We start from the raw sequence: 57,671 nt of genomic DNA on the forward strand, positions 1-57,671 counted from the left end.
TGCCGAATGGTTCTGACTCGCCCAAGCCAAGGTGCTGCGGTGAACTTTACTGGTGCACAGCCGGCGGTGATGCATGCCATGGCTATTGAAACCCAGCTCGAGTGTGCGCAAACTGGAAGCACCACTCAGTTGCGCATACATCATTGCAAGCAAGTGATCCCACTGACGGAAACGCTTGCAACCTTTATCGGCATGATGCCGCTCGACGCACCGATTGAACACGGCACGCGGCAACCCCTTTAAAACGGCGTGAAAAGTGGTTATCGTAGACATGGTTGCGGGTTTAGGTTTGTGAGCGTGAGAACTCGGGGTTTTTACAACCCTAAACCTTTACCTGCAACCCCCTCCCGATACCCTTCAGCAACTCATCTTCGGTAGCCCCTGGCAACTCATCTGCCACTTATCTTGGACAGCAGTGCGCCTGCGCGGGGAACCCAAGTTTATTGAAGCTGCCAACAGCGCCAGCCGCATTACACAACCGGCTCCGGCATCAGTTACCGGTCAACCCCCGACGCTCCAACAACGGCTGCACCTGCGCATCACGCCCGCTGAAATTGCGGTACATCTGCATCGCATCGATCGTGCCGCCGCGCGACAGCAGGGTCTTGCGGAAGTGGTCGCCGTTCTTGCGGGTCAGGCCGCCGTGCTCCTTGAACCAGTTGACCGTGTCCGCGTCCAGCTTCTCGGCCCACAGATAGCCATAGTAGCCGGCCGAATAGCCTCCCGAGAAGGTGTGCGAGAAGTAGGTGGTGCGGTAGCGCGGCGGCACCATCGCGAAGTCCGCGCCGGCCTTCTTCAGCGCGTCAGCCTCGAAGGCCAGCACGTCGGTCGGGATCTGGCTCGGCGACAGCTGGTGCCAGGCCTGGTCCAGCAGCGACGCGGCCAGGTATTCGGTGGTGCGGAAGCCTTCGTTGAACTGCTGCGAAGCCTGCACCTTGTCGAGCAGTTCCTTTGGCATTGGCGCGCCGGTCTGGTAGTGCTTGGCGTAGTTGCCGAGCACTTCCGGGTAGGCCATCCACATCTCGTTGACCTGCGACGGGAACTCGACGTAGTCGCGCGGCACGCGCGAGCCCGAGAAGCGTGGGTATTTCACGTCCGAGAACATGCCGTGCAGCGCGTGGCCGAACTCGTGGAAGGTGGTGCGCACTTCGTCGTAGGTCAGCAGCGTCGGCTCGCCGGCGGCCGGCTTGGCGATGTTCAGGTTGTTGGCGATGACCGGCTTGGTGCCCATCAATTTGCTCTGTGCGACCAGGGCATTGGCCCAGGCGCCGCCGCGCTTGATCGGGCGCGCGTACGGATCGAAGGTGAAGATGGCGAGCTGCTTGCCGTCGTGGTCGAACACGTCGAAGGTGCGCACGTCTTCGCTGTAGGTCGGCAGGTCCTTGCGCTCCTTGAAGGTCAGGCCGAATTCCTTGTTGGCGGCGAAGAACACGCCGTCCACCAGCACGCGGTTCAGTTCGAAATAAGGGCGCAGCTGGCCGGCATCAAAGGCGTATTTCGCCGCGCGCACCTTGTCGCTGTAGAAGGCCCAGTCGTGGGCGGCGGCCCGGAAACCGCCTTTTTCCGCGTCGATCACTTTCTGGATCTCGGCCGCTTCCTTGCGTGCGTTGTTCACGGCCGGCTTGGCGAATTCGGCCAGCAGGCTGTTGACGGCGCCGGTGGTCTTCGCGGTCTGGTCTTCCAGGTTGTAGGCGGCGTGGTTCGGGTAGCCCAGCAGCGTGGCGCGCTCGGCGCGCAGCTTGGCCAGCTTCAGCACGACCTCGCGGTTGTCGAATTCACCGCCGCGCGAGCCGCGCGCCAGCGAAGCAGCCAGCAGTTTTTCGCGGGTGGCGCGGTTGGTCAGCACCGACAGGCCGGCCTGCTGGGTGGTGTTCACGACCGGAATCGCGAACTTGCCTTCCATGCCGCGCTTTTTGGCTTCAAGAGCGGCGGCGTCGATCTGCTTGTCCGACATGCCGGCCAGCTCGGCGCGGGTGTCGACGATCAGCGCCGAGGCGTTGGCTTCCTTCAGCACGTTCTGCGCGAACTGGGTCGACAGCGCGGCCAGCGCGCCGTTCATCGCCTTGAGCTTTTGCTTGTCGGCGTCGGACAGCTTGGCGCCGGCGCGCACGAAGTCGGTGTGGTAGCGCTCGACCAGATACTGAGATTCTGCATCCAGGCCCAGCTTGGTGCGCTTGTCATACAGTGCCTTCACGCGTGCGTACAGTTTTGGGTTCAGGCGGATTGCGTCACTGTGGGCCGACAGCTTCGGCGCCAGGTCCTTGTCGAGGGCGATCAGGGTGTCGTTGGTGTATGAGCCGGTCAGGGTGTTGAAGACGATGCCGACGCGATTCAGCAGCTGGCCCGAACGCTCCATCGCGACGATGGTGTTGTCAAAGGTCGGCGCGGCCTTGTTGTTGGCGATCTTTTCGATCTCGAACGCCTGCTGGCGCATGCCTTCGGCGTAGGCCGGGGCGAAGTGCTCGTTCTTGATCTTGTCGAAGGCCGGGTACTGGAACGGCAGGGTGCTCTGTTTCGCGAACGGGTTCGACGCTTCGAGCATCGAGGCCGGGGCGGCATAGGCCAGGTTGGCGGCAACGCTGGCGGCGGCGACCAGCAGGATATGTGAACGGTTCATGGTGTCTCGTTATGTGGGTAGTAAGGACAACACGCCGTCCCGTTCTGCCGCTCGTGGCGGCAGGAAGGGGCGGCGCAGGGGATCAGTTACCGGTCAGGCCACGGCGTTCCAGCAGCGGCTCGATGACCGGGTCGCGGCCGCGGAAGTTGCGGAACAGGTCCATCGCATCGGCCGTGCCGCCGCGCGACAGCAGGGTCTTGCGGAAGTGGTCGCCGTTCTTGCGCGACAAGCCACCGTTCTGCATGAACCACTGGACGGTGTCGGCGTCGAGCTTCTCGCTCCACAGGTAGGCATAGTAGCCGGCCGAATAGCCGCCGTTCATCGAATGCGAGAAATAGGTCGTGCGGTAGCGCGGCGGCACCGGCGCAAAGTCCACGCCCGCATCCTTCAGGGCCTTGGCTTCGAAGGACAGCACATCCTTCGGGATCTGCATAGGGGTGAGCTGGTGCCAGCGCTGGTCGAGCAGCGACGCGGCCAGGTATTCGGTGGTCATGTAGCCCTGGTTGAACTTTTTAGAGGCGACCACCTTGTCGAGCAGTTCTTTCGGCATCGGCGCACCGCTCTGGTGGTGCCTGGCGTAGTTGGATAAAACCTCAGGCCAGATCGCCCACATCTCGTTGACCTGCGACGGATACTCGACGAAGTCGCGTGGCACGCTGGTGCCCGAGAAGTGCGGGTATTTCACGTTCGAGAACATGCCGTGCAGCGCGTGGCCGAACTCGTGGAAGGCGGTGCGCACTTCGTCGTAGGTCAGCAGGGTCGGCTCGCCTTTTGGCGGCTTCGGGATGTTCAGGTGGTTGCCCACCACCGGCTTCTTGCCCAGCAGGTGCGACTGCGAGACGTATTCGTTCATCCAGGCGCCGCCCTGCTTGTTGCCACGGGCGTAAGGGTCGAAGATGAAGATCGCCAGCTGCTTGCCGTCCGCATCGATGACGTCGAAGGTGCGCACGTCCGGGTCGTACACCGGCAGGTCCTTGCGTTCCTTGAAGGTGATACCGTATTCCTTGGTCGCGGCGAAGAACACACCGTCGACCAGCACGCGGTTCAGTTCGAAGTACGGGCGCAGCTGGTTCTCGTCGAAGTTGTATTTGGCGGCGCGCACCTTGTCCTGGTAGAGCGGCCAGTCGTAGCTCGCCACCTGGAAGCCGCCCTTGTTGGCGTCGATGACCTTCTGGATTTCTGCTGCTTCCTTGCGCGCGTTGTTCACGGCCGGCTTGGCCAGTTCGGCCAGCAGCTTGTTGACGGCGGCCGGGTTCTTGGCGGTTTCCAGTTCCTGCGAATACGCCGCATAGTTCGGGTAGCCCAGCAGCACGGCGCGTTCGGCGCGCAGCTTGGCCAGGCGCAGCACCAGTTCGCGGGTGTCGAACTCGCCGCCGCGGCTGCCGCGGCCCAGCGACGCCGCCATCAGGCGCTCGCGCGTGCTGCGGTTGGTCAGCGTGGCCAGCGGCGGCTGGCTGCTGGTGTTGACGATGGCGATCGCGTACTTGCCCTTCAGGCCGCGCTTGTCGGCTTCCGCCGCGGCGGCGTTGATCTCGGCGTCCGAAAAGCCGGCCAGCTCCGCACGGGAATCGACGATCAGCGCCGACGCATTGGCTTCCTTCAGCACGCGCTGCGAGAATTCCGACTGCAGCGAGGCGATCTCGCCGTTGTACTTTTTCAGCTTCTCTTTGTTGGCGGCGGACAGGTTGGCGCCCGCGCGCACGAACTCCTTGTACACGCGCTCGAGCAGGTGCTTGGATTCGGCGTCCAGGCCCAGCGTGGCGCGCTTGTCGTGCAGGGTCTTCACGCGCCGGAACAGGGCCGGGTTCAGGTAGATGGTGTCGTTGTGCGCAGCCAGCTTCGGCGACATCTCGCGGTCCACCGCGTCGAGCGTGTCGTTGGTGTTCGCGGTCTGCAGGTTCGAGAAGGTGGCGGCCACGCGCGAGAGCATCTCGCCGGAGCGTTCCATCGCCACGATGGTGTTCTCAAAACCAGGCGCCGATTTGCTGGTGGCGATCGCGTTGATCTCCGCCAGGTGTTCGGCCATGCCGGCCGCGTACGCAGGCAGGAAGTGCTCGTTCTTGATCTTGTCGAAGGCCGGGTAGTTCAGCGGCAGGCTGCTGGGCTGGGCAAACGGGTTGGAAGCGTCAAGCCTGGGTGCGGCAGGCGCCGCGATCGCTGCATGCGCGAGCGCGAGGCTGGCGGCAACGATGAGCAGATTTGGTCGGTTCATGAGATCTTTCACGGACTCTTGGGAGGGAGCTGCCGGACGTGCTCGACAGCCGTTGCGCGAAGATCATAGCAGGCTTGGTCGCATGACGTCACAAGAAAGCGTATGTATGCAGGAGCGTATTGACGCCCGTATTGACGCCCGCGGCAAGCTCCGGATGGCGCTTACTGGGTCCGTGTTAGCATCGCCCCTACCCTCTTCTTCGGCCAATGGATTCCCTCATCGAACGACCCTTTGATGCGATCGTCGTCGGCACCGGTCCCGGCGGCGCCAGCACTGCGCGCGAACTGGCGCGTGCCGGCGCGCGCGTGCTCATCCTCGAGCAGGGCAGCGCAGCGCCGCTGGCCGGCACCTTGACGCAGATGGCCACCATGGCGCTGCCCGGTAAAGGCGCCTGGCTGCACCGCGACGCGTCGCTGCTGGTATCCGGCACGGCCCTGGGCGGCAGCTCGGCGCTGAACTTCGCCACCGCTGCCGCGCCCCCGCTGGCGACCTTCGCGGCCCACGGCATCGACCTGGCGCCGGCCTTGGCCGCGCTGCGCGCCGAACTGCCGCTGGCGCCGCTGCCGGACAGCCTGGTCGGCCCGATGGCGGCGCGCATCATGGGGGCCGCGCGCGGCGCCGGCTTCGACTGGCAAAAACTCGACAAGATGATCCGCCCCGAGGCCTGCCGCAGCGGCTGCTGGCGCTGCGTGTACGGCTGCCCCTACGGTGCCAAATGGAGTGCGCGCGACTTCGTCGAGCAGGCCTGCGGCGACGGCGCCGTGCTGTTCGACCGCAGCCGGGTACTGCGCGTGCTGATGGAAGACGGACGGGCCGCCGGGGTCGAGCTGCTGCGCGCCGGCGCCGTGCAGGTCGCCCGTGCGCCGCTGGTGGTGCTGTCCGGCGGCGGCATCGGCAGCCCGCGCCTGCTGCACGCGTCCGGCCTGGGGCCGCACCATGCGCCCTTCTTCAGCGACCCGGTGGTGGCGGTGATGGGCAGCGTCGATGATCTGGGCGATGGCATCGGCGGCGCCGAAGTGCCGATGGCGGCCGGCGCCAGCTTCCATGAAGACGGCGTCACGCTGGCCGACCTGACGCTGCCGCGCCCGATGTTCCAGGCCTTCGCGCTGCAGGCCGGCCGCATCGACCGCCTGGGAGCGCACCGGCACACGCTGAGCATCATGGTGAAGATCCGCGACGAAGTCGGCGGCGCGGTGGGGCCGCGCTGGGTGGACAAGCGGCTTACGCCGGGCGACCGGGCGCGCCTGGTCAAGGGTGTCGATATGGCGCGCGCGATTTTGCGGGAGGCTGGTGCGCGCCGCGTGTTCGCCACTCACCATTTCGCCGCGCATCCGGGGGGCAGCGTGCCGATCGGTGCCAGCGTCGACAGCGACCTGCGTGCGGCGCCGGGTGTGTACGTGTGCGATGCGTCGGTGATACCGGGGGCGTGGGGATTGCCGCCGACACTGACCTTGCTATGCTTGGGGAAGCGGCTGGGGGAAGCCTTGGGGCGGGATGCTGTGATTGCGCGATGAAGCGAGCGCCGGTTGGACGCGCGGGATAATCCGGGCCAGTGGCCCGGATTACGAGCCGCCCAAGTACGCCGGCCGATCAGTAATGCGGGGGACGTTCGTTGACCGGCCCCTGGCGGCTGGTCTGCAGGTTGCGGACGTGCTCCGCCAGCGCGGCCACCATCGCTTCGAGCTTGTCGATGCGGCGGCCTTGCTGGTAGATGGTCTGGTTCAAGGTCTCGACCAGGTCTTCCTGGTGCGCGACCTTGATCTCGATGTCGACGAAACGGTCTTCCTGGCTCACGGCATACTCCGGCGTAAAGCCGGCATTATGCCAGCCTGGCTTACGGCGCGCCCCACGGCGTATAATCGATACCGGTACTGATGGTACCGATCACCTGTGCCTGGTTCTCGAAGCCTTCGCTGAATTCCATCAGGATCTGCTCGCGGCTGCTGTCGACGATGCGTCCGACCCAGTATTCGTAACCGGCTGCATCCGGTGCGCGGTCGAGGATGTTCATGTACAGCTTGTTGAGGAACTCGCCGTTGCTCGGGTTCGCGCCGTATTGCTGGACGAATTCCGGCTGGTTGGTGATGAACTCCTTCGCCACCTGCAGCAGGCTGGTGCCGTGTTCCATGCGGTCCATCCAGTAGCCCATGCCGGTTTTGTCCGATGGACGGCCATAGACGGCTTCGTACAGGCGGTAGACCTTGCCGGCGATGCCGTCGATATCGATGGCCTTGTAACCGTCGGAGAACTGGATGCGCTCGACGTCGATCAGCGCGTCCTTGCCATCGGTGCCGGATTTGGCGGTGACGGTATAGCCCCAGATGCCACGTGCGACCGTGTAATTGGCGGCGCTGCCCGCGTAGACCGCGGTGTCCACGCCGGCGCCGCCGTCGATGGCGTTGTCGCCCCCGCCGACGTTGAACTTGTCGTTGCCGCCGGTGCCGGTCTGGTTGGCGTTGCTCGCCACCGTGAAGTTCATGCGGGTGGTGGCGCTCGTGGCGTTGTCGGCGATGTCCACCGAGGCGGCGCTGACGACATAGCTGCCGTTGGGCAGCGGGGTGGAATCAATGCTCCACTTGCCGTCGCCGCCCACGGTCGCGCGACCGATTTCAATGGCTTTGTTGACATGTACCAGCACGATGCTGGTGCCGACTTCGCCGGTGCCCGAGAACACGGGCTTGTTGCCGCCCTGGTCCAGCGAGAAGGTATTGGTCGGGGCGGTCGGCGCCTTGCTGTCGACATTGAAGGTATCGAGCGGGCTGAAGGCCGAGGTATTGCCCGAGGTATCGGTGGCGGTCGCGTAGACCTGGTAATTCGTGCCGTCCGCCAGGGCATTGCCGACCACCCGGAACACGCCGTTGGCGCCGGCCGTGGTGGTGGCGATGACATTCCCGCCGAGATAGATCTTCACGGTGGAGCCGGCTTCTGCGACGCCGGTAATCAGCGGGGTGTTGCCGGTGGTGTAGCCGTTGGCGTTCTTGGTCACGGCGAAGGTCGGCGCTGCCGGTGCGGTCGCATCGACCACTGCCGCGCGCTGGACGGTCATGTCCGCAAAGCGCAGCTGCTCGATGGACAGCAGGGTGTCGACGCCTTCCGACGCGCTGGCGACCGTGAGGCTGCCGTCTGCATTGCCGCTGATGTTGTAGTTGCTACGCGCGCCCATAAAGACCGCCGTATCGTTGCCATTGCCGCCATTGATCACGTCATTTCCTCCATTGCCCTGCAGGGTGTCATTGAAAGCGGTACCTGTCAGCGTTTCGGAGCTGCTGGTACCGGTGAGATAGACCGCGTTGGTCGGAGCGTTGAAGCCAAGCGCGCCGCCCAATCCGTCGCCGCCGTAGATCCAGTTCAGCGCAGCCACGTCGTACTGGCTGAAATCGGCGTGGTTGATCGCGTGGTTGGTGTACGTCATGATGGTATTGCCTGCATTGTCCAGCGCAGCAGGCAGGACGATGTCGCCTTCGAAGGGATGCTTCAGGCCCAGTGCGTGGCCCAGTTCGTGCAGCAGGGTCTCGTAGCCTTCCGAGCCCGGCGTCAGGTCGCGGTTGCGCGCGCGCCACTCGGCATTGTCGAGATAGACCCAGGCGTCGGCGTCGTATTTGGTGACTTCGTTGGTCGACGGGTTGTAGTTATAGCCGCCCCTCCAGCTGCACAGGCCGACGGTGTTGCTGGACTCGATGTTCGCATTGCACAGGTGAATTTGCGCGGCATCGCCATCGGCTGTTTCAATGAAGTTAATACCGGTGATCGTGCGCAGGTCGTTCAGCGCGATGCGCACGCTGTTCTGCTGCGCCAGCGTGAAGGCTTCCTGCCCGGTGCGTCCAGCTTCGTTACCCGAAGCAATCGAGAAGGTGTAATACAGGGTATTCGCCGGCAGGCCGGTAATGTAATTCCAATGCGGTCCCGTATCGAGCAATGCGTCGATGTATTGCTGTCCAGAGAGGGGTACATTCGTCAGATCCGCTACCGTTGCCATACCAAAGCCTTTGTAAACTATCAAGTAAGTTGCTGCTGAGTTTCCTCGTCCCAGAAGTATTTCTTCTGGGACAAGAGAAGTCAAATGAGAATTCAATCGTGCGCAGGTCTTGCCAAGCGTTTAAGGCTTCTGCGCAACGGAATGGGAAGCTGCGGTAACAGATGCTTACAATTTAGGCGTCGCCAGCAGTGCTTTCAGGCTAGCCAGCCGTTCTTTCGGCGTGATGACTTCGGTTTCCTTCGGGGGGGCATCGCCGACGTCGAGCGCCATCTCCTTGATGAAGCGCGAGGGCTCGCAGTGCACCAGTTCGCCGGCGCGCTTGCGTTTCTTGCACCAGGTCAGACGCAGGGTGCGCTGGGCGCGCGTGATGCCCACATACATCAGGCGCCGCTCTTCCTGGATGCGCGCGGCGATGATTTCCACCGGCGCATCCGGGTCGCCCTTGTGCGGCAAGATGCCCTCTTCCACACCCACCAGGAACACGTGCGGGTATTCCAGGCCTTTCGAGGCGTGCAGGGTCGACATGCGCACCGCGTCCTGCTCCTCGTCCTGGCCCTCAAGCATCGACATCAGGGCCACCATCTGGGTCAGCTCGAGCAGGTTCTTCTCTTCGCCGTCGCGGTCGCGCCCGCCGCGGCCGCGTTCCTTCAGCCAGTTGGTGAACTCGAGCACGTTCTGCCACTTGGCCTGGGCCGCGCGGTCGTCGAAGTTCTCATATAAATAGTGTTCGTAATTGATCTCTTTCATCATGTCGTCGAGCACCTCGGCGGCATTGTCGCCGCTGCCCGACGGGCCCGGCCGCGTGGCGCGGTCTTCCAGGCCGTTCATGAAATAGCAAAACCCCCGCAGCGGTTGCAACTGGCGCTCGGCCAGCTTGGCCTCCAGGCCGCCTTTTTGCGCCGCCTCGAACAGCGAGCAGTTCCACTGCTTGGAAAATTCGCCCAGCACCTCGAGCGTGGCCATGCCGACCCCGCGCTTCGGAGTTGTCACCGCGCGGATAAAGGCCGGGTCGTCATCCTGGTTGGCGATCAGGCGCAGGTAGGCGATGACGTCCTTGATCTCGGCCTTGTCGAAAAAGCTCTGGCCGCCCGACATCGTGTACGGGATGCGCTCCTTGCGCAGCGACTGCTCGATCACGCGGGCCTGGTGGTTGCCACGGTACAAAATTGCGTAGTCGGCCCACTTGTTCTTGCGCTGGAAGTGGTCGGCCGAGATCATGATCGTCACCTGCTCGGCTTCCTGCTCGTCGCTCTGCATGCCCAGCACCTCGATCGGCTCGCCCAGGCCGTGCTCGGACCAGAGCGACTTCTCGAACAGCTTCGGGTTGTTGCCGATGACGGCATTGGCCGCCTGCAGGATGCGGGTGGTGGAGCGGTAGTTCTGCTCGAGTTTGATGACGCGCAGGTCAGGGAAATCGGTCTGCAGGGTTTTCAGGTTTTCGACGGACGCGCCGCGCCAGGCGTAGATCGCCTGGTCGTCGTCGCCCACGGCCGTGAACATCGGTTTCTTGCCGATGCCCGTCACCAGCAGTTTCACGAGCTCGTATTGGCAGGTGTTGGTGTCCTGGTATTCGTCCATCAACAGGTAGCGCAGGCGGCGCTGCCAGCGGTCGCGGATCGATTCGTTGTTGCGGAACAGCTCCACCGGCAGGCGGATCAGGTCGTCGAAGTCCACCGCCTGGTAGGCCTGCAGGGTCGCCAGGTAGCTGCGGTAGACGCGCGCCGACATGGCTTCGTCCTCGTCTTTTGCTTCGCGAATCGCGTCTTCCGGGTCGACCAGGCCGTTCTTCCACAGCGAGATCGCATTCTGGATGCGGCGGATTTCCTGCTTGTCGGTGGTAAGCGCCAGGTCGGAGACGATGGTGTAGCAGTCGTCGCTGTCCATGATCGAGAACTTGTCCTTCAGGCCGACGCCGGCCGCCTCCTGGCGCAAGATCTTGACGCCCAGCGAGTGGAAGGTGGACACCGTGAGCTGCTTGGCCTGTTTCGGCTGCTTGAGCAGCTTGGCGATGCGCTCCTGCATCTCGAGCGCTGCCTTGTTGGTAAAGGTCAGGGCGGCAATCGTGCGCGGATCGTAGCCGCGGTCTTCGATCATGTACGCGATTTTCTGCGTAATGACGCGGGTTTTTCCCGAACCGGCGCCCGCCAGCACCAGGCACGGGCCGTCCAGATAAAGCACGGCTTCGCTTTGCGGCCCGTTGAGGCCGAATTTTGGTGCGTTGGACATGGGAAAGTTTCTGCAGGATGGCCGGGTATTGTAACGATGAGTTGTCCGCCGCGCTAAAATGGCTTCATGAAAAAACTGCTGCTCATCCTGTTTGCAACACTGCTCGCGCTGCCGGCCACGGCCGCGCCGCTGCTGGTGGCGGCGGCCAGCGACCTGGCGTATTGCATCGACGAGCTGGCGGCTGCTTTCCGCAAGGAAGCCCCGGAGGCCGAGATCAAGATCTCTACTGGCGCTTCCGGCAACTTTTTTGCCCAGATCCGCAACGGCGCGCCCTTCCATGTCTTCCTGTCGGCCGACATGATGTATCCGACCCAGCTGGCCAAGCTCGGGGCGGCCGACGGCGCTACCTTGCGCCCCTATGCGATCGGCCGCATCGTGCTGTGGAGCACGGATGCGCGTTTCGATGTCAGCCAGGGCTTGCCCCTGCTGCGCGATGCGCGGGTGAAGCGCATCGCCATCGGCAACCCGGACACCGCCCCCTATGGCCGCGCCGCGAAAGCCGTCCTGGTGCGCGACAAATTATGGGAGGCCGTGCAGCCGCGCCTCGTGATCGGCGAGAACATCGCGCAGGCGGCGCAGTTCGTCCAGACCGGCAACGCCCAACTGGGCATCGTATCGCTGGCCACCGTGCGCTCGCCCAGGATGGCGGGCGTAGGCCGCTACCACCTGATCAGCGATGCGGGCGTCGCGCCAATCGAGCAGGGCGCCATCGTCACCGCGGTGGGCGCCAAATCACCGCAGGCGGCGCGCTTCGTACGCTTCCTCGGTACACCAACAGCGCGCGCCATCCTCGAGCGCCACGGCTTCGGCCTGCCACCTGCCTTGGAAGACTGAGTTGGGGAGCGTTGCCTTCGCCCCCGAGCTGTGGACCGCGCTCGCGCTGACGCTGCGCCTGTCGCTGGTGACCTCGCTGGTGCTGCTGGCGATTGCCATCCCGCTCGCCAACTGGCTCAACACCAGCCGGATGCGCGGCGTCCTGTTCATCGAAACCCTGGTCAGCCTGCCGATCGTGCTGCCGCCGACCGTGATCGGCTTTTATCTCCTGATGCTGATGGCGCCGCAGCGCCCAGTCGGCGCGGCCTGGCTGTCGGTGTTCGGCCACCCGCTGCCCTTTTCGTTCGCGGGCCTGGTGGCCGGCTCGGTCATCTACAGCCTCCCCTTCGCGGTGCAGCCGATCCAGTCGGCCTTCCGCCACGTCAGCCGCGACCTCGTGCAGTCGGCGCTGGCGCTGGGCCTCACACGCCGCCAGGCCTTCTTCTCGGTGGTGCTGCCGCTGTCGCGCAACGGCATCTATACCGGCCTGTCGCTCAGCTTCGCCCACACGATGGGCGAGTTCGGCGTCGTGCTGATGTTAGGCGGAAACATCCCGGGCCAGACCCGGGTCGCCTCGATCGCGCTCTACGACGAGGCGCAAAAGCTCAACTACGAGGCGGCGCATGCGTATGCGCTGGTGCTGCTGGTGATCTCGTTCGTGATCCTGGCCGCGATCGCCTTCTTCCAGCGCAAGCAGCATGCTTCGCTGCTGGGTAACTGACCCCGGCAATAACCAGCACCGGCGCGACGCCCGGGCCTGCAATCGGGTACCATCTCGCCCTTGCGGCGCGCGAGCGCCGGCGCTTTTTTGGACACCCGCACCATGAAATTTGAACATCTCATCCAGATCAACGATCCGCTCAACCCGCTGGTCGACACCCTCACCATCGAGCAGCTATGGCGCGGCCTGGTGCTGCGCGCGGAGTCGCCCAAGCTGTTCGTGCCGCACCTGGACGAATGCCAGATCGGCGAGCGCACCAGCGGCAGCTTCGCGCGCCGCCTGCGCTACGGCGACCTGGTGATCGACGACGTCGTGCACATGATGCCCCTGCAGGAAGTGCGCTTCGAGGTGCCGGCACAGGGCGAGATTGCGGCATCGAGCCTGAAGATGACCATCGAGACCCCGACCAATGCCATGCTGCTGGTGCGCTTCACCTACGACGACGGCCAGGGCGAGCACACCGACGAAGTCAACAAGATGTACGACGATTTCAAGCGCTCGGCCTACCAGGAAGCGGATATCGATACGGTGCGGATCCTGCGCCAGCTGGCCAGCGAAGGTAAGCTGGATGCGAGCTATCTGAACTGACGTCCATGCGCGGCTTATCGGCGGATTGGCCCGCTCGCGCATGAATCGACTGTTGGCTCCAAGACCGTCGCCACGGCGAAGGCCGGGGCCCAAGTTCGTTGACATCCCGCGGCCGGAACTATGTCCCCGGTTCGCTATCGGCCGCATCGATCTCGCTCTCGCCCTTGGTCAGGCAGTGCGCCAGGTCGCGCAGCGCCGTGCGCACGCCCTCCTCGATCACCGGGTGATAGAACGGCATCTCCAGCATCTGGTCCACCGTCATGCGCATCTGGCAGGCCCATGACAGCGTGTGCGCCAGGTGCTCGGCGCGCGGCGCGATCATCTCGGCGCCCAGGAAACGGCGCGAGCCGTATTCCGCATACACCCGCAGCATCCCCTTGTTCTGCAACATCACCCGGCTGCGGCCCTGGTTCGCAAACGACACCGAGCCGACCGCGAACTTGCGCTTGCCGCCCTCGCACAGGCTGCGGTAATTCGCGCCGAGCGTGGCGATATTCGGTTCGGTGAAGGCCACGGCGATCGGCGTGCGGCGCAGGCCTGGACGCACGTCCGGGTAGCGGCCCGCATTGTCGCCGGCGATCTTGCCGTGGTCGGCCGCATCGTGCAGCAGCGGGCGCTCGTTGTTGGCATCGCCCGCGATGAAGATATGGCTGCTCCCGCACTGCATCGTGCGTGCATCGAACAGGGGAATGCCATCCTTGCCGCGCTCGATGCCGGTTTCTTCCAGGCCGATCCCGTGCACGTTCGGCGTGCGCCCGGCCGCCATCAGCACGAACTGGAAGCGTTCGGTGTTTTCCTTGCCGAGGGCGTCGCTGACGGTCAGCGCCACCTCGTCGCCATCCTGCACGGCGCGCACCACCTTCGACTGGAACTGGATGTCGAGTTCCTCGTTCAGCACGCGGCCGGCTTCACGCAGTACCTCGGGGTCGGTGATGTGGGCAATGCTGCCGCCGCGCGCATAGAACTTGACGCGCACGCCGAGCCGGCCCAGGGCCTGGCCCAGCTCCAGCCCGATCACGCCGGTCCCGATCACGGCCACTGATTGCGGCAGGTCGTCCCAGTAAAACACGTCGTCGCTGGTGACGATGCCGGGGCCGACGTTCTCCAGTTCGGGCAGGCGCAGCGGCGTGGAACCGGTGGCGATCACGATGCGCGCCGCGGTGATCTCGGTATGGTCGTCCACGACCAGCGTATGCGGGCCGGTGAAGCGCGCATGGCCGCGCAGCTTGTCTTCGTCGGGGAAGGAGTCCACGCCTTCGAGCACGAAACCGACGAAGCGGTCGCGCTCGCGCTTCACCCGCTCCATGACCGCCGGCCCATCGATGCGGACTGCGCCCGCATGCACGCCGAAGGGAGCGGAATGCTGCATCGCATGCGCCGCCTCGGCGGCTGCGATGAGCAGCTTGCTCGGCATGCAGCCGACCCGCGCGCAGGTGGTGCCGTACTGGCCGCCCTCGATCACCACGGCGCGCGCGCCCTGCGCCCTGGCGGCGCGATAAGCCGTCATGCCGGCCGTGCCGGTGCCGATGACGGCGACGTCCACGATCAGTTTGTTCATCGTTTTCTCCGCATATCCATGATGGAACGATACGCGATTTTCAGCAGGGCCGTTGGAACCGGGCACCGGCCACGACTCCTGCATGCGCACCTTCTTACAGACCAGTTAGTTTGAAATGCTTGTTGACCGGAGCGGAAAACAAGCGCACCGTGGATTGTGATATCCACGATGCGTATGACACTTCCAGCCGCGCTGCCGATACCGGGGGCGCTCAACGTGATCTTCGAGTTCGAGCCGCCTGCCCGCGCCTGACGTGCTCCCCACCTGTCCCGGAAGCCCGCCCATGATGCACGATTTTTTGGCAAACAATGCCCAGGACCTGATCGCACGCTGCGTGGCCAAAGTAGCGAAACGTCCCAGACGGCATGCCACGTCTGCACAACTACGCAACGGCATCCCGATGTTCCTCAGCCAGCTGACCAGGACGCTTGAAGCCGAGCAGGATGAAGGGGAAGGCGCGGGCATGGCCATCTCCGGCGCGTCCGGCGGCGACAACGCAGCCCTGTCCGAAATGGGCGTCAGCGCCGCCGCCCACGGCACCGCCCTGCTTGCCCTGGGATATACCGTCGACCAGGTGGTGCACGACTACGGCGACCTGTGCCAGGCCATCACGGACCTGGCAGTCGAGCGCGATGCGCCATTTACCATCGACGAATTCCGTACCCTGAACCGCTGCCTGGACAATGCGATCGCGGACGCCGTCACCGAGTTCAGCTTCCAGCGCGATGCCTCCATTGCCCGGCAACAGTCAGCGGACCTGAACGAGCGCCTCGGTTTCCTGATGCATGAATTGCGCAATTCCTTGAGCGTCGCGACGATGGCGGTCAGCGCCATGGAGGCCGGCGCGCTGCCGGTAGCAGGAGCGACCGGCGCCGTGCTCAAGCGCAGCCACGAAGCAATGAAGCGCCTGATCACCAGTTCGCTCGACGAAGTGCGCGTCAAGCAAGTGGCCGAGCGAACGGATAATGCGTTTTCTCTGGCGGCCTTCATAGCCGAAGCGCGCGAGTCGGCACAGCTGGACGCGAGCGAGCGCGAGTGCGAATTGCTGGTGACGCCGGTCGAGCCCGGATTGGGTATCGCGGGCAATCGCGACCTGCTGCTGGCGGCACTGGCCAACGTATTGAACAATGCCTTCAAGTTCACCTGTGCCCATACGCCTGTCGCCCTCTCCGCCTATGCTTCCGGCGACCAGGTGCTGATCAAGGTGATGGACCATTGCGGTGGCCTGCCAGGCGGCGACTCGGCGGCGCTGTTTTCTCCGTTCACACAGCGCGGCGACGATAAATCGGGCCTGGGCCTGGGCCTGTCGATTGCCCGCCAGAGCATTGCCGCCGACGGCGGCGACATCACAGTCGAGAATTTTCCGGGCGTCGGTTGCGCCTTTATCATCAGCCTGCCGCGCCGCCTGGCGCCTTGAGTGCCCGCGCCGGTGCTGGCCGACTCGCCGGCAGCGGCGGGATAGGCCGTACAATCGGGGCATGACAGAAGCCCATGCATCTTTCCGGCAGATGGACCCGCGCGCGCTGGAGCTCGCCTTGCACGAGGCACGGCAGCATACGCTGGCCCTGTTCGACGCGCTGGCTGCCGCCGGCCACGACCGGGCGGCGCAGGTGCCGCGCCTGCCCACCCTGAACCCGCCGCTGTGGGAGCTGGGGCATATCGCCTGGTTCGCGGAATGGTTCGTCCTGCGCGAAGCGCGCAGCAGCGCGCCGGGCGACGCCACCGGGCCTTCGCTGCTGGCCCACGGCGACGACTGGTTCGACTCGAACAACGTGGCCCATGGCACGCGCTGGTCGCTCGACCTGCCCGGCCCGGAGGCGATCAAGGGCTATTGCCGCGCCGTGCTGGACCAGATCCGCGACCGGCTGGCGCGCATGCCCGGGGACGACGCGGCGCTCTATCCGTATCGCCTGGTGCTGGCGCATGAGGACATGCATGGGGAAGCCCTGCTGTACACCTTGCAGACCCTGGGGGCGGCGGCGCCCTCCCTTGCAGCAGCCACGGCCGCGAGCGCGCAGGAAAGCCCGGCCCCCCGCGAGATTGCCTGCGCCGGCGGCAGTATCGTGCTCGGTGGCGAGCAGTCGCGGGGCTTCGTGTTCGACAACGAGAAGCAGGCGGCGCCTCGCCAGGTCGCCCCGTTCGCGATCGACGCCGGCCTGGTATCGAATGCTGCATACCGAGACTTCGTGCGCGATGGCGGCTACCAGCGCCTCGACTACTGGAGCGAAGCTGGACGCGCATGGCTGGCCGAGACCGGACGCGCCGCGCCGCGCTACTGGCAGCGGGAAGCGTCAGGCGACGCATGGCACACCGTGCGCTTCGGCAGCCCGGCAGCGCTGGACCTGGCCGAGCCGGTGCGCCACGTGAGCCTGTACGAGGCGCAAGCATATTGCTGCTGGGCCGGACGGCGCCTGCCGACTGAAGAGGAATGGGAATACATCGCCGGTTCGGACCAGCCTGGTTTCCGATGGGGCCAGCTGTGGGAATGGACGGACTCACGCTTTCTTCCCTACGCGGGTTTCAGCGCCGATCGCTACCTTGAGTACTCGGCGCCGTCTTTCGGCAGTCGCCAGACCTTGCGCGGGGCCTCGTTCGCGACACCGATGCGGCTGCGCTCCCCGCATTTCCGCAACTTCTTTACGCCCGAACGGGATGACATCTTCGCCGGGTTTCGTACCTGCGCTTTGTAGGCTGCTGCCAGGGGGCGTCACCCCCATCCAGCCGGTCAAGACTGCGCCAATCACCGCAACATCCCGCTCGCACCAATCAATGCAAACACCAGCGTTGCGACGGGAAACCGATTTTGATGCGGCGATCCTTTGCAGCCGTCGATACGGCGGCCAGCAACAAGAGAAACACCAGAAATAGAGGCGGTTGTGAATACATTGGACGCTTTCGTTTTTTGGAACCAGTCGGCGGGCAGCACTCAACGCACCACATGGCTGATCGCGAAACTGAACTTAACCTGAATCAGCGCATCGGCCGGAATCCCGCCCGGATGCGGATAACGCGCCAGCGCGCGGTTGGCCACGCTGCTCAGTGCGTCGACGAAGCCGTCGCCCATCTTGCGCGTCTTGCGGTCGCGCAGCGTATCGGCGCTGACCCAGCCCAGCAGCTCGTATTCGCGCGATTCGCCGCGCTGCAGCTCGATGCGCGGCACGCCGGCCAGGAAGCGCAGCGTCACATCGCCGCCGATGCCGTGGTCTGCGGCCAGTTCCGGGTATTTCACCTCTGCCTCAATGGTCGACAGCACGCCGATCACGTAATTGCAGAAGGCCAGGCGATCCTTCGGCCAGGCCGCCAGTTCGGCGACGAAGCGGTCCGGGTCGGCCAGGCCTTCCCTGGAAACGCTGCACGAACCGGCGGGGAAGCCGGGCGTCTTCCGCGCCCACCAGAGTGCGGCCGCCACGTCCGGGCCATTGGCCGGATCGGCATAGCCGGCCGCGATGCGCGCGGCGCCATCGGTTTCGCCCGCGTCATGGGCCTGCACGTAGAAGCTCACCGCGCGTGACCAGTCGCGCTTGACGCACAGGCCGTTTTCGTACATCGATCCGGCCAGCAGGGACATCTCGGGGTACTCGTTTTCCAGGCCGCTTTTGAGCCGCTTGACGGCAGTCTGGCAGTCGCGCGCGGCAATGCTGCCGCGCACGGCGTCGACGGCAAGGGCGCCGGAATAGGTGCCGGCGGCTGCGTCGATGGAAGTGGCCAGCAGGGCAAGCAGCAAGGTAGCGGTAATGGATGCGCGCACGGCGGCTTTCCTGTCACATGGGGGCCAGGACAGGACTCTAGCAGAGGCAAGGGGCGTGAATTCTCTCCGATCGCCACACTTGCGTGGAAATCAGATATCGAGCGGATCGACTTCCAGCGACCAGCGCACGCGCGACTTCATGGCGCGCAGGATCTCGATCCACTCGCGCAGGAAGGCCTGCAGCGCCGGGCGCGAGTTCGATTCCACCAGCAGCTGGGCGCGGTCGACATTGTGCACGCGGGTCATCGTCATCGGGATCGGGTCGTTGATCATGATGCCCTCCAGCGGATAACTGTCGCGCGCCGCTTCCAGGAAGGCGATCGCCGTAGCCAGCTCGGGCGCCTCGGCGCGCAGCAGCGCCTGGTACATGTAGGGCGGTAGCCCGGCCTGGCGGCGTTCGTCGAGCAGGCTGCCGGCGAAGCGGTCGTAGTCGTGGCGCACCACCGCGCCATACAGCGGGTGGCTGGCGTAGCGCGTCTGCACCAGCACCTCGGACGCCGCCCCGGCGCGCCCGGCGCGGCCCGCCACCTGCATCAGCTGGGCGAACAGGCGCTCGCTGGCGCGGTAATCCTGGGAGAACAGCGCGGTGTCCGGGTTCAGGATGCCCACCAGGGTGAGCTTCTTGAAATCGTGGCCCTTGGCGACCATTTGCGTGCCGATCAAAATATCCACTTCGCCGCGGTGCACGGTATCGAAAGCCGCCTGGGCACTGCCCTTCAGGCGGGTGGAATCGGCGTCGATGCGCAGAATGCGCGCTTCCGGGAACATCGCCTGCAGTCCTTCCTCCACGCGCTGGGTGCCGCGCCCGAGCGGCTGCAGGTCGACGTTGCCGCAGGTCGGGCAGTGGCGCGGGATGCGCAGCTCCAGGCTGCAATGGTGACAGCGCAGCCGGTGTTCGGGCTTGTGCAGCACCATGAACGAAGTGCAGCGGGTGCAGTTGCTGATCCAGCCGCAGGCCTCGCAGGTGATCACCGGGGCATAACCGCGCCGGTTCAGGAACAGCAGCGACTGTTCGCCGCGGTCCAGGCGCTGGCGCAGGGCCGCCAGCAGCGCGCCGCTCAAGCCGTCCTTGGGACGGTCGCGCTCGAGGTCGACCAGCTTCACGGTCGGCAGCACGGCGTCGCGCACGGCGCGCTCGCGCAGTTCGAGCTTGCGGTAGCGGCCCGAACTGGCGTGGTGCCAGCTCTCCAGCGAGGGCGTGGCCGATCCCAGCACGATCGGGATGGCCAGCTGGTGCGCGCGCCATACCGCCAGATCGCGCGCCGAATAGCGCAGCCCTTCCTGCTGCTTGTACGAGGGGTCGTGCTCCTCGTCGATGATGATCAGCTTGAGGTGGGGCAGCGAGGACAGGATCGCCAGGCGGGTGCCGAGCACGATGCGCGCCTTGCCGGCGTGCGCGGCCATCCAGTGCAGCGTGCGCTCGCCCTCGGACAGGCTGCTGTGCAGGGTCGCCAGCATCACGCCGGGGAAGCGCGCCCGGATATTCCCTTCCAGCTGGGGGGTCAGGTTGATCTCGGGGACCAGGATCAGGATTTGCGCTGCATCGTCGCGCGCCAGCACCTGGGCGCAGGCCTGCAGGTAGACCTCGGTCTTGCCGCTGCCCGTCACGCCATACAGCAGGATCGGCGTGAAGCCTTGCGCTCCGCCGATGGCGTCAGCCGCCGTCTGCTGCTCCGGGTTCAAGACGGGCATGCCGGACGGCGTGGGGTCGTGCGGCGTCTCGTCCTTGGCCAATTTTCTCAGTGCGCGGTCGAGCGCCACGGTCTTGGGCACGCGCAGGTTCTTCGGCAGCCCGGGCAGCGCCACCTCGCCCAGCGGGCGCTGGTAATAGTCGGCCGCGAAACGGGCCAGCGCCAGCCAGCGTGCCGACAGCGGCGGCAACTGGCTGCGCACAGCCAGGGCATCCTTGAGCTTGCTTGGGGGGACGTCGCTGTGCTCCTTGACTGCCACGACCAGGCCGACCACTTCGCGGCGTGCGAACGGCACCAGCACCAGCTGGCCAACCAGTGGCTCTTCGCCCGGCTGGCAAGCCCAGCGGTAGTCAAAGCAGCTGTTGAGCGGTGTATCGAGCGCGACTTCAAGGAAACAGTGTGCCAAAACCAACCTTCTCTTATCCCAGCAAGCTGTGGAAAACTTTGTGAATAGTGCGCTGCTTGACCCCGCTGGAGGTTTACGTTAGATCAACCCAAACCCCGGAATTCACCTGGGGAGTACGAAAAAACCTAATAAATTCAACGGCTTGTAAAACACGAGTTATCCCTGTTTACAACTTCATCTGGATTCCCCTTGCTGTGCATAACTGCACATGTGGTGCGGGAAAAATCGCTGCGCTGCACCACACTCTTCACACCTTACTTAAAGAGTTGGGCTAAGTCCCCGTAAACGTAAGGGTTTTCACCGAACTCATGCGCGCCTGTTGATAACTTTGTGAACAAGGCAGATAAAGCTGGGATATTTCACAACTAGTACAAATGACCTACTGTGTAAATCCACAGTTCTTTAAGTAAAAAATCCTTATGAATCATGATGTTGCGAAATTATTTCTAACGCAAAGATGTCCACAGGAATAAATTCGATGTTTTACCAACTTGTGTACAAGTGTGATTTTGCTGCGGCGGGCTGTGCCGCAACTGGCAGCTAGCGTTATGCGGCGCGCTGCTTGCGGCTGAAGCTGTGGACGGCTTCCACCATCGCCGTCACCGACTCCGGCGGCGTGAACTGCGAAATGCCGTGGCCGAGGTTGAAGACGTGGCCATGCCCTGCCGACGGGGTGCCGTAGGCGCCCAGGCTGCGCTCGACTTCGGCGCGGATCTGCTCCGGCGCCGCGAACAGAATGGCGGGATCGAGGTTGCCCTGCAGGGCGACGCGATCGCCCACCAGCGCACGGGCGCGGCCCAGGTTCACGGTCCAGTCCAGGCCCAGCGCGTCGGCGCCGATGTCGGCCATCTCGTCCAGCCACAGGCCGCCGCCCTTGGTGAACACGATCGCCGGGATGCGTACGCCGTCTTTCTCGCGTTGGAGCTGGCCCAGGATCTGGCGCATGTAGTTCAGCGAGAACTCCTGGTAAGCGCCATCGGCCAGCGCGCCGCCCCAGGAGTCGAAGATCATCACCGCCTGGGCGCCGGCATCGATCTGGGCGTTCAGGTACTGGGCCACGGCGCGCGCATTGGTGTCCAGGATGTGGTGCATCAGGTCGGGCCGCGTGTACATCATCTTTTTGACCGTGTGGAATTCACGCGAGCCGGCGCCTTCGACCATGTAGCAGGCCAGGGTCCACGGGCTGCCCGAGAAGCCGATCAGCGGCACCCGGCCGTTGATCGCGGTACGGATCTGGGTCACCGCCTTGAATACATAGTCGAGCGACGCCATATCGGGGACTGCCAGGGCGCGCACCGCCTCTTCGCTGCGCAGCGGACGCTCGAACTTCGGGCCTTCGCCGTCGGCAAAGTACAGGCCCAGGCCCATTGCGTCCGGCACGGTCAGGATGTCCGAGAACAGGATCGAGGCGTCCAGCGGGAAGCGGTCGAGCGGCTGAAGGGTGACTTCGGTGGCATAGTCCGGATTCTTCGCCAGGCCCAGGAACGAGCCGGCGCGTTCGCGCGTGGCGCGGTATTCCGGCAGGTAGCGGCCCGCTTGGCGCATTAGCCATACCGGGGTGTAGTCGGTCGGCTGGCGCAGCAGCGCACGCAGGAAGGTGTCGTTCTGGAGCGGGGCAAATTGTGGCATGGCTGACAATAGAAGACAGAAGGAAAACGCCTATTATCGCATTCCCGGGCTGACACTTATAATGCCATTCCACCTCATTGAGAGAACCCGCCATGACCAAACAGCAAGCACCTTGCGGCACGTGGACCTCCCCGATCAGCGCCGCCGTCGTTGCGGCCGGCGCCACCCCGCTGGCCTCGCTGATGCTTGACGGCGCCAGCTTGAGCTGGCTGGAAGGCCGGGCCAGCGAGGCGGGACGCTCGACGCTGGTGGGCAGCACTGGTGAGTTGACGCCCGCGCCCTTCAACGTGCGCAGCAAGGTGCATGAATACGGCGGCGGCGCATACACGGTCGCCGATGGCGTGGCCTGGTTCTCCAATCATGCGGATGGCCGCCTGTACCGCGTGCAGCCGGGAAGCGAGCCTGCCGCGCTCACGCTTGATAATGCCCACCGTTATGCCGACTTCATGGTCGATGCGGGACGCGGGCGGCTGGTCACGGTGCGCGAAGACCATTCCGCGGGCGGCCACTACCCCGAGAACACGATCGCCGCCATCGGCTTCGATGGCGTTGAAACCGTGCTCGTGGACGGCAACGATTTCTATGCCGCGCCGCGCATCTCTCCCGACGGCCGACGTCTGGCCTGGCTGTGCTGGGACCACCCGCGCATGCCATGGGAAGGCACCGAGCTGTGGCTGGCCGATATCCTCGAGGACGGCAGCCTGGCCAATGGCCGGCTGATCGCGGGCGGGCCGCAGGAATCGATCTGCCAGCCCGAATGGTCGCCCGGCGGCCTGCTCCACTTCGTGTCCGACCGTAGCGGATGGTGGAATCTGTACCGCTACGACCATGGCGTCGTCCATGCGCTGTGCCCGCGCGAAGCGGAGTTCGGCGGCCCGCAGTGGACCTTCGGCGGTTCGCTGTACGGTTTCCGTGCGGAGGACGACATCGTCTGCACCTATGTCGAGGGCGGCGTCAGCAAGCTGGCGCGCCTGCGCGGCGGCGAACTTGCCGACATCGCCACGCCCTACGAGGAAATCCGCGAGCTGCGCGTCAACAGCCAGACCGTCGCCCTGCTGGGCGGCGCGCCGACGATCGCCCTGGAACTGGCACGCATTGACCTCGACGCCGGCAGGCACGAGGTGCTGGCGCGATCGATCGAATCGCTGCCGCACGAAGGCTACCTCTCGAGCCCGCGCAGCATCAGCTACCCGAGCGCGAACGGACGCACCGCCTACGCTTTCCACTACCCGCCCGCGAATGCCGACTTCGCGCCCCTGGTGGGGGAGCTGCCCCCGCTGATCGTCATCGGCCACGGCGGCCCGACCGGCATGGCGTCCAGCACGCTGAAACTGGCGCTTCAATTCTGGACCAGCCGCGGCTTCGCGGTGCTCGACGTGAACTACGGCGGCAGCACGGGCTTCGGCCGCGCCTACCGCGACCTGCTCAAGGGCCAGTGGGGCGTGGTCGACGTCGAAGACTGCGTGGCCGGCGCGCGCCATCTTGCCGGGCAGGGCCTGGTCGATCCCGAGCGCCTGCTGGTGCGCGGCAGCAGCGCCGGCGGCCTGACGACTTTGTGCGCCCTCGCCTTCCACGACGTGTTCAAGGCCGGCGCCTGCTATTACGGCGTGTCCGACCTGGCGGGGCTCGACGCCGACTCGCACAAGTTCGAATCGCACTACAACCAGTACCTGATCGCCCCGCCCGAGCGCGCCGACAGCGTCTACCGCGAGCGCTCGCCGATCCACCACACCGATAAACTCGACCGGCCAATGATCTTCTTCCAGGGCCTGGACGACATGGTGGTGCCGCCGCAGCAGTCCGAGACGATGGTCGAGGCGCTGCGCGCGCGCAAGCTGCCGGTGGCCTACATCACCCTCGAGGGCGAAGGCCACGGCTTCCGCAAGGCGGAGAGTGTCGTGCGCACCCTCGAAGCGGAGCTGGTGTTCTACCTGCGCGTCTTTAAGCTCCCCGTCCCTGGAGGGCTGCCCGCAGTGGACATCGAGAACCTGCCGCCCGCATGATCCTGGACGAACTTGACTTCGGCGAGCAGGCGATCCTGGCCTTGCTGGCGCTGGCCGGCGAGCCGATGGGCCGCCAGCGCATCCTCGAACACCTGATGGCCGTTGGCCTGGCCCTGCCGACCGCGCAATGGGCGGCCGAGCTGGAACGCCTGCGCGCGGCCGGGCTGGTGACCGACGTGGTGGGACGCGGCTTCACGATCGCACCCGACGCCGCCTGGCCCGCGCTGGCGAAGGCATTGGACAGTGGCCTGTTCCCCACCGTGCAAGCTGCCTATCAACACGTGACGCCGCTGCGGCGCGACTGGCAAGGAACGCCGATCCTGCGCAGCTACCGCCAGGGCCTGGCGCTGCTGCGCATTGCCCTGCTCACGCGCGAGAGCCCGGCCGTCGTCACGCCGCTGCTGGCCGCCTGCCTGCGCTGCCATGAAGCCTCCTACCTGCACCCGCTGGTCGAGGTCTGCGCGCGGCCCTTCGATCCGGCCATCCTGGACTACATCCATCCGTCGCTGGTGGACGGCGTGCTGGCCACCCTGGTGCAGCACACCCAGAGCGAACCTGCGATGGCGCCTGGCATCCGCGCCGCCGCCGAAGCGCAACACGATCCATCGGTCCCACTGCGCCTGGCGCTGGGCGAGCATCTGATCCTGTGCGGCCGCCTCGATGATGCCTCTCTATTACTGGCTGAAGTCGACGACGCGGCCGGTCTGTTCTTCCGCAACGTGATTGCGCTGCTGCGCGACGACTTTGATGTCGCCCTGCCCGGCATCGAGGCGGCGCTCAAGGCGCTGCGCCGCGAGACCGGCAAGCGCAAGGCCATCTTCGAGGGCATCGGCGCCCACCTGTACCTGGCCGCCCTCCTGCGCAGCAACCAGCCGGCCCACCTGAAACTGGCCGACGCCTGGCTCGACATCGCCACCCGCACGGTGCAGCGGCCAGAAACGGCCGTGGTTTTCCAGCTCAGCATGCTGCAAGAAATCCGGCGCGGCACCGTCGATGCCGAAGTGCTGGCTTCGCGCAGCTGGGAGATGGCGCTGGAACCCTTTACTTTCCGCGCGCTGATGCACCACTGGCTCGGCCTGCCGCAGCTGGCAGCCAAGCGTAAGGACATCGAGGACATGCTGGAACAGTCCGAGCGCGCCGGCTTCGATCTGCTGTCGGTGCAGCTGGCGGCGCTGCTCGGCCAGCTCGGCTTCGTCGGCCAGGAGGCGTATGCAAGCGAATTGCGTAAAAAGCACCGCGTCACCGACCTGCTCCACTGGTTCGAACGCGAGGAGCCCTGGGAGCGCCAGCTCAATGCCCTGATCAACCTGCAGCCGGCGCTCAACCTTGAGGTCGTGCGCGAGTCGCGCCTGGTCTGGATGATCCGCTACGACGAACACATGGGCGTGCAGGAGCTGGAACCGCGCGAGCAAAAGCGCGACGCCCAGGGCGGCTGGAGCCGCGGGCGCGCCGTGGGCCTGAAGCGCCTGGCCGAAGAAGCCTCGGCGCTCGACTTCCTCACCGCGCAGGACGTGGCGGCCGTGGCCTCGATCGGCGGCCGGCGCTATTACGGCAGCACCGGCATCCGCTTCGAGTTCGAACTGGACAAGGCCTTGGCGGCGCTGGTCGGCCATCCGCTGCTGTTCTGGATGGATTCCCCGGGCACGCGGGTGGAACTGCTGCCGGGCGAGCCGGAGCTGCTGGTGAAGGCGCGCGGCGGCAAGGTGTCGATCACCCTGCATCCCACCCCAGGCGACCAGGATGGCGACGTGATCGTTACCCGCGAGACGCCGACCCGCCTGCGCCTGGTGCGCATCCTCGAGGAGCACCGCCGCATCGCCGCCATTGTCGGCGAAGGCCTGGTGGTGCCCATGGAAGCCGAGCGCCGCGTGCTGCGCGCGATCAGCGCGATCTCGGCGATCGTCACCGTGCAGTCGGACATCGGCGCCAGCGCGGGCGACATCGAACAGGTAGCGGCCGACCCGCGCCTGCACGTGCACCTGCGCCCTTATCAGCAAGGCATGCGCATGCAGATCCTGGTGCGCCCGCTGCCTGGGAACGGCGCTTATTACGCGCCAGGCACCGGAGGGGAAAACGTGATCGGCGACGTCGATGGCGTGCGCACCGAAGCGAAACGCGACCTGAACGCGGAGCGCGAAGCCGAGCGCCAGCTGGTGGGCGCCTGCCACGCACTCGAACAGGGGGAGCTGGACCACGGCGAATGGCTGCTTGGCCAGCCCTTGCAATGCCTGGAATTCGTGGAAGAGCTGCGCAATGTAGATGCCGACAAGGTGGTGGTGGCCTGGCCGGAAGGCGAGAAATTCCGCGTGGCGAAACGCGCCAACGCAAAATCGGTGCGGGTCCAGATCCGGCGCGACAAGGACTGGTTCGCGGCCAGCGGCGAGGTGGTCATCGACGAGAACCGCGTGATGGACCTGGGCGCGCTGCTGGCCCGCATCCGAGACGAGAAAAGCCGTTTCGTGGCGCTGGGCGACAACGAATACCTGGCCCTGAGCGACGAGCTGCACCGCCGCCTGATGGAATTGGCAGATTACGGCACCCTGCATGGGGACGAGCTGCGGGTGCATCCGCTGGCCAGCTTCTCGCTGGCCGAGCTGGCCCGCGATGCCGGCGGCGTGGCGGGCGACGAAGCATGGCGCAAGCATCTCGAGCGCATGGCCGCCAGCGAAGCCTTCACGCCTGCGCTGCCCTCGACCCTGCAGGCCGAGCTGCGCGACTACCAGCGCGAAGGCTTCGAATGGCTCGCGCGCCTGGCCCACTGGGGCGTGGGCGCCTGCCTGGCCGACGACATGGGACTGGGCAAGACGCTGCAGGCGCTGGCCCTGCTCCTGATGCGCGCGCCCGCCGGCCCGGCCCTGGTGGTGGCGCCGACCTCGGTCTGCCTGAACTGGATCGCCGAGGCCGAGCGCTTCGCGCCGACGCTGAACCTGAAACTGTTCGGGCCGGGCGACCGCGCCGCGACAATAGAACAAGCAGGACCCTTCGACGTGGTGGTGGTGAGCTATGGCCTGCTGCAGCTGGAAGCGGGCTCCTTCGCCAAGCGCACCTGGCACAGCATCGTGCTGGACGAAGCGCAGGCCATCAAGAACATGCACACCAAGCGCTCGCAGGCCGTGATGGCGCTGCAGGGCGACTTCCGCATGGCGGCCACCGGCACGCCGCTGGAAAACCACCTGGGCGAACTGTGGAACCTGTTCAGGTTCATCAACCCGGGCCTGCTGGGCAGCGCCGACCAGTTCCAGCTGCGCTTTGCCGGTCCGATCGAAAAAGCACAGGACAAGCGCGCCGAAGCCGGCGCCCGCATGCGGCTGCGCCGGCTGACGCAACCCTTCATCCTGCGCCGCACCAAGGCGCAAGTCCTGAGCGAGCTGCCGCCGCGCACCGAGATCGTGCTGCCGGTCGAACTGACCCAGGACGAGAGCGCGCTCTACGAATCGCTGCGTCGCCAGGCGCTCGACAAACTGGCCTCGCTGGAGGCGCCCGAGAACCAGAAATCGATCGAGATCCTGGCCGAGATGATGCGGCTGCGCCGCGCCTGCTGCAATCCGGAGCTGGTCGCGCCTGGGGCAGGCATCGTGAGCAGCAAGCTGGTGGCGTTTGCGCGCCTGGTCGACGGCCTGCTCGAGAACAAGCATAAGGCGCTGGTGTTCAGCCAGTTCGTCGATCACCTGAGCCTGATCCGAAAATACCTGGACGGGAAGGATATCCCCTACCAGTACCTCGACGGCGCCACCTCGATGCAGGAACGCAAGCGCCGCGTGGATGCCTTCCAGGCCGGCGAAGGAGAGCTCTTCCTCATCAGCCTGAAGGCGGGCGGCGTCGGCATCAACCTGACCGCGGCCGACTACGTGATCCACATGGACCCGTGGTGGAACCCGGCGGTGGAAGACCAGGCTTCGGACCGCGCCCACCGCATGGGCCAGCAGCGGCCGGTCACGATCTACCGGCTGGTGGCGCGCGGCACCATCGAGGAAGGCATCGTCGACCTGCACCACCGCAAGCGCGGCCTGGCCGACAGCCTGCTGGAAGGCACCGACATGGCGGCGCGCCTGTCGCCGGGCGAGATGCTGGCGATGCTCAAACAGGGGTTAAGCCTACGAGCTGATGGTCTTGCCCCTTAAGCTGGCGCAGCCACGCATTCCATGTGATCATGCCGCTTTTTAATGAAGAGTTAGCGCACATGGAACTGGACAAAGCGGCAACGACGGCGCAAGCCCGTGTCATCGGCGTCAAATCCTGGCCGGCGTATGCGGGCGTGATCGCGCTGGCCGTGGTGCTGTTTGCCGGTGCGCTGCCGCTGGCCTTCCTGTGGAACGAGATCGCGGCGGCCGGCGTGCTGGTTGCATCGGGCGCGCTGGTGGCCTACCGCTTCCTGCTGGTGCGCAGCGTGCAGCTGTACTACGACGACGTCGGCGTCTGGGTGCATGCGGGCGTCCTGCCGTGGAAGCAGGGCGTCAGCGGCGTGAAATGGCGCGACATGGACGACGCCACCTATGTCAACGGCTTCGTGAGCTGGGCGACCCGTTCGTACACCGTGCGCATCGGCCACCGTTTCACCAAGGACAGCGAGATCGTCCTGCATAACATCGCACGCGGACGCCAGGCCGTGGAGACGGTCAACGCCGTCCACCAGGACATGATCCGCAGCGGTTTTATTGAATAAGCGTTGAATAAATTCCCGCTACGTGTCGGAATGTTTCAGCCGTCCGCAAGCGGCCTGAATGGTGCTAATCTTCTTGCGCCTTTATAGCGTTCCTGTTGCGCTTGCCGCGCACGGGGCGCCTGACCTTCTATTTTGCAGGGTTCGAACAGAATGATGAAAACGAAGATCGCGCTGGCAGTCCTTCTGGCGAGTTTCGCGCTGGCGCCTGCCAGCGCCAAGACCAGCAAGCCCGCCAAGGGCAAGGCGAAAGCCACCAAGGTAGTCAAGTCGAAGGCGGCCGACAAGCGCAAGCCAAAGGCGCCGGTCAAGAAAGCTGCCGTCGCAGCAGCTGCCGTTGCCGCTCCTGTCGCCGCTGCCGTCGCCGCGCCACCGACCGCGCCGGCCGCGAACGAAAAGCGCCTCGACCGCCGCTTCGACAGCATGAGCATGCAGTACCTGACCGCGCTGTGGCGCATCGATCCGGAAGGCGGCATCTATGTCGGCAAGTTCGAGCAGGCCGCCAACCTGACCATTCCGGACGCCGCCACCCGCGCCAAAAAACTCGCCTTTGCCAACGAATGGCTGGACAAGTTCGGCAAGTTGGACGTGCGCCAGCTGTCGCCGCGCCAGCGCACCGACTTGGCCCTCTTGGTCAACAAGCTGGAGAAAGACCGCTGGCAGCTGACCACCTGGCGCGAGCACGAGTGGAATCCGTCGATGCACAACATCGCCCAGCCGCTCGACCTGATCCTCAATACCGACTACGCGGCCAAGCCGCAGCGCCTGCGCACCATCCTGAAACGCCTGACCAACGTGCCGGCCTACTACCAGGCCGCGCAAGCCTCGATCGTCAACCCGACCCGCGAACATACCCAGCTTGCCATCGCGCAGGCGCCGGGCACCCTCGCGGTGCTGGCCGACCTGGGCAAGGGCGCCCAGGATTCGATCCTGAATGCGCAGGAAAAGGCCATCTTCGCGCAACGCGTGGCGAGCGCCGGCACCGCGGTGCTGGGCTATGTGGACTTCCTGATCGCCCAGGACAAGGCCATGACGACCGGGAGCATCAAGCCGCGCGCCTTCCGCGCCGGCAAAGACCTGTACGAGCAGAAGTTCGCGCTCGAGATCCAGTCCTCCAGCAGCGCCGAACAGACCTTCCGCAAGGCCCTGGCCACGCGCGAAGAGCTGCTCACCCGCATGGACACGATCTCGGACGAGCTGTGGCCGCGCTACATGGCCGGCGTCGCCAAGCCGCGCGAACGCTTCCAGAAGATCGGCATGATGATCGACAAGCTCTCGAGCCGCCACGTCGCGCGCGAGAACTTCCTGCCCGAGATCCGCCGCCAGATCCCGCTGCTGCACAAGTTCGTCACCGACCGCAACCTGCTCACGCTCGATGCCGACAAGCCGCTGGAAGTGCGCGAGACGCCGATGTACCAGCGCGGCGTGGCCGGCGCCAGCATCGATGCGCCGGGCCCGTACCGCCCGAAGGACAAGACGTATTACAACGTCACCCCGCTCGACAGCCTCACGCCGCAGCAGGCCGAGAGCAGCCTGCGCGAGTACAACGAATGGATCCTGCAGATCCTGAACATCCACGAGGCGATTCCCGGCCACTACGCGCAGCTGGTCTACGCCAACCGTTCGCCTTCGCTGGTGAAGTCGCTGTTCGGCAACGGCGCCATGGTCGAAGGCTGGGCCGTGTACGGCGAGCGCATGATGCTGGAGAACGGCTACGGCGACAACGCTCCCGAGATGTGGCTGATGTACTCGAAGTGGAACCTGCGCAGCGTGACCAACACCATCCTCGACTACAGCGTGCACGTGCTCGGCATGCAGCAGCAGGAGGCGATCGACCTGCTGGTGCGCCAGGCCTTCCAGACCCGCCAGGAAGCCGACGAGAAGTGGCGCCGCGTGTCGCTCACTTCGGTGCAGCTGACCAGCTACTACAGCGGCTACGAGCAGATCATGGCCCTGCGCGAGCGCCGCAAGCAGCAGCTCGGCGAGCGCTTCAACCTGAAGGAATTCCACGACCAGTTCCTCGGCTATGGCAACGCGCCGGTGAAGATGATTTCGGAACTGATGCAGTGACAATGTGTTGATATTGCACAGCAAGCCTGCTGTGCAAAAGCGCACAAGCGGCGTGCTAACTCGCTCGCTTGTGCGCAAGTTCTCCGGGGATAGAATGGGTGTGGACCTCGCGTACAAGCGGGGCAACAACCATAAGCCGGAGACCCATCCCATGACTTCCCTTCCCCTGCCGCCATCCTAGCCGCGCGGCCCGCCAGTCTTTCCCGCTTGTTTCACCGAATTGCCGGTCACGAAGGGGCGAGGTCGCGTTGCGCCTGTTGTTTCCGGTCCTGTAGTGTTGATAGCAACAGCACGGAGACTTCCATGGCATTCTTCTTTAAACGCGCGGCACTCGCCGCCGCCTGCATGGCCCTCAGCCTGCCGGCATCCGCGCAACTCCAGGCCGGACCGGGCACGTGGAGCGCGAACCAGACCTGGGCCACCGACACCACCAATGGCGGCGCCCTCACCGGCTATTACTACTGGCCTGCCACCACGCCAACGCTGGCCGGCAAGCGCGCCCTGGTGCTGGTGCTGCACGGCTGTGCCCAGACCGCGGCGAACGACGTCATCGCCGGCACGGGCGACGCCGGCTACAACTGGAAGGCGGCGGCCGACCAGTACGGCGCCGTGATCCTGGCGCCCAACGCCACCGGCAACCTGTATGGCGCGCACTGCTGGGATTGGGCCGCCACCAACCGCAGCCGCAGCTACGGGCACAACGCGGTGCTGCTCGACCTGATCAATCGTTTCGTCAGCAACCCGCAGTATGCGATCGACCCCAAACAGGTGTATGTCACCGGCCTGTCCTCGGGCGGATCCAAGACCATGGTGATGGGCTGCGTGGCGCCCGACATCTTCGCCGGCATCGGCATCAATGCCGGCCCGTCGCCGACCGTGTCGAGCTCGCAGATCGCCTCGGTCCCCGCGGGCACGACTTCCAGCAGCGTGGCCAGCGCCTGTACCTCGTGGGCGGGCGCCAGCGCCAGCCAGTTTACCAGCCAGGTGGCGAGCGTCATCTGGGGCACCAACGACTACGTGGTGGGCCAGGCCTACGGCCCGCTGAATGCGGCCGCGATGCGCCAGGTGTACGGCGGGACCTATACCAGGGGCGCGACCGCCACGGTGCCGACCGGCGGCAGCAACGTGCCCTATACGGACGCGAACGGCAAGCTGCGTACCTCGGAAATCGTGGTGACCGGCATGGCCCACGCCTGGCCGGCGGGCACCGGTGGCCAGAACAGTAATTACGTCGACGCCACCAAAGTCAACTACCCGGCCTTCGTGATGGACTTCTGGTTCAAGAACAACCTGCGGGTGGCGCAGTCGGCGCCTCCGAGCATGAGCTCGTGCAGCGCCAGCGTCTCCGGATCGACCGTCACGGTGAACGGCGCGGCCACCGATGCCGCCGGCCCTATCGGCAGCTACCGCGTGGTGCTGAACGGCCCGACCCCGGTGAACGATGGCGCCGCCGGCAGCGGCGCCAGCTTCAGCAAGGCCTATGCGGCGCGCGCCGACGGCTATTATTCGGGCACGGTCACGGCCACCAATACCACGACCGGCTTGACGTCGGGCGCCTGCATGATCGCCCAGTTCCTGGTCGGCAGCGCACCTGCCCTGCTGCCGCCAGGCGGGCTGGCGATGGGCGCGCGCACCGCCAGCAGCATCGCGCTGTCCTGGAATGCTGCCAATGGCGCGACCGGCTACAACGTCTACCGCAACGGGGCCAAGGTCAATGGCACAGCCTTGACGGCGACCGGCTACACCGACGGCGGCCTGGCGGCCAGCACCAGCTACACCTACGAGGTGACCGCGCTCGGTAACGGCGGCGTGGAAAGCGCGAAGTCTTCCAGCGTGACCGGGTCGACCACGTCCGGCTTTACGTGTACGGCCACCACCGCCAGCAACTACGCGCACGTGACGGCCGGACGCGCGCATAACAGCGGCGGCTATGCGCTGGCCAACGGGTCGAACCAGAACATGGGGCTGAACAATACGTTCTATACCTCGACTCTGGCGCAGACCTCAAGCGGGTATTACATCATCGGGAACTGCCCGTAACGCCTGTCTCGGCCGCGTACCTCGACCCATCGTCCCGGCGAAGGCGCGAGCAATGCCGCTGGCATTGCTCGCGCAAGTTTGCCCGCACGCCGGCGCTTCGCGGCGAAGCCTTCGCTATGCATCGGAATTGGATCCCTGCCTTCGCCGGGAGTCCCAGGCGCCGGTGGCGTGTAGGACGGTTATAAGGCCGGTGAAAAAGGGGAGGATCAGAGCCGGGCAGGTCTACCAGACCCAGTCATTCGCCGGTGGACTCGGAGACGGCGGCGTGCTGAAAACGAGTCAAGGCCGGCCGTCAGACCGGTTCTTCAGGCGAGCGCGTGACACGGGCGAAGATCGGCGCCACCAGCAGGCCCAGTTCGTAGAGCAGGCACATCGGGATGGCCAGCGCCAGCTGGCTGACCACGTCCGGCGGCGTCACGATGGCCGCGATCACGAAGGCGCCGACGATCACGTAGGAGCGGATCTCCTTGAGCTTCTCGATGCTGACGATCCCCATGCGCACCAGGATCACCACCACCACCGGCACTTCGAAGGTGGCGCCGAAGGCGAGGCACATCGACATGACGAAGTCGAGATAATTCTCGATGTCGGGCGTCACCGCGATCGAGGTCGGCGCGAATTCGCCGATGAAATGGAAGACGCGCTTGAAGACGAAGAAGTAGCAGAAGGCCACGCCGCCGATGAACAGCAGCGACGAGGAAATCACCAGCGGCAGCACCAGGCGCTTCTCGTGCGCATACAGGCCGGGTGCCACGAAGGCCCACAGCTGGTAGAACACCCAGGGCAGCGCAATGATGAAGGCAAGCAGCAGCGTCACCTTCATCGGCACCAGGAAGGGCGAGATCACGCCGGTGGCGATCATCGTCGAGCCAGGCGGCAGCGAGGCGATCATCGGTTCGGCAAGCCAGTCGTAGACCTGCGAAGGCCCCGGCCAGATGAACAGCGCCGCGCAGGCGATCGCGATCCCGATCGACGCCTTGACCAGGCGGTCACGCAGTTCGACGAGGTGGGAGATGAAGGTTTCTTCGCCTGCGGCTTCTTCGGTCATTTAGAAAAACGAACTCTTGGATTTGCTGGAGCCAGGGCGGAACTTGCGCACGCGCGCAGCGCCCGACAGCACATGGGTCTTGCCGCCGTTGCGGTGCTTGTACCAGGTCGGCACGGCCGAGGTGCGCACCAGCTTCTTGCGGCGGAAGTCGCGCGCCTTGCGCTCGATGTCCGTCGTACTGAGGAAGGACGACGAGCCGGCATGCGCGGACATCGCCTCGCGCCCGTCCCACAGCGCCTCGACCTCGTCGACCTGGCTGGAAACGGATTGCTCGAGATCGTCCTTGAACGACTGCGCGCTCTCGTGCACTTCCTTGTGCAGGTTGCGCAGCTCGTCGAGCTCGATCTCACGGCTGACTTCGGATTTCACGTCGTGCAGGTAGCGCTGGGCGCGCCCATACAGCGTGCCGGCCATGCGCGCTACTTTCGGCAGCTTTTCAGGGCCGATCACGATCAGGGCGACAACGCCGATGATCGCGATTTTCGACAGTCCGAGATCGATCATGCCCGGCGATTAATGACGGGTCTTTTCGCGGGCTTCGACATCGATGGTCGACTTGTCGGCAACCTGTTGCGTCGTGGTCGTGGTCGTGGTAGTCGCGCCCGGCTCGGCATTCGCCTTGTCTTCCTCGCCCTTCACGCCATCCTTGAAGCCCTTGACGGCCTTGCCCAGATCGCCACCGATATTGCCGATTTTCTTGGTGCCGAAAATCAGCATCACGACGACCAGCACAATGACCCAGTGCCAAATACTCATTGAACCCATGTTTATCTCCTAGCGAGGCGCATGCGCCTGTAAATCGGGAAAGCGTATGTTTCAGTATACGCCATGCGGGAGCTGCTTGCCCCCATTAAAAACTTGGTAGCAGCTTAGCCAACTTTTCAGGTACCCAGCCCGCGCCATGGGCGCTTGCCGCCATACACGTGCAGGTGCAGGTGATACACCTCCTGCCCGCCGTCCGGTCCGGTATTGATCAGGGTCTTGAAGCCACCGCTGCGTCCGCCATTACCATCCGTCTTGACCGCGACACCATGCTCTTCTGCAAGCTTCGGGGCCAGCGCCAGCATCTTGCCCAGCACCGTCGCATGCTCGCCGGTGCAATCCGACAGCGTGGCCACGTGTTGTTTCGGAATCACCAGGAGGTGCACCGGAGCCGCCGGGTTGATGTCCTTGAACGCCAGCACGTCCTCGTCCTCGTAGACGATATTCGCCGGAATCTGCTTGGCGATGATCTTGCAGAAAATGCAGTTGTCCATCTTGTCTCCAGATCTGTGACGGCGTTCCCTCGGGAACCCTTGCATGCTAGCGGCGCGCCGTGACACCGGCATGACCGCGAAAACCCGATTATGACACCGGATGCGATGATGACAAGTGAGTAGGTGCTTACTATCGTTACTGGTCGCCGCGGGCGGCTTTCTCGATGATGCCGGACACGCCTTCCCGCCGTCCCAGTTCGTCGATCACCTGCTGCGGCGTTAAACCGAACTGGGCCAGCAGCACCATGCTGTGGAACCACAGGTCGGCGGTTTCGTAGAGTAGCTTCGAGGCGTCGCCCGAGACGCGCGCGTCCTTGGCGGCCATCACGGTCTCGGTGGCTTCCTCGCCGATCTTTTTCAGGATCGCGTCGTCGCCCTTGGCGAACAGCTTGGCCACGTAGGAAGTTGCAGGGTCGCCGCCGTTGTCCGGCTTGCGCGATTCGATCACGGCCGCCACGCGGGCCAGAATGTCGCTCATGGATGTTTTTTCGGATAGATGGTGTCGGGGTCTTGCAGCACGGGATCGACCGCCTGCCAGTCGTCGCCGTCGAATTTCTGGAAGAAGCAGGAGTGGCGCCCGGTGTGGCAGGCAATACCCCCCACCTGCTCGATCTTGAGCAGCACCACGTCTTCGTCGCAGTCCAGGCGCATTTCCACTACCCGCTGGGTGTGGCCGGACTCTTCGCCCTTGTGCCACAGCTTCTTGCGCGAGCGGCTCCAGTAGACGGCTTCGCCCAGCTCCACCGTTTTGGCCAGCGCGTCGCGGTTCATCCAGGCGAACATCAGGATGTCGCCGGTCGCCGCTTCCTGCGCGATCACCGGCACCAGGCCGTTCTCGTCCCAGCGGACCTTGTTGAGCCATTTGTGTGCCATGTTCACTCCAGCCGCATCGGGATGCCGCGTTCAGCCATATAGCGCTTGGCTTCGCCGACCGTGTGCTGCCCGTAATGGAAGATGCTGGCGGCCAACACCGCATCAGCATGGCCCTCCAAAATACCGTCGGCCAGGTCTTTCAGCGAACCGACGCCGCCCGAGGCGATCACGGAAATGCCCACCGCGTCCGACACGGCGCGGGTCAGGCCCAGGTCGAAACCGACCTTGGTGCCGTCGCGGTCCATCGAGGTCAGCAGCAACTCGCCGGCGCCGAGACTTTCCATCTTGCGCGCCCATTCGACCGCATCGAGCCCGGTCGCATTGCGCCCGCCGTGGGTAAACACTTCCCATTTGCCGGGTGCGACCTGCTTGGCGTCGATCGCGACCACGATGCACTGCGAACCGTGCTTTTGCGAGGCCTCGAACACCAGTTGCGGGTTGGTGACGGCCGAGGTGTTCATCGACACCTTGTCGGCGCCGGCATTGAGCAGGCGCCGCACGTCTTCGACCTTGCGCACGCCGCCACCGACGGTGAACGGGATGAACACGGTCGAGGCCACAGCTTCGATGATCGGCAGGATCAGGTCGCGGCCGTCGCTCGAGGCGGTAATGTCGAGGAAGGTAAGTTCGTCGGCGCCCTGGCCGTCATAGCGGCGCGCGATCTCGACCGGGTCGCCGGCGTCGCGCAGCTCGGTGAAGTTGACGCCCTTGACCACGCGGCCGCCGGTGACGTCGAGGCAGGGGATGATGCGTTTTGCGAGCATAAAATTCTTGAAGTTTAACGATGAACCGTCGTTCCCGCGAAGGCGGGAACCCAATTCCTATGTTCCGTGTGAACGCGTGCAGCGTAAGGTGCACGCAAACCTGGATCCCCGCCTGCGCGGGGATGACGGCTCAAAGGACGGTGGCCCTGATGAGACTTACGCCTGCGCACCCTCAGTCAGCACATCCGCCCGTTCCTGCGCCGACGCCAGATCCAGCGTGCCCTCATAAATCGAACGCCCGCAGATCACGCCTTCGATGCCTTCGTCCTGCACCGCGCACAGGGCTTCGACGTCGGCCAGGATGTGCACGCCGCCCGAGGCGATGATCGGAATGCGCACGGCCTGGGCCAGCTTGACGGTAGCTTCGATGTTCACGCCGCCCATCATGCCGTCGCGGCCGATATCGGTGTAGACGATCGATTCCACGCCATAGCCTTCGAATTTCTTGGCCAGGTCGATGACTTCGTGGCCAGACATCTTGCTCCAGCCGTCGGTGGCGACCTTGCCGTCGCGCGCGTCCAGGCCGACGATGATCTGGCCCGGGAAGGCGCCGCAGGCGTCGTGCAGGAAGCCCGGGTTCTTCACCGCGGCAGTACCGACGATGATGTAGCTGATGCCGTCGTCCAGGTAGCGCTCGATGGTGTCGAGGTCGCGAATGCCGCCGCCCAGCTGGACCGGGATCTCGTCGATGCCATGCTCTTCGGCGTATTCCTGCACCACTTGCAGGATAGCCTTGACCGCCCCTTCGTTCTTCGGCTTGCCGGCGAAGGCGCCGTTCAGGTCGACCAGGTGCAGGCGGCGCGCGCCCTGCTTGAGCCAATGCAGCGCCATGTCGGCGGGATCTTCGGAGAACACGGTGGCGAGTTCCATGTCGCCCTGTTTCAGGCGAACGCAGTGACCGTCTTTCAGGTCGATGGCGGGGATCAGCAGCATGGTCGTTGTCGGTGGGTTGGTTGGTTGGAGGTAAGTGTGAACGCGGTTCACGGCTTCCAGTGGATGAAATTGCGGTACAGGCGCAGGCCGGCGGCTGCGCTCTTTTCGGGGTGGAACTGGGTGGCGACCAGGTTGTCACGCGCCACGGCGCAGGCGTACATGCCGCCGTAGTCGGCTTCGCCGATGGTGTCGTATGCTTCTTCGGGCGCGGCGTAATAGCTGTGCACGAAATAGAAATAGCTGCCGTCCTCGACGCCGTCCCACAGCGGGTGGGCGCGGGTCTGGCGCACGCGGTTCCAGCCCATCTGCGGCACCTTGAAGCGCGAGCCGTCAGCCTGCAGCTTGCCTTCCAACTGGAAGCGCACCACCTTGCCCGGAAGGAGGCCCAGGCCCGGCGTGCCCTCGTTTTCTTCGCTGGCGTCGAACAGCATCTGCTCGCCCACGCACACGCCCATCACCGGGCGCGTTTTTACCGCGCGCAGAAGCGCTTCCTCGGCGCCGGATTCGCGCAGGCTGCGCATGCAGTCGCGCATCGCGCCCTGGCCCGGCAGCACGATGCGGTCGGCCGCATCGATATCTAGAGCCTGGTTCGAGACCAGGATGTCGGCTTCCGGTGCGGCCGCGCGCAGGGCCTGCGCGACCGAGCGCAGGTTACCGAGGCCATCGACCACCACAATCTTGTTCGTCATAGTCGGTCGCTTACAGGCTGCCTTTGGTCGAAGGGATGATGCCGGCGGCGCGCTCGTCGAGCGTGGTGGCCATGCGCAGCGCGCGGCCAAAGGCCTTGAACACGGTTTCGCACTGGTGGTGCGCGTTGACGCCGCGCAGGTTGTCAATGTGCAGGGTCACGCCGGCATGGTTCACGAAGCCGCGGAAAAATTCGCCCGTGAGGTCGACATCGAAGGTGCCGATCATGGCGCGCGTCCAGGGGATGTGCATTTCCAGGCCCGGACGGCCCGAGAAATCGATGACCACGCGCGACAGCGCTTCGTCCAGCGGCACGTAGGAATGGCCATAGCGGGTCATGCCCTTCTTGTCGCCCACGGCCTTGGCCACCGCCATGCCCAGCGTGATGCCGGTGTCTTCCACGGTATGGTGGGCATCGATATGCAGGTCGCCGACGGCTTCGACTTCGAGGTCGAACATGCCGTGGCGGGCGATCTGGTCGAGCATGTGGTCGAGGAAGGGGACGCCCGTATTGAGCTTCTGACGGCCGGTGCCGTCGAGATTGATCGAGACGCGGACCTGCGTCTCGTTGGTGTTGCGCGTGATGTCGGCGGTACGGGTCATTGCTGGGTGCTCTTCCAGGCTGCCTGTGCGCAGGCAGCCGCTTTTATAGGGACGCTTTCATGGCGTTCAAGAATGCGGTGTTTTCTTCAGGCGTGCTGACCGTGACGCGAATGCAGTTGGCCAACAGCTTGTCCATTCTACTCAAATTTTTGATCAGCACCTTCGCGGCGCGCAGTTCTGAACAGGTCTTGTCCGCATCGGGCACGCGCAGCGCGATGAAATTCGCGGCAGACGGGAATACTTCGACTCCCGGCAGCGCCGCCAGTTCGGCGCTCAAGCGGGTACGTTCGTCATTGAGCAAGCCGGCTTGTGCGTCGAGCACGTCCAGGTGGTCGAGTGCGAACTCGGCCGCAACCTGGGTCAGCACGTTCACGTTATAGGGCGGGCGCACTTTCTCGAACTGCTCCAGCAGCTTGGGGTCGCTAGAGAGGTAGCCCAGGCGGATGCCGGCCAGGCCCAGCTTGGACAGGGTGCGCATCACGACCAGGTTCGGGAAATCCGGCAGGCGCCCCATGAAGCTTTTGCGCGCGAAAGGCTGGTACGCCTCGTCCACCACGGCGATGCCGGTCTCGCCCAGGGCGCGGATAATGGCCACCATGTCGTCGGCATCGAACAGGTTGCCGGTCGGGTTGTTTGGGTAGGCCAGGAAGACCAGTGAGGGCCGGTGCTGCTCGATGGCGGCCAGCATGGCCTGCAGGTCCAGCGAAAAGTCGGCTTTCACGGGAACGCCGACGAAATCGGCGCCGGCGAACTGGGCCGAGCGCGAGAACATCACGAAAGCCGGGGTCGGCGCCATGATGACCGCCTTGCGGTCCTGGCGTGCAACCACCATGGCCATGATCGAGATCAGCTCGTCCGAGCCGTTGCCCAGCAAGACGTCGTACCCGGCCGGCACGCCCAGGCTGGCGCAGATCTTCGCCTTGAGGCTTGAGTACGAGGCCACGGGATAGCGGTTCAGCGCGGCGTCCGCCAGGCGCTGGCCGAGTTCCGCGCGCAACTCCGCGGGCAGCTCGTAGGGGTTTTCCATTGCGTCGAGCTTGATGTAGCCGCTCGCATCCGGCACCTGGTAGCCGCCGGTGGCGCGCACGTCTTCGCGGATGGTGTTCTCGATCAGCTTGTCGATCGGGGTCAGGCTCGATGTCATGCGGTTTCCTCGTCGGCGAGCGCACTCTTGGCGGCGCTCCTGCGTTTTTTGGCGGCCTTGCCCGCGACCGGCACTTCGGGCGCGGCCAGGCGCTCCCGGATGATGTCGCAATAGGCCGGGTTCAGTTCGAAGCCGGTGAAATGGCGCCCGGCCTGGCGCGCGGCGATCGCGGTGGTGCCGCTGCCCATGAAGGGATCCAGCACCACGCCCCCGGCCGGGCAGGAAGCCTTCACCATGCGTTCGATGATCTCGACCGGCTTCTGGGTCGGGTGGTCGGCGCGCTCCGGGTGCTCGCGGTGCAGGCGCGACACGCTCCACACGTCCTTCGGGTTGTAGCCGACTTCGAGCCATTTGGCGCCGATGAAGATCGAGCGCGAGCGCGCCTTCTTGGTCTCGGCATCATATGGAATGCGCACGGCATCCAGGTCGAAGTAATAGTCCTTGCGGTTCACGAAGAAGCCGATGGTGTCGTGGACCGACGAAAAACTGCGCACGCTGCCGCCCATCGAGGGCACGCGGCGGTCCCAGATGATTTCGTTCATCATGGTCATGCGCCGCTTCAGCAGTACGAAGATCTCTGGAGCATAGCGCCAGGTGAGAAAAATATACAGGCTGCCGTTGGGTTTGAGCTTGGGAAGGACGGCGTCGATCCACCGCTCGGTCCAGGCCAGGTAGGCCTCGACGCTTTGCTGGTCGGAGGCGTTGCCGTAGTCCTTGCCGAGGTTGTAGGGCGGGTCGGTCAGGATCAGGTCGATGGAAGCATCGGGGATGCGCCCCATGCCCTCAAGCGCATCCTCGCAGAATACCTGGTCGACCCAGCCGCTCATGATGTGATTCGCAACTCTGCGCTGCGGGCGTGCGCCGGCAGGCCCTCGCCATAGGCGAGTGTAGCCGCGACCTTGCCGAGCGTCTGGGCGCCCGCTTCGCTGACCTGGATGATCGACGAGCGCTTCTGGAAGTCGTACACGCCCAGCGGCGAGGAGAAGCGCGCGGTGCGCGACGTCGGCAGCACGTGGTTCGGGCCGCAGCAATAGTCGCCCAGCGATTCGGACGAGAAGCGGCCCAGGAACATGGCGCCCGCATGGCGGATCTGGTCGGCCCATTTCAATGGGTCTTCGGCCGAGATTTCCAGGTGCTCGGCGGCGATGGCGTTGGCGATCTCGCAGGCCTCTTCCATGTCGCGCACCTTCACCAGCGCCCCACGGTCGGTGAGCGAAGTGGCGATGGTCTCGGCCCGGGGCATGGTCGGCAGCAGCTTGTGGATGCTCGCTTCCACCTGCGCGATGTAGTCCGCATCGGGGCACAGCAGGATGGCCTGGGCCAGCTCATCGTGCTCAGCCTGCGAGAACAAATCCATCGCGACCCAGTCCGGGTCGGTGGTGCCGTCGCACAGCACCAGGATCTCGGACGGGCCGGCGATCATGTCGATGCCGACGGTGCCGAACACGCGGCGCTTGGCCGCGGCTACATAAGCGTTGCCCGGGCCGACGATCTTGTCCACTGCGGGAATGGTTTCGGTGCCGTAGGCGAGTGCGCCGACGGCCTGTGCGCCGCCGATGGTGATCACGCGGGTGACGCCGGCAATCGCGGCGGCAGCCAGGACCATCTGGTTCTTCACGCCATCGGGAGTCGGCACCACCATGACGATTTCCTGCACGCCCGCCACCTTGGCGGGAATGGCGTTCATCAGCACCGAGGAGGGATAGGAGGCCTTGCCGCCCGGGACGTAGATGCCGACCCGGTCAAGAGGCGTGACGCGCTGGCCCAGCACGGTGCCATCGGGCTCCGTGAACGTAAAGCCGTTCAATTCCTGCTTCTGGCGTTCGTGAAAGACGCGGATGCGTTCGGCGGCCACTTGCAGCGCGGCGCGCTGGGCTTGCGGCAGTGCGGTCAGCGCTGCGTCCAGCTCGGCCTGCCCAATGTCGAAGGCAGCCATCGAGGCTGCGCCGCCGTTCGGGATGCGGTCGAACCGGTTGGTGTATTCCAGCACGGCTGCATCGCCGCGCTTTTTCACGTCCGCAAGGATTTTCGCGACGCTTGATTCGATTGCGTCATCCGTCTCGGCTTCGAAAGCCAGCAGCGCATCGAGCGTCTTTTTAAAATCCAGCGTGGAAGAATCGAGCTTGCGGATCTGTACTGCCATGGGTCAGCCTTGTTGTTGTGAGGCGCGTTGGAACGCGTCCAGGATCGGTTGCAGGCGCTCGCGCTTGAGCTTGAGCGCGGCCTGGTTGACCACCAGGCGCGAGGAGATGTCCATGATTTTTTCGACTTCGACCAGGTTGTTGGCACGCAGGGTGCCGCCGGTCGAGACCACGTCGACGATGGCGTCGGACAGGCCGACCAGCGGGGCCAGCTCCATCGAGCCATACAGCTTGATCAGGTCGACGTGCACGCCCTTGCTGGCGAAGTGCTCGCGCGCGGTGTTGACGAACTTGGTCGCCACGCGCAGGCGCGCGCCCTGGCGCACCGCGGTTTCGTAGTCGAAGCCGGCATTGACGGCCACCGACATGCGGCAGCAGGCGATGCGCAGGTCGATTGGCTGGTACAGGCCTTCGCCGCCATGCTCGAGCAGCACGTCCTTGCCGGCCACGCCGAAGTCGGCAGCGCCATGCTGGACATAGGTCGGCACGTCGCTTGCGCGCACGATCAGCACGCGCACGCCGGGGTCGTTGGTCGGCAGGATCAGCTTGCGCGAGGTTTCCGGATCTTCAAGCACGGTGATCCCCGCCGCCGCCAGCAGCGGCAGGGTGTCCTCGAAGATGCGGCCCTTGGAGAGCGCCAGGATCAGGCCCGGCTCTCCGCTTTTGCTCATGGTTGTCATGCGGTTCGCTTTACTTGGCTTCCTTGATGCGCACGATATCCGCGCCCACCGCCGACAGCTTCACTTCCATGCGGTCGTAGCCGCGGTCGAGGTGATAGATGCGGTCGATCAGGGTCGTGCCCTGGGCGGCCATGCCGGCGATGACGAGCGAGGCCGAGGCGCGCAGGTCGGTCGCCATCACGGGCGCGCCTATCAGACGGTCGACGCCCTTGATGAAGGCGGTGTTGCCTTCGGTGGAGATCTGCGCGCCGAGGCGGTTCATCTCCTGCACGTGCATGAAGCGGTTTTCAAAAATGGTCTCCGTGACCTTGCTCGAACCGGCAGCGATGGTGTTCACGGCCATGAACTGCGCCTGCATGTCGGTCGGGAAGCCCGGGTATTCGGTGGTGCGGAAGGACACGGGATTCGGGCGCGCATCCATGCGCGCGCGGATGGTGTCGCCCTGCACGGTCAGCTGCAGGCCGATGTCGCGCAGCTTGTCGAGCGCCACGTCGAAGGTGTCGGTGCGGGTATTGCGCAGCAGGATGTCGCCGCCGGTGGCCGCCACCGCGCACAGGAAAGTCGCCGCTTCGATGCGGTCCGAGATCACCGCGTGCTGCGCGCCATGGAGGGCTTCGACGCCCTGGATCACCAGGCGGTCGGTGCCGATGCCCTCGATCTTCGCGCCCATGGCCACCAGCAGGATGGCCAGGTCGGTCACTTCCGGCTCGCGCGCGGCGTTTTCGAGCACGGTCTCGCCTTCGGCCAGGGTCGCGGCCATCAGCAGGTTCTCGGTGCCGGTGACGGTGATCATGTCGGTGTGGATGCGCGCGCCTTTCAGCTTGCCATTCGTCCTGGCATGGATGTAGCCGCCCTCGATCGTGATCTCGGCGCCCATCTGGCGCAGGCCCTTGATGTGCTGGTCGACCGGGCGCGAGCCGATCGCGCAGCCGCCCGGCAGCGAGACCTTGGCTTCGCCGAAGCGCGCCAGCAGGGGACCCAGCACCAGGATCGAGGCGCGCATGGTCTTCACCAGCTCGTAGGGCGCTTCGAGCGACGTGATGCTGGCGCCGTTGAGCGTGACGCGCTCGTCGTCCTGGGTCACTTTCAGCCCGGTCTGCTCGAGCAGTTTCAGGATGGTGCGCACGTCGTGCAGGCGCGGCACGTTCGACAGTTCGAGGTCGCCCGCGGTGAGCAGGCCCGCGCACAGGATGGGCAGGGCCGCATTCTTGGCGCCCGACACCGAAATATCACCATTCAGGCGTTTGCCGCCGACGATCTGCAGTTTGTCCATGATTAGCCTTGGTACTCTTCAGGGGTGAGGGTTTTCATCGACAGCGCATGGATTTCTTCGCGCATGCGGTCGCCGAGCACGGCGTACACCAGCTGGTGGCGCTGGATCGGGCGCTTGCCGGCAAAGGCCGACGACACGATCACGGCCGTGAAATGCTGGCCGTCGCCTTCGACTTCCAGGTGGGTGCAATCGAGGCCATTGCTGATGTAGCTGTGGATCAGTTCGGGTGTAGTCGACACGGTAACTCCAGTAAATTCTTGATGGCTAGTGGCGAAGCTTGTAGCCACGCTTGAGCATATTGACCGCAATGGCCGCCAGCACCGCAAAGAACACCGACACGATGGCCAGGCTGATCCAGGGCGAGACGTCGGACTTGCCGAAGAATCCATAGCGGAACCCGTCAATCATATAAAAGAACGGGTTGAAATGCGAGACTGCCAGCCAGAATGGCGGCAGTTTTTGGATGGAATAGAACACGCCGGCCAGGAAGGTGGCCGGCATGATCAGGAAGTTCTGGAACGCGGCCAGCTGGTCGAACTTTTCGGCCCAGATACCGGCGATGACGCCCATCGTGCCCAGGATTGCGGCGCCAAGGAAGGCGAACATGATAATCCATAGCGGCGCGACGAAACTCAGGTGCGCGAACCAGGCGGTGATGACGAACACGCCGGCGCCCACCACGACCCCGCGCAGCACCGCTGCCAGCACGTACGCCGACAGGATCTCGGCATGCGACAACGGCGGCAGCAGGATGAAGACCAGGTTGCCGGTGAGTTTCGACTGGATCAGCGACGAGGAAGAGTTGGCAAACGCATTCTGCAGCACGCTCATCATTACCAGGCCCGGGATCAGGAAGGCGGTGTAGCTGACCCCATCGAGCATTTCGACGCGGCCGTCCAGCACATGGCCGAAGATCAGCAGGTAGAGCATGGCCGTGACGATCGGCGCGGCCACGGTCTGGGTCGCGACCTTCCAGAAGCGCAGCGATTCCTTGTAAAACAGGGTGCGGAAACCCACGGAGAACAGATTCATTGCGGGCCTTCCGGCTGCTTGTCGCTTACCACCTGCAGGAAGATGTCTTCCAGGTCGGCCTGCTCCAGCTGCATGTCGTCGACGACCGCGCCGCTCGTGCGGATGCGCGCCAGGATCGGCTCGACTTCGTTCACGTGGTTCACGCGCAGGGTGTACTTGTTTCCGTTGTTATGCTCGTCATGCGAGACCAGGTGGCGCAGGTCCTGCGGCAGGTCGCCGCTACTCAAGTGCACCACCAGCTGCGAGCCGGACACGCGGCGCAGCAGCGCCGACATGGTGTCCAGCGCCACCACCTGCCCCAGCTTGAGCATGGCCACGCGCTGGCACATGGCCTGCGCTTCTTCCAGGTAGTGGGTGGTCAGCACGACGGTATGGCCTTCGCGGTTCAGGCGGGAGATGAACTTCCACAGCGTCTGGCGCAGCTCGACGTCCACGCCGGCGGTGGGTTCGTCCAGCACGATCACCTGCGGCTTGTGCACCAGGGCCTGGGCCACCAGCACGCGCCGCTTCATGCCGCCGGACAGGGCGCGCATGTTGACCTCGGCCTTGTTGGTCAGGTCGAGGTTGTGCATTACTTCGTCGATCCAGGCGTCGTTGTTCTTGATGCCGTAATAGCCCGACTGCAGGCGCAGGGTTTCGCGCACCGTGAAGAAGGGATCGAACACCAGTTCCTGCGGCACCACGCCCAGACGCTTGCGCGCTTCGCGAAAATCCGTGACGACATCGTGCCCATGGATCTTGACGCTGCCCACGTCGGGACGGATCAGCCCCGCAATGGTGGAAATCAGGGTGGTCTTGCCAGCGCCGTTCGGGCCAAGAAGGCCGAAGAATTCGCCTTCCTCGATCGCCAGGGAAACGCCCTTCAGGGCCTTGAATCCCTTGTAGCTTTTCTCGACGCTGTTAATCTGGATCGCTGTCATTCGTGTGGGGGATGGCGCGAGCGCGCCGGACCATGCGGGGAAACGACCCATTATAGGGGAAATTGCAAATACTAGAGGTCGGTGGGATTTTTACGCCGGCCAGGACGGCACGGCGCGATACGACGGAGCGCGTTGGGTGGACGGGGACCGCCCACCCAAGGGATTACGACTGCGGCAGCAGCTGGTCCACGCCATACAGCGCGGCCAGCTTCTGCACGTTCTCGGGAACGTTAATGAAGGTAAGACGCTGCCCGGCCTTGCTGGCCAGGCGCTGCCAGGCCAGCAGCACCGCCACGCCCGACGAATCGGCCGCGCTGACGCCGCCGAGGTCGAACTGGGTCTCGCCGGCCGTGATCGCGGCGCAGCCCTGCTCCAGCGCGCCGCGGGCGCTCTCGAAGGTCAGGGCATCGAGCGAAAGCATGGGATTTGCTTCGGCCATTACTTCAGGGCTTTCAGCGGCTTGGAAGCCAGCTGCTGGTTTTGCTCGGCCAATTGCTTGATCAGGCCATCGATGCCGCCTTTGCTGATCCTGTTCTTGAAAGTGCTCTTGTAGGTCTCGACCAGCCAGGCGCCCAGCATGTTGATGTCATAGATTTTCCAGCCCTGTGGGCCCTTGGCCAGGCGGTAGTTCAGCGTGATCGGCTCGCCGCGGGCGACGTTCACCTGCGAACGCACCTCGACATCGGTGGCGCCGGCTTCGGCACGCATCGGCTTGAATTCGACGGTCTCGTTCTTGATCTGCGAGAGCGCGCCCGAATAGGTGTAGACCAGCAAGGTCTGGAATTCATGTGTCAGCCGCTTCTGCTGTTCCGGGGTGGCCTGGAGCCAGAAGTGGCCAGCCGCGTCCTTGGTCATCTTTTCCGCGTCCACGTGCGGCAGGATCTTGGAGTTCACGAGTTCCATGATCTTGGCGCGGTTGCCGCCCTGGAGGTCCTTGTCGGCCTTGACGGTCTCGATGACGTCCGCGCTGATGCGCTTGACCAGAGCGTCCGGCGCTTCGGCGGCGATGGCGCTGGTGGCGAATGCGAAGGTGGCGGTTGCTGCTGCGATCAGTTGAATGACTGGTTTCATGTGTCGGTTTCCTTGTTGTTGGGCGGCGCGCCGTACAGCTGTGCGGCGCGGCAATACCCCGTTAACTCGTCTTACTGCTTATCGGATGACACCGGTTGTGTAACCACTTGTGACTTCGGCGCCACTGGCGCGTCGGTCGCGGCGGCGTTGCCCGGGACGGCGCCGGCTACCGGGGCACCTGCTGCGGGAGCGCGGGCGGCGTCGGCCGCCGGATCTTCCTGGCGCGGCACGTTGCCATCGTATACCTGGCTCTGGCGGCGCTGCATGTAACCGTCGCGGAGGAATTCGTAACGGTCGAGGGCAGCGTCTTCCATCAGATTGGAGGCGTCCAGCAAAGTAGCACGCTTGTCGACGATGTTCACGGCCTTGCCGACATTGCGCCAGTTCGCTGGGTACTTGTACGACCAGATGTCGCCCGCCATATCGGCCGGCAATGCTGCGGTGTCACGGATCGTAGATGGGCCCAACAGCGGCAACATCAAGTAGGGTCCGCTTGGAACACCCCAGGTACCGAGGGTCTGGCCGAAATCTTCGTTGTGCTTTGGAATGCCGGCTTCCGACGCGATGTCGAGCAGGCCTACGATCCCGAAGGTGGAATTGAACGCGAAACGGGTAATGTCGCCCATGCCGGCCTGGCCTTTACCTTGCAGCAGGTTATTCACCCCGCTCCAGGCGTCGGACAGATTGCCGAAGAAATTGTTCACGCCCGTTTGCACGAAGCTTGGCGTCTTTTTGTAGACGGTGGCAGTCGGCTTCAGCACGGTGCGGTCGACCGCATCGTTGAAGGTGAAGACGGCGCGGTTGTACTTCTCGAGCGGGTCCTGCGGATTCTGCGGCGTAGCGCAGCCGGTCAGCATCAGGCCAGCGGCGATTGCCGCAGCCAGGCGCATGTGGCCGGGGGTGAAGACTGGAACGTATTTCATTCAGAACCTTCCTTTCCTTCAGCGGCCTTGCTATAGATAAATTGATTGATCAAGTCTTCCAGCACCGTTGCCGATTGGGTACGGTTGATGCGGTCGCCATTGACCAGGCTATTGGTATCGCCACCCGGTTCGATGCCGATGTACTGCTCGCCCAGCAGGCCAGCAGTCAAGATCTTCAACGAGCTGTCTTTAGGGAATTTATAGCCTGGCTCCATATCGAGGCGCACGAGCGCCTGGTAGGTCTTGTCGTCGAAGGTGATCTCACCCACGCGGCCGACCACCACGCCGGCGCTTTTCACCGGTGCCTGCGGCTTGAGGCCGCCGATATTGTCGAACTTGCCGGTCACGGCATAGGTCTTGCTGAACGAAAGCGTGCTCATGTTTCCGACCTTGAGGGCCAGGAACAGGAGGGAGATCAAGCCCAGCAGGACAAACAGGCCAACCCAGACGTCGATAGTTTTGCGGTGCATACGAATACCCTAATGGAACTTGATTACTTTGATTACTTATTGAACATCAAGGCGGTCAGGATGAAGTCCAGGCCCCAGACCATCAGCGACGCGATGACGACGGTGCGCGTGGTAGCGCGCGACACGTCCTCCGGGGTCGGCTTGGTCTGGTAACCCTGGAACAGCGCGGTAAAGGTGACCGCCACGCCGAAGATAAAGCTTTTGATAACACCGTTCAGTACGTCAGCGCGCACATCCACGCCGGCCTGCATCTGCGACCAGAACGCGCCCTCGTCCACGCCGATCAGCTGGACGCCGACCAGGTAGCCACCGAACACGCCCACCGCCGAGAACACGGTGGCCAGGATCGGCATGGCAATGACGCCGCCCCAGAAGCGCGGGGCCAGCACGCGCTGGACCGGGTTAATGGCCATCATTTCCATGGCAGACAATTGCTCGCCAGCCTTCATCAGGCCAATCTGCGCGGTCAGCGAGGTGCCGGCGCGGCCGGCGAACAGCAGCGCCGTCACGACCGGGCCGAGCTCGCGCACCAGCGCCAGCGCCACTACCTGGCCCAGCGCCTGCTCGGCGCCATAGGCCTGGAGTGTGTAATAGCCCTGCAGGCCCAGCACCATGCCGACGAACAGCCCGGAGACGATGATGATCACCAGCGAATGATTGCCGATGAAGTGGACCTGCTCGGAAATGAGGGCCGGACGCCGGAAGGCGCCGGGCGAGACGCCCAGCAGGTTGAAGAAGGCACGGGTGGCGAAGCCGACGCTGGCGATGGACTCGCGCACGGTGCGGCCGATGGATTCCAGGACGCCGCTGATCATTTGCGCACTCCCAGGCCCAGGTCGTCGGCCAGCGACTTGCCGGGATAGTGGAAGGGCACGGGCCCGTCCGGTGCGGCATTCACGAATTGCTGGACATAAGGATCTTCCGAGACGCGCAGGTCGGCCGGCGTGCCTTCGGCAACGATCTTGCCGGCGGACATGAAGTACACGTAGTCGGCGATCGCGAAGCACTCGTGCACGTCGTGCGAGACCAAAATCGAGGTCGAGCCGAGCGCATCGTTCAGGTTGCGGATCAGGTTGGCGGTGACGCCCATCGAGATCGGATCCAGGCCGGCGAAGGGCTCGTCGTACATGATCAGTTCCGGGTCGAGCGCGATGGCGCGGGCCACGGCGACGCGGCGCGCCATGCCGCCGGAAATCTCGGCCGGCTTGAGGCGGTGCGCATTGCGCAGCCCCACGGCGTTGAGTTTCATGAGCACCAGGTCGCGAATCAGTTCTTCCGGCAGGTTAGTGTGCTCGCGCAGCGGGAAGGCGACGTTGTCGAAGACCGAGAGGTCGGTAAACAGCGCGCCGAACTGGAACAGCATGCCCATGCGGCGGCGCAGGCGGTACAGGCCGTCGGTGTCGAGCTTATGCACGGCCTCGCCGCCCACGCGCACTTCGCCGCGCTGCGGGCGGATCTGGCCGCCGATCAGGCGCAGGACCGTGGTCTTGCCGCAGCCGGAACCGCCCATGACGGCCACGAGCTTACCGCGTGGGAAGTCCATGCGGAGGTTCGACAGGACGGAACGCTCCCCGTAGGCAAAGTGCAGATCACGGATTTCGACTAGGTTCGACACAGCGTGTTTGGTATTGGGGTAATCCGTTATTGTAGTGCAGAAACCTCAAGCCTCGCTTGAGGCGCCCCATTTCGGGCCGCCGTCTCGACGTTCCCCTACAACAAAAATAACTGATGAGTCAGATATTTTTTCTTGTAAGCTATTGTTTTTGCTGAGATATGCATATTTGACAATGCTACAATTTGTTGAATTAGATCAACAAATGCTTCTGAGCAACCAGCGGCCAGGCAAGCACTTGCACATCGCAAAGCAGCGCGGATGATGCGCTGCAATAAGGTCTAGCGTAGAGATAATTGTCAGAACATGGTGGTGTGCCCACGCACATAGGGGCTCCCGGCGCCTGGTCAAGCCCGGAATGTGTTGGATCGTTTCCACAGCCTTGTGCAGTGGAAACGGAAAAGGCGGCCGAGACCGCCTTGTATCGCCGCTCGGAACTCAGCGCGGCAGTACCGAGCTGCCCATCAGGAATGCATCGACAGCGCGCGCGCACTGGCGCCCTTCACGGATCGCCCACACCACCAGCGACTGGCCACGCCGCATGTCGCCTGCTGCAAACACCTTGGCGCTGGAGGTCTGGTAGGCGCGATCACCCTCGGTGGCGGCGCGCGCATTGCCGCGCGCATCCTTGGGCACCCCGAACGCATCCAGCACGTTCTGCACCGGCGACACGAAACCCATCGCCAGCAGCACCAGGTCGGCCTTGAGCTCGAATTCGGAATCGGGCACTTCGCTCATCTTCCCGTCCTTCCACTCGACGCGGCAAGCGATCAGGCGCTCTACCTTGCCGCCCTTGCCTTCCAGGCGCTTGGTCGCGACCGCCCAGTCGCGCTGGCAGCCTTCCTCGTGCGAGGACGAGGTGCGCAGGCGCGTCGGCCAGTAGGGCCAGACCAGGGGCTTGTTTTCGTGCTCGGGCGGCTGCGGCAGCAGTTCGAACTGGGTGACCGACGCGGCGCCATGGCGGTTCGAGGTGCCGACGCAGTCCGAGCCGGTGTCGCCGCCGCCGATCACGACCACGTGCTTGGCGGTGGCCTTGAGCTGGTCCTTGACCTTGTCGCCGGCATTGACGCGGTTCTGCTGCGGCAGGAAGTCCATCGCGAAGTGCACGCCTTTGAGTTCGCGGCCCGGCACCGGCAGATCGCGCGGCTGCTCGGCACCGCCGGCCAGGACCACGGCATCGAATTCCTTCTCCAGGTCTTCAGGGAAGATGGTGTCGCGCGCCATGTTGCTGACCGTGGCCGGGAAATCCTTGCCGATCAGGACACCGGTGCGGAACACCACACCCTCGGCCTGCATCTGCTCGATCCTGCGGTCGATCAGGTCCTTCTCCATCTTGAAGTCCGGGATCCCGTAGCGCAGCAGGCCGCCGAGGCGATCGCTCTTCTCGAATACCGTCACATCGTGGCCGACGCGCGCCAGCTGCTGGGCCGCGGCCAGGCCGGCCGGGCCGGAACCGACCACGGCGACCTTCTTGCCGGTCCGGGTAGCGGAGGGCTGCGGCACGATCCAGCCATGCTCCCAGCCGGCGTCGGCGATCTTGCGCTCGATCGACTTGATGCCGACCGGCTCGTCGTTGATGCCGAGCGTGCAGGCCGACTCGCACGGCGCCGGGCAGATGCGGCCGGTCACTTCCGGGAAGTTGTTGGTCGAATGGAGGTTCTCGACGGCCGCTCGGTAATTGCCGTGGTAGACCAGGTCGTTCCAGTCCGGGATCTGGTTGTTGACCGGGCAGCCCGTGTTACAGAAAGGGATGCCGCAATCCATGCAGCGCGCGCCCTGCACCTTGGCCTGGCCATCGGTCAGGGTCAGCACGAATTCCTTGTAGTTCCTGACGCGTTCCACAGGCTCGAGGTGGCCCTCTTCCTGCCGTTCGAATTCCATGAAGCCGGTGATTTTACCCACGTTGTTTCCTCTTTATTGTCATTGGTGCCAACCAACACCACTGGTCATCCCCGCGAAGGCGGGGACCAAGTTCCGCGTGAACGAACGTTACGCATCGAGCCTTAGGTTCCCGCCTGCGCGGAATGACGTTGTTTAAGTGTGCCGGTTAAGCAGCCATCTCGATCTTGTCGTTCGCCTCTTCCATGCTCGAGTTGTGCATCTCCTCGAGTGCGCGCTTGTACTCGGTCGGGAAGACCTTGACGAACCTGGTGCGGCTGTTGCCCCAGTCGTCGAGCAGGTTGCGCGCGCGGGTCGAGCCCGTGTGCTTGAAGTGGCGTTCGATCAGGCGGCGCAGGATGGTTTCGTCCGACTCGCGCTCGCCCTCGCGGGTCTGGCTGTGCCAGCCGGCGCGGTCGCCCTGCTGGCGCGTCGGCAGCACCGGCTCCAGGTTCACCATCGCGGTGTTGCAGCGGCCCTCGAACTCGCCCTTCGGGTCGTACACAAAAGCGACGCCGCCCGACATGCCGGCTGCGAAGTTGCGGCCGGTCTCGCCCAGCACCACGACGGTCCCGCCGGTCATGTACTCGCAACCGTGGTCGCCGCAGCCCTCGACCACTGCCACGGCGCCCGAGTTACGCACCGCGAAGCGTTCGCCGGCCACGCCGTTGAAGAAGGCTTCACCGGAAATCGCGCCATACAGCACGGTATTCCCGACGATGATGTTGTCCACCGCCCAGCCGCGGAACTCGGTGTTCGGCCGCACGATGATGCGTCCGCCCGACAGGCCCTTGCCGACGTAGTCGTTGCCTTCACCGACCAGGTCCATCGTGATGCCGCCGGCCAGGAAGGCCGCGGCCGACTGGCCCGCCGTGCCCTGCAGCTGGATGTGGATGGTGTCGTCCGGCAGGCCGGCATGGCCGTAGCGCTTGGCCACTTCGCCCGACAGCATTGCGCCCACCGTGCGGTTGACGTTCTTCACCGGCGAGATGAACGAGACCCGCTCGCCTTTTTCCAGCGCGGCCTTGGCCTGGGCGATCAGCTTGTGGTCCAGCGCCTTTTCCAGGCCGTGGTCCTGCTCGTCGGTGTGGAATAGCGCACGCGGCGAATCGGCCTTCGGCTGGTAGAAGATGTTCGAGAAGTCCAGCCCCTGCGCCTTCCAGTGGCCGACCGCCTTCGATTTGTCGAGCAGGTCGGCGCGGCCGATCAATTCGTCGTAGGTGCGGATGCCCAGCTGCGCCATGATCTGGCGCGCTTCTTCGGCAACGAAGAAGAAGTAGTTCACCACGTGCTCGGGCTTACCCTGGAATTTCGCGCGCAGCAGGGGGTCTTGCGTGGCCACGCCCACCGGACAGGTGTTCAGGTGGCATTTACGCATCATGATGCAGCCTTCGACCACCAGCGGCGCGGTGGCGAAACCGATTTCGTCGGCGCCCAGCATGGCGGCGACCACGACGTCGCGGCCGGTGCGCATCTGGCCGTCGGCCTGCACGCGGATACGGCTGCGCAGGCCGTTGAGCACCAGCGTCTGCTGGGTTTCGGCCAGGCCCAGCTCCCAAGGCGTGCCGGCATGCTTGACCGAAGACAGCGGCGACGCGCCCGTGCCGCCGTCGTGGCCGGCCACCACCACGTGGTCGGCCTTGGCCTTGGAGACGCCCGCGGCGACGGTGCCGATGCCCACTTCCGACACCAGCTTGACCGATATCGAGGCTTGCGGGTTCGCGTTCTTCAGGTCGTGGATCAGCTGCGCCAGGTCTTCGATCGAATAGATGTCGTGGTGCGGCGGCGGCGAGATCAGGCCCACACCCGGCACCGAGAAGCGCAGGGACGCGATGTACTCGGACACCTTGTGGCCCGGCAGCTGGCCGCCCTCGCCCGGCTTGGCGCCTTGCGCCATCTTGATCTGGATCTGGTCGGCCGAGTTCAGGTATTCGGCGGTGACGCCGAAGCGCCCCGATGCCACCTGCTTGATCTTCGAGCGCAGCGAGTCGCCGTCTTCGAGCGGGATGTCGGCCGCGACGCGGTCTGAACCCAGTATCGACGCCAGGGTTTCGCCCTTGCTGATCTTGATGCCCTTGAATTCATTGATGTAGCGGCGCGGGTCTTCGCCGCCTTCGCCGGTATTGCTCTTCCCGCCGATACGGTTCATGGCAATCGCCAGCGTGGCGTGGGCTTCGGTACTGATCGAGCCGAGCGACATCGCGCCGGTGGCGAAGCGCTTGACGATTTCCTTGGCCGGCTCGACTTCTTCCAGTGGAATCGCCTTGGACGGATCGATCTTGAACTCGAACAGGCCGCGCAGGGTCAGGTGGCGGCGCGTCTGGTCGTTGATCAGCTGCGCGTATTCCTTGTAGGTGCTGAAGCTGTTGGCGCGGGTCGAGTGCTGCAGCTTGGCGATGGCGTCCGGCGTCCACAGATGATCTTCGCCGCGCACGCGGAAGGCGTATTCGCCGCCGGCGTCCAGCGCATTGGCAAGCACCGGGTCGGCGCCGAAGGCCAGCGTGTGCAGGCGCAGCGCTTCCTCGGCCACTTCGAACAGGCCGATGCCTTCCACCGTGGACGAGGTGCCGCGGAAGTATTTGTCGACCAGCGACTTGTTCAGGCCCACGGCTTCGAAGATCTGCGCGCCGCAATACGACATGTAGGTGGAGATGCCCATCTTCGACATCACCTTGAGCAGACCTTTGCCGATCGCTTTCGTGTAGTTGGTGATCGCCTTGTCGACGTCCATCTCGTGCGGCAGGTTGTGTGCCAGCTCGGCCAGCGTCTCAAGCGCCAGGTAAGGGTGCACGGCTTCCGCGCCGTAGCCGGCCAGCAGCGCGAAGTGGTGGGTTTCGCGCGCCGAACCGGTTTCGACCACCAGGCCGGTGGAGGCGCGCAGGCCGCGCCCGACCAGGTGCTGGTGGATGGTCGAGGTGGCGAGCAGCGCGGGAATCGCGACCTGTTCTTCGGAAAGGTTACGGTCCGAGACGATCAGGATGTTGTGGCCCGATTTCACCGCATCCACCGCTTCCGCGCACAGCGAGGCCAGGCAGGCTTCGATTCCCTCGTTGCCCCAGGCGACGGGATAGCAGATGTCCAGCTCATACGACTTGAACTTGCCGCCCGTATGCAGGCTGATCGAACGCAGGCGCGCCATGTCGTCGAAACCCAGCACCGGCTGCGAGACTTCCAGGCGCATCGGCGGGTTGACGTTGTTGGTGTCGAGCAGGTTGGGCTTGGGACCGATGAAGGACACCAGCGACATCACCATGCTCTCGCGGATCGGGTCGATCGGCGGGTTGGTGACCTGCGCGAACAGCTGCTTGAAGTAGTTATACAGCGGCTTGAGCTTGTTCGACATCACGGCGAGCGGCGAGTCGTTGCCCATCGAGCCGGTGGCTTCTTCGCCCAGCACGGCCATCGGCGCCATCAGGAATTTCAGGTCTTCCTGGGTATAGCCGAAGGCTTGCTGGCGGTCCAGCAGCGGGATCGCGGTCTTCTCGCCTTGCGCGGACGTATCCTTGGCGCGGTGCTGGGCCAGCTGGCTTTCCGACAGCTTGATTTCATTGAGCTTGATGCGCACCGACTTGATCCAGGCTTTATAGGGCTTGGCGTTCGAATAGGTGTCCTTCAGTTCCTTGTCGTCGATGATGCGGCCGGCTTCCAGGTCGATCAGGAACATCTTGCCCGGCTGGAGGCGCCATTTCTTGACGATGCGCGATTCCGGGATCGGCAGCACGCCGGATTCGGAGGCCATCACCACCAGGTCGTCCTCGGTGATGACATAGCGCGCCGGACGCAGGCCGTTACGGTCCAGGGTGCCGCCGATGTGGCGGCCGTCGGTGAAGGCCATCGCGGCCGGGCCGTCCCACGGCTCCATCATCGCCGCGTGGTATTCGTAGAAGGCACGGCGGTTGTCGTCCATCGCCGTGTGGTTTTCCCAGGCTTCCGGGATCATCATCATCATCGCCTGGGCGATCGGGTAGCCGGCCATGACCAGCAGCTCAAGCGCATTGTCGAAGCAGGCGGTGTCGGACTGGCCTTCGTAGATCAGGGGGAAAAGCTTGCCCAGGTCTTCGCCCAGCACGGCGGACTTGAGCATGCCTTCGCGGGCGCGGGTCCAATTGAAGTTGCCCTTGACCGTGTTGATCTCGCCGTTGTGGGCGATCAGGCGGTAGGGGTGGGCCAGCGGCCATTCCGGGAAGGTGTTGGTCGAGAAGCGTTGGTGCACCAGCGCCAGGGCGGAAATGCAGCGCGGGTCCTGCAGGTCGCGGTAATACACGCCCACCTGGTCGGCCAGCAGCAGACCTTTGTAGACGATGGTGCGGGCCGACATCGAGGGCACGAAGAACTCCTTGCCGTGCAGGAGTTTCAAGGCCTGGATCGCGTGGCCGGAGGATTTGCGGATCACGTAGAGCTTACGTTCGAGTGCATCGGTGACCATGATGTCCGGGCCGCGGCCGATGAAGATCTGGCGGATGACGGGCTCTTTCGCTTTCACGAACGGCGACATCGGCATGGTCTCGTCGACCGGCACGTTGCGCCAGCCGAGGACGACCTGGCCTTCGATGCGCACGGCGCGTTCGATTTCCTGCTCACAGGCGATGCGCGAGGCATGCTCTTTCGGCAGGAAGACCATGCCGACGCCGTATTCGCCGACCGGCGGGAGCTCGACGCCCTGCCTGGCCATCTCGTCGCGGAAGTACTGGTCGGGAATCTGGATCAGGATACCGGCGCCATCGCCCATCAGCGCATCGGCCCCGACGGCACCGCGGTGGTCCAGGTTCTTCAGGATCAGCAAACCTTGCTCGATGATCGAGTGGGACTTGTTGCCCTTGATATGGGCAATGAAGCCAACACCGCAGGCATCATGCTCATTGGCGGGATCGTACAAACCTTGGGCAATCATGAGGCAATCTCCACAACATTTTTAGGGGGTTGAAATCGAGAATAGTGCAATGCAGCAGAATCGGCAACCATATTAATTAGGGTCAGAGTCGAATTGTTTGACAACTTTTCGAAGAATGCTTTAATTGGGGACAGAGTCAATCCACGGTGATCCAACTGGCATTTTCTAGTACTAACTCGTTGATTTATATGGCTGGCCTAGCCGAAGCATGCCTCTGCAAGCAAGCGCCTCAATAGATGTGCGAGCGAGCCCATGGGCATGAAACCGACCGACAAATAAAAAACGGCACGGAAAACCGTGCCGTTGATCGATGCGCCCGCTTTTACGCCTGCGGATAAGGCGGCAACGGGTCACGGAAGGGTCGCCCGCGCTTGGCCGGCAGGATCTGGCGCCGGGTTTTGCGCTCGAGTTCGCTCTTGAAGGCGACGGAACCGAGCGGCTGGTTCTTCAGCACCGAGGTGGTGACGAAATCGACTTCGTCCTGCGGGATGCCCTGCATCACCAGTTCGGTATA

The 57,671-nt window shown here is 64.5% G+C and carries 49 protein-coding genes (1 of these 49 running past the window's edge); 11 read left to right on the forward strand and 38 right to left on the reverse strand.

Annotation, left to right across the window (positions count from 1 at the left end):
• From AC56K1_RS07320 to AC56K1_RS07330, 3 genes are all read right to left on the reverse strand, one after another.
• A partial coding sequence (locus AC56K1_RS07320) for a DUF4372 domain-containing protein (RefSeq protein WP_497157191.1) occupies nucleotides 1-273 on the reverse strand: 273 nt, incomplete at its 3' end.
• Nucleotides 274-490: 217 nt separating this feature from the next.
• Nucleotides 491-2,617, reverse strand: a complete 2,127-nt coding sequence (locus AC56K1_RS07325; protein WP_497157192.1) for a M3 family metallopeptidase — start codon at nucleotides 2,615-2,617, stop codon at nucleotides 491-493.
• An 82-nt stretch (nucleotides 2,618-2,699) separates the two neighbouring features.
• Complete coding sequence (locus AC56K1_RS07330) at nucleotides 2,700-4,829, reverse strand: M3 family metallopeptidase (RefSeq protein WP_497157193.1); 2,130 nt, start codon at nucleotides 4,827-4,829, stop codon at nucleotides 2,700-2,702.
• Nucleotides 4,830-5,035: 206 nt separating this feature from the next.
• On the opposite strand from AC56K1_RS07330, the gene AC56K1_RS07335 reads away from it, so the two are divergent.
• A complete protein-coding gene (locus AC56K1_RS07335; protein ID WP_497157194.1) occupies nucleotides 5,036-6,343 on the forward strand; it encodes a GMC family oxidoreductase N-terminal domain-containing protein in 1,308 nt (435 codons plus the stop codon).
• Nucleotides 6,344-6,419: 76 nt separating this feature from the next.
• Here the strand turns inward: AC56K1_RS07335 and AC56K1_RS07340 are convergent, their stop codons facing one another.
• From AC56K1_RS07340 to AC56K1_RS07350, 3 genes are all read right to left on the reverse strand, one after another.
• Nucleotides 6,420-6,623 (reverse strand): SlyX family protein, encoded by a 204-nt coding sequence (locus AC56K1_RS07340; protein WP_497129180.1) that lies wholly within the window; start codon nucleotides 6,621-6,623, stop codon nucleotides 6,420-6,422.
• A gap of 40 nt (nucleotides 6,624-6,663) precedes the next feature.
• A complete protein-coding gene (locus AC56K1_RS07345; RefSeq protein WP_497157195.1) occupies nucleotides 6,664-8,805 on the reverse strand; it encodes a DUF4214 domain-containing protein in 2,142 nt (713 codons plus the stop codon).
• A 165-nt stretch (nucleotides 8,806-8,970) separates the two neighbouring features.
• Nucleotides 8,971-11,031 carry a UvrD-helicase domain-containing protein gene (locus AC56K1_RS07350; protein WP_497157196.1) on the reverse strand — a complete coding sequence of 687 codons (2,061 nt, stop codon included), beginning with the start codon at nucleotides 11,029-11,031 and terminating at the stop codon, nucleotides 8,971-8,973.
• A 66-nt stretch (nucleotides 11,032-11,097) separates the two neighbouring features.
• Here AC56K1_RS07350 and modA point away from each other — a divergent pair, with 66 nt between their 5' ends.
• The 3 genes from modA to AC56K1_RS07365 all read left to right on the forward strand — a co-directional run bounded on the left by modA (nucleotide 11,098) and on the right by AC56K1_RS07365 (nucleotide 13,153).
• Nucleotides 11,098-11,865: a molybdate ABC transporter substrate-binding protein gene (gene modA, locus AC56K1_RS07355; RefSeq protein WP_497157197.1), complete on the forward strand. Its 768-nt coding sequence runs from the start codon at nucleotides 11,098-11,100 to the stop codon at nucleotides 11,863-11,865.
• Nucleotide 11,866: 1 nt separating this feature from the next.
• The gene (modB, locus tag AC56K1_RS07360) at nucleotides 11,867-12,565 is read left to right on the forward strand and encodes a molybdate ABC transporter permease subunit (RefSeq protein ID WP_497157198.1); all 699 of its coding nucleotides are present in this window, start codon (nucleotides 11,867-11,869) and stop codon (nucleotides 12,563-12,565) included.
• Between the two features lie 102 nt (nucleotides 12,566-12,667).
• A complete protein-coding gene (locus AC56K1_RS07365) occupies nucleotides 12,668-13,153 on the forward strand; it encodes an SRPBCC family protein (protein WP_497157199.1) in 486 nt (161 codons plus the stop codon).
• Nucleotides 13,154-13,271: 118 nt separating this feature from the next.
• On the opposite strand, the gene AC56K1_RS07370 is transcribed toward AC56K1_RS07365, so the two are convergent.
• Entirely contained in the window at nucleotides 13,272-14,711 is a 1,440-nt protein-coding gene (locus AC56K1_RS07370) for a dihydrolipoyl dehydrogenase (protein ID WP_497157200.1), read from the reverse strand.
• Between the two features lie 283 nt (nucleotides 14,712-14,994).
• Between AC56K1_RS07370 and AC56K1_RS07375 the strand changes: the two genes are divergently transcribed.
• Entirely contained in the window at nucleotides 14,995-16,128 is a 1,134-nt protein-coding gene (locus tag AC56K1_RS07375; protein ID WP_497157201.1) for a sensor histidine kinase, read from the forward strand.
• Between the two features lie 61 nt (nucleotides 16,129-16,189).
• Nucleotides 16,190-17,401, forward strand: a complete 1,212-nt coding sequence (gene senA / locus AC56K1_RS07380) for a selenoneine synthase SenA (protein ID WP_497157202.1) — start codon at nucleotides 16,190-16,192, stop codon at nucleotides 17,399-17,401.
• A gap of 50 nt (nucleotides 17,402-17,451) precedes the next feature.
• On the opposite strand, the gene AC56K1_RS07385 is transcribed toward senA, so the two are convergent.
• The 4 genes from AC56K1_RS07385 to hemE all read right to left on the reverse strand — a co-directional run bounded on the left by AC56K1_RS07385 (nucleotide 17,452) and on the right by hemE (nucleotide 22,185).
• Nucleotides 17,452-17,637: a hypothetical protein gene (locus AC56K1_RS07385; RefSeq protein ID WP_497157203.1), complete on the reverse strand. Its 186-nt coding sequence runs from the start codon at nucleotides 17,635-17,637 to the stop codon at nucleotides 17,452-17,454.
• Nucleotides 17,638-18,459, reverse strand: a complete 822-nt coding sequence (locus tag AC56K1_RS07390) for an SEL1-like repeat protein (RefSeq protein ID WP_497157204.1) — start codon at nucleotides 18,457-18,459, stop codon at nucleotides 17,638-17,640.
• Between the two features lie 90 nt (nucleotides 18,460-18,549).
• Nucleotides 18,550-20,556, reverse strand: coding sequence for a primosomal protein N' (locus AC56K1_RS07395; RefSeq protein WP_497157205.1), 2,007 nt, complete (start codon nucleotides 20,554-20,556; stop codon nucleotides 18,550-18,552).
• A 546-nt stretch (nucleotides 20,557-21,102) separates the two neighbouring features.
• On the reverse strand, nucleotides 21,103-22,185 hold the full coding sequence (gene hemE, locus AC56K1_RS07400; RefSeq protein WP_497157206.1) for a uroporphyrinogen decarboxylase: 1,083 nt from the start codon (nucleotides 22,183-22,185) through the stop codon (nucleotides 21,103-21,105).
• A gap of 92 nt (nucleotides 22,186-22,277) precedes the next feature.
• Here hemE and AC56K1_RS07405 point away from each other — a divergent pair, with 92 nt between their 5' ends.
• From AC56K1_RS07405 to AC56K1_RS07425, 5 genes are all read left to right on the forward strand, one after another.
• Nucleotides 22,278-24,188, forward strand: a complete 1,911-nt coding sequence (locus tag AC56K1_RS07405; RefSeq protein WP_497157207.1) for a S9 family peptidase — start codon at nucleotides 22,278-22,280, stop codon at nucleotides 24,186-24,188.
• Entirely contained in the window at nucleotides 24,185-28,309 is a 4,125-nt protein-coding gene (locus AC56K1_RS07410; protein WP_497157208.1) for an SNF2-related protein, read from the forward strand. Before AC56K1_RS07405 ends, AC56K1_RS07410 begins: the two co-directional genes overlap by 4 nt.
• A 59-nt stretch (nucleotides 28,310-28,368) precedes the next feature.
• Nucleotides 28,369-28,851: a hypothetical protein gene (locus tag AC56K1_RS07415; protein WP_497157209.1), complete on the forward strand. Its 483-nt coding sequence runs from the start codon at nucleotides 28,369-28,371 to the stop codon at nucleotides 28,849-28,851.
• A gap of 150 nt (nucleotides 28,852-29,001) precedes the next feature.
• Nucleotides 29,002-30,918: a DUF885 domain-containing protein gene (locus AC56K1_RS07420; RefSeq protein ID WP_497157210.1), complete on the forward strand. Its 1,917-nt coding sequence runs from the start codon at nucleotides 29,002-29,004 to the stop codon at nucleotides 30,916-30,918.
• Between the two features lie 303 nt (nucleotides 30,919-31,221).
• Nucleotides 31,222-32,958 carry an extracellular catalytic domain type 1 short-chain-length polyhydroxyalkanoate depolymerase gene (locus AC56K1_RS07425; protein ID WP_497157211.1) on the forward strand — a complete coding sequence of 579 codons (1,737 nt, stop codon included), beginning with the start codon at nucleotides 31,222-31,224 and terminating at the stop codon, nucleotides 32,956-32,958.
• Nucleotides 32,959-33,250: 292 nt separating this feature from the next.
• On the opposite strand, the gene tatC is transcribed toward AC56K1_RS07425, so the two are convergent.
• From tatC to AC56K1_RS07560, 27 genes are all read right to left on the reverse strand, one after another.
• Entirely contained in the window at nucleotides 33,251-34,006 is a 756-nt protein-coding gene (tatC, locus tag AC56K1_RS07430) for a twin-arginine translocase subunit TatC (protein ID WP_497157212.1), read from the reverse strand.
• A complete protein-coding gene (gene tatB, locus AC56K1_RS07435) occupies nucleotides 34,007-34,510 on the reverse strand; it encodes a Sec-independent protein translocase protein TatB (protein WP_497157213.1) in 504 nt (167 codons plus the stop codon).
• A 9-nt stretch (nucleotides 34,511-34,519) separates the two neighbouring features.
• Nucleotides 34,520-34,771, reverse strand: coding sequence for a Sec-independent protein translocase subunit TatA (gene tatA, locus AC56K1_RS07440; protein ID WP_497157214.1), 252 nt, complete (start codon nucleotides 34,769-34,771; stop codon nucleotides 34,520-34,522).
• Between the two features lie 116 nt (nucleotides 34,772-34,887).
• A complete protein-coding gene (locus tag AC56K1_RS07445; RefSeq protein ID WP_497129217.1) occupies nucleotides 34,888-35,262 on the reverse strand; it encodes a histidine triad nucleotide-binding protein in 375 nt (124 codons plus the stop codon).
• 136 nt (nucleotides 35,263-35,398) lie between these two features.
• On the reverse strand, nucleotides 35,399-35,740 hold the full coding sequence (locus AC56K1_RS07450) for a phosphoribosyl-ATP diphosphatase (protein ID WP_497157215.1): 342 nt from the start codon (nucleotides 35,738-35,740) through the stop codon (nucleotides 35,399-35,401).
• Nucleotides 35,737-36,135, reverse strand: coding sequence for a phosphoribosyl-AMP cyclohydrolase (gene hisI, locus AC56K1_RS07455; RefSeq protein WP_497157216.1), 399 nt, complete (start codon nucleotides 36,133-36,135; stop codon nucleotides 35,737-35,739). Before hisI ends, AC56K1_RS07450 begins: the two co-directional genes overlap by 4 nt.
• A gap of 2 nt (nucleotides 36,136-36,137) precedes the next feature.
• Complete coding sequence (gene hisF / locus AC56K1_RS07460; protein WP_497157217.1) at nucleotides 36,138-36,899, reverse strand: imidazole glycerol phosphate synthase subunit HisF; 762 nt, start codon at nucleotides 36,897-36,899, stop codon at nucleotides 36,138-36,140.
• 156 nt (nucleotides 36,900-37,055) lie between these two features.
• Nucleotides 37,056-37,832, reverse strand: a complete 777-nt coding sequence (gene hisA, locus AC56K1_RS07465; RefSeq protein WP_497157218.1) for a 1-(5-phosphoribosyl)-5-[(5-phosphoribosylamino)methylideneamino]imidazole-4-carboxamide isomerase — start codon at nucleotides 37,830-37,832, stop codon at nucleotides 37,056-37,058.
• A gap of 47 nt (nucleotides 37,833-37,879) precedes the next feature.
• Nucleotides 37,880-38,521, reverse strand: coding sequence for an imidazole glycerol phosphate synthase subunit HisH (hisH, locus tag AC56K1_RS07470; RefSeq protein WP_497157219.1), 642 nt, complete (start codon nucleotides 38,519-38,521; stop codon nucleotides 37,880-37,882).
• Nucleotides 38,522-38,531: 10 nt separating this feature from the next.
• Nucleotides 38,532-39,122 carry an imidazoleglycerol-phosphate dehydratase HisB gene (hisB, locus tag AC56K1_RS07475; RefSeq protein WP_489874867.1) on the reverse strand — a complete coding sequence of 197 codons (591 nt, stop codon included), beginning with the start codon at nucleotides 39,120-39,122 and terminating at the stop codon, nucleotides 38,532-38,534.
• A 43-nt stretch (nucleotides 39,123-39,165) separates the two neighbouring features.
• The gene (gene hisC / locus AC56K1_RS07480; protein WP_497157220.1) at nucleotides 39,166-40,266 is read right to left on the reverse strand and encodes a histidinol-phosphate transaminase; all 1,101 of its coding nucleotides are present in this window, start codon (nucleotides 40,264-40,266) and stop codon (nucleotides 39,166-39,168) included.
• The gene (locus tag AC56K1_RS07485) at nucleotides 40,263-41,093 is read right to left on the reverse strand and encodes a DNA-methyltransferase (RefSeq protein WP_497157221.1); all 831 of its coding nucleotides are present in this window, start codon (nucleotides 41,091-41,093) and stop codon (nucleotides 40,263-40,265) included. The genes hisC and AC56K1_RS07485 overlap by 4 nt, the downstream gene beginning before the upstream one ends.
• Nucleotides 41,090-42,409: a histidinol dehydrogenase gene (hisD, locus tag AC56K1_RS07490; protein WP_497157222.1), complete on the reverse strand. Its 1,320-nt coding sequence runs from the start codon at nucleotides 42,407-42,409 to the stop codon at nucleotides 41,090-41,092. The genes AC56K1_RS07485 and hisD overlap by 4 nt, the downstream gene beginning before the upstream one ends.
• A gap of 3 nt (nucleotides 42,410-42,412) precedes the next feature.
• Entirely contained in the window at nucleotides 42,413-43,078 is a 666-nt protein-coding gene (gene hisG, locus AC56K1_RS07495) for an ATP phosphoribosyltransferase (RefSeq protein WP_497157223.1), read from the reverse strand.
• A 19-nt stretch (nucleotides 43,079-43,097) separates the two neighbouring features.
• Nucleotides 43,098-44,360: a UDP-N-acetylglucosamine 1-carboxyvinyltransferase gene (gene murA / locus AC56K1_RS07500; protein WP_497157224.1), complete on the reverse strand. Its 1,263-nt coding sequence runs from the start codon at nucleotides 44,358-44,360 to the stop codon at nucleotides 43,098-43,100.
• Between the two features lie 2 nt (nucleotides 44,361-44,362).
• Complete coding sequence (locus tag AC56K1_RS07505; RefSeq protein WP_497129239.1) at nucleotides 44,363-44,599, reverse strand: BolA family protein; 237 nt, start codon at nucleotides 44,597-44,599, stop codon at nucleotides 44,363-44,365.
• A gap of 25 nt (nucleotides 44,600-44,624) precedes the next feature.
• A complete protein-coding gene (locus tag AC56K1_RS07510) occupies nucleotides 44,625-45,392 on the reverse strand; it encodes an ABC transporter permease (RefSeq protein WP_497157225.1) in 768 nt (255 codons plus the stop codon).
• Nucleotides 45,389-46,312, reverse strand: a complete 924-nt coding sequence (locus tag AC56K1_RS07515) for an ABC transporter ATP-binding protein (protein ID WP_497157226.1) — start codon at nucleotides 46,310-46,312, stop codon at nucleotides 45,389-45,391. The genes AC56K1_RS07510 and AC56K1_RS07515 overlap by 4 nt, the downstream gene beginning before the upstream one ends.
• A 163-nt stretch (nucleotides 46,313-46,475) precedes the next feature.
• Nucleotides 46,476-46,733, reverse strand: coding sequence for an STAS domain-containing protein (locus tag AC56K1_RS07520; protein ID WP_497157227.1), 258 nt, complete (start codon nucleotides 46,731-46,733; stop codon nucleotides 46,476-46,478).
• Between the two features lie 17 nt (nucleotides 46,734-46,750).
• Nucleotides 46,751-47,383, reverse strand: a complete 633-nt coding sequence (locus AC56K1_RS07525) for an MlaC/ttg2D family ABC transporter substrate-binding protein (protein ID WP_497157228.1) — start codon at nucleotides 47,381-47,383, stop codon at nucleotides 46,751-46,753.
• A 71-nt stretch (nucleotides 47,384-47,454) separates the two neighbouring features.
• Nucleotides 47,455-48,306, reverse strand: a complete 852-nt coding sequence (locus AC56K1_RS07530; RefSeq protein ID WP_497157229.1) for an MlaA family lipoprotein — start codon at nucleotides 48,304-48,306, stop codon at nucleotides 47,455-47,457.
• On the reverse strand, nucleotides 48,303-48,776 hold the full coding sequence (gene mlaD, locus AC56K1_RS07535) for an outer membrane lipid asymmetry maintenance protein MlaD (RefSeq protein WP_497157230.1): 474 nt from the start codon (nucleotides 48,774-48,776) through the stop codon (nucleotides 48,303-48,305). Before mlaD ends, AC56K1_RS07530 begins: the two co-directional genes overlap by 4 nt.
• Nucleotides 48,777-48,808: 32 nt before the next feature.
• Nucleotides 48,809-49,591, reverse strand: a complete 783-nt coding sequence (gene mlaE, locus AC56K1_RS07540; RefSeq protein WP_497157231.1) for a lipid asymmetry maintenance ABC transporter permease subunit MlaE — start codon at nucleotides 49,589-49,591, stop codon at nucleotides 48,809-48,811.
• Nucleotides 49,588-50,391, reverse strand: a complete 804-nt coding sequence (locus AC56K1_RS07545) for an ABC transporter ATP-binding protein (RefSeq protein WP_497157232.1) — start codon at nucleotides 50,389-50,391, stop codon at nucleotides 49,588-49,590. The genes mlaE and AC56K1_RS07545 overlap by 4 nt, the downstream gene beginning before the upstream one ends.
• Before the next feature lie 435 nt (nucleotides 50,392-50,826).
• On the reverse strand, nucleotides 50,827-52,290 hold the full coding sequence (locus tag AC56K1_RS07550) for a glutamate synthase subunit beta (RefSeq protein WP_497157233.1): 1,464 nt from the start codon (nucleotides 52,288-52,290) through the stop codon (nucleotides 50,827-50,829).
• A gap of 145 nt (nucleotides 52,291-52,435) precedes the next feature.
• Nucleotides 52,436-57,157, reverse strand: a complete 4,722-nt coding sequence (locus AC56K1_RS07555) for a glutamate synthase-related protein (protein WP_497157234.1) — start codon at nucleotides 57,155-57,157, stop codon at nucleotides 52,436-52,438.
• A gap of 322 nt (nucleotides 57,158-57,479) precedes the next feature.
• Nucleotides 57,480-57,671, reverse strand: the 3' portion of a protein-coding gene (locus AC56K1_RS07560; protein WP_497157235.1) for a transposase. It continues 519 nt past the right edge of the window; the window shows 192 of its 711 coding nt (coding positions 520-711); its start codon lies beyond the right edge, outside the window — the gene reads right to left on this strand; its stop codon occupies nucleotides 57,480-57,482.

This window comes from Telluria sp. ZB4P37 (genome assembly GCF_059685855.1).

Excerpts from the sequence above, each read along its gene's own strand:
- hemE (WP_497157206.1), bottom strand. The coding sequence starts at position 22,185 with ATGCCACAATTTGCCCCGCTCCAGAACGACACCTTCCTGCGTGCGCTG.
- AC56K1_RS07530 (WP_497157229.1), bottom strand. The coding sequence starts at position 48,306 with ATGAAATACGTTCCAGTCTTCACCCCCGGCCACATGCGCCTGGCTGCG.
- AC56K1_RS07375 (WP_497157201.1), top strand. The coding sequence starts at position 14,995 with ATGATGCACGATTTTTTGGCAAACAATGCCCAGGACCTGATCGCACGC.
- AC56K1_RS07405 (WP_497157207.1), top strand. The coding sequence starts at position 22,278 with ATGACCAAACAGCAAGCACCTTGCGGCACGTGGACCTCCCCGATCAGC.
- AC56K1_RS07330 (WP_497157193.1), bottom strand. The coding sequence starts at position 4,829 with ATGAACCGACCAAATCTGCTCATCGTTGCCGCCAGCCTCGCGCTCGCG.
- AC56K1_RS07325 (WP_497157192.1), bottom strand. The coding sequence starts at position 2,617 with ATGAACCGTTCACATATCCTGCTGGTCGCCGCCGCCAGCGTTGCCGCC.
- senA (WP_497157202.1), top strand. The coding sequence starts at position 16,190 with ATGACAGAAGCCCATGCATCTTTCCGGCAGATGGACCCGCGCGCGCTG.
- AC56K1_RS07450 (WP_497157215.1), bottom strand. The coding sequence starts at position 35,740 with ATGAGCGACATTCTGGCCCGCGTGGCGGCCGTGATCGAATCGCGCAAG.
- AC56K1_RS07410 (WP_497157208.1), top strand. The coding sequence starts at position 24,185 with ATGATCCTGGACGAACTTGACTTCGGCGAGCAGGCGATCCTGGCCTTG.
- murA (WP_497157224.1), bottom strand. The coding sequence starts at position 44,360 with ATGGACAAACTGCAGATCGTCGGCGGCAAACGCCTGAATGGTGATATT.
- AC56K1_RS07415 (WP_497157209.1), top strand. The coding sequence starts at position 28,369 with ATGGAACTGGACAAAGCGGCAACGACGGCGCAAGCCCGTGTCATCGGC.
- AC56K1_RS07555 (WP_497157234.1), bottom strand. The coding sequence starts at position 57,157 with ATGATTGCCCAAGGTTTGTACGATCCCGCCAATGAGCATGATGCCTGC.
- hisH (WP_497157219.1), bottom strand. The coding sequence starts at position 38,521 with ATGACGAACAAGATTGTGGTGGTCGATGGCCTCGGTAACCTGCGCTCG.
- modA (WP_497157197.1), top strand. The coding sequence starts at position 11,098 with ATGAAAAAACTGCTGCTCATCCTGTTTGCAACACTGCTCGCGCTGCCG.
- AC56K1_RS07520 (WP_497157227.1), bottom strand. The coding sequence starts at position 46,733 with ATGCTTTCGCTCGATGCCCTGACCTTCGAGAGCGCCCGCGGCGCGCTG.
- AC56K1_RS07485 (WP_497157221.1), bottom strand. The coding sequence starts at position 41,093 with ATGAGCGGCTGGGTCGACCAGGTATTCTGCGAGGATGCGCTTGAGGGC.
- tatB (WP_497157213.1), bottom strand. The coding sequence starts at position 34,510 with ATGATCGATCTCGGACTGTCGAAAATCGCGATCATCGGCGTTGTCGCC.
- hisF (WP_497157217.1), bottom strand. The coding sequence starts at position 36,899 with ATGCTCGCAAAACGCATCATCCCCTGCCTCGACGTCACCGGCGGCCGC.
- AC56K1_RS07425 (WP_497157211.1), top strand. The coding sequence starts at position 31,222 with ATGGCATTCTTCTTTAAACGCGCGGCACTCGCCGCCGCCTGCATGGCC.
- AC56K1_RS07515 (WP_497157226.1), bottom strand. The coding sequence starts at position 46,312 with ATGACAGCGATCCAGATTAACAGCGTCGAGAAAAGCTACAAGGGATTC.
- AC56K1_RS07525 (WP_497157228.1), bottom strand. The coding sequence starts at position 47,383 with ATGAAACCAGTCATTCAACTGATCGCAGCAGCAACCGCCACCTTCGCA.
- hisB (WP_489874867.1), bottom strand. The coding sequence starts at position 39,122 with ATGACCCGTACCGCCGACATCACGCGCAACACCAACGAGACGCAGGTC.
- tatC (WP_497157212.1), bottom strand. The coding sequence starts at position 34,006 with ATGACCGAAGAAGCCGCAGGCGAAGAAACCTTCATCTCCCACCTCGTC.
- AC56K1_RS07345 (WP_497157195.1), bottom strand. The coding sequence starts at position 8,805 with ATGGCAACGGTAGCGGATCTGACGAATGTACCCCTCTCTGGACAGCAA.
- tatA (WP_497157214.1), bottom strand. The coding sequence starts at position 34,771 with ATGGGTTCAATGAGTATTTGGCACTGGGTCATTGTGCTGGTCGTCGTG.
- mlaD (WP_497157230.1), bottom strand. The coding sequence starts at position 48,776 with ATGCACCGCAAAACTATCGACGTCTGGGTTGGCCTGTTTGTCCTGCTG.
- hisA (WP_497157218.1), bottom strand. The coding sequence starts at position 37,832 with ATGCTGCTGATCCCCGCCATCGACCTGAAAGACGGTCACTGCGTTCGC.
- AC56K1_RS07350 (WP_497157196.1), bottom strand. The coding sequence starts at position 11,031 with ATGTCCAACGCACCAAAATTCGGCCTCAACGGGCCGCAAAGCGAAGCC.
- hisC (WP_497157220.1), bottom strand. The coding sequence starts at position 40,266 with ATGACATCGAGCCTGACCCCGATCGACAAGCTGATCGAGAACACCATC.
- AC56K1_RS07370 (WP_497157200.1), bottom strand. The coding sequence starts at position 14,711 with ATGAACAAACTGATCGTGGACGTCGCCGTCATCGGCACCGGCACGGCC.
- AC56K1_RS07420 (WP_497157210.1), top strand. The coding sequence starts at position 29,002 with ATGATGAAAACGAAGATCGCGCTGGCAGTCCTTCTGGCGAGTTTCGCG.
- AC56K1_RS07335 (WP_497157194.1), top strand. The coding sequence starts at position 5,036 with ATGGATTCCCTCATCGAACGACCCTTTGATGCGATCGTCGTCGGCACC.
- AC56K1_RS07365 (WP_497157199.1), top strand. The coding sequence starts at position 12,668 with ATGAAATTTGAACATCTCATCCAGATCAACGATCCGCTCAACCCGCTG.
- hisD (WP_497157222.1), bottom strand. The coding sequence starts at position 42,409 with ATGGCAGTACAGATCCGCAAGCTCGATTCTTCCACGCTGGATTTTAAA.
- hisI (WP_497157216.1), bottom strand. The coding sequence starts at position 36,135 with ATGGCACACAAATGGCTCAACAAGGTCCGCTGGGACGAGAACGGCCTG.
- AC56K1_RS07445 (WP_497129217.1), bottom strand. The coding sequence starts at position 35,262 with ATGGACAACTGCATTTTCTGCAAGATCATCGCCAAGCAGATTCCGGCG.
- mlaE (WP_497157231.1), bottom strand. The coding sequence starts at position 49,591 with ATGATCAGCGGCGTCCTGGAATCCATCGGCCGCACCGTGCGCGAGTCC.
- AC56K1_RS07510 (WP_497157225.1), bottom strand. The coding sequence starts at position 45,392 with ATGAATCTGTTCTCCGTGGGTTTCCGCACCCTGTTTTACAAGGAATCG.
- hisG (WP_497157223.1), bottom strand. The coding sequence starts at position 43,078 with ATGAGCAAAAGCGGAGAGCCGGGCCTGATCCTGGCGCTCTCCAAGGGC.